The sequence below is a fragment of the Allobosea sp. 10N428 genome (genome assembly GCF_056394545.1).
Map to the genome: position 1 here is coordinate 1 of NZ_JBFTIC010000014.1, position 54,388 is coordinate 54,388.

Here is a 54,388-nt window from a genome sequence, read left to right on the forward strand (position 1 = left end):
CTCTTTCTGTCTTCAATTTTCAAGCAGCAGGGCTTCAACAAAACCGACAGAACTTCACCCGGCGAACCGGCCTCAGCCCCAGCGTCCTTAGGAAGCGCAGAAGAGGCGCCGCTCAGCGGCGGCGCCGTCTCGATGGGTGGCTTATAGGCCACCCTCAGAACGCATGTCAACACGCTCATGAAGTTTTTTTGACGGAGCGCATTTCTTTTTCCGAGGCCCGCAAGAAGGGCCGATTTCGCGGCCTTCTGGACACTTGGCCGGGGTTCACCACCGTGCCGTGTTTCGATGCCGCGAGCATCGGGCTTTCGGTCTCGGTCCGGATCGACAACGAGAGCGCCTCCCGCCTCCAGGTGAAAGTCGACCGGCCCACGCGGCCACACCCAACTGGCATTTCCTCAGGCCGCCTATCGTGACAAGGCATCGCAAGTGCGCTCACTTGCGCTCGCGCGCGAGCTGTGTCGCACCATATTCGCTGCGCTTCCCAAAACAGCCGCAATCGCTCCGCACAGGAGGCAGCCCGTGGCTGGACGGATTGATTCCCGCTTCCGGCACGGGCATGGTCTTGCGCGCTTTCGTCAGATTGCGCTCAAGGCTTCTTCGCCGCGGCGGAGCACGCCACCGAGGTATCCAGCACCCCGCACGCAGAACCGCCCGCAAGAAGCAGCCCGCACGATATGAACGCCCATCCCGAGTTCGCTCAGCCAGTCGAACCGCTCGCCCCCGAGGCTGCGGCTCTGCTGGTCGATCTCGGGATCGAGCCGCCGATCCAGCCCGCCGAATCCCGTCAGCAACCGCTCGACCGGCGCGGTGTCTCGCTGCGATGGCTTTTCGCCTGCGCGCTCGTCGGCTCCTGCGGCGCGGCGCTGCTTGGTGCCGCGATACTCGTCGCGATGCGTGGCGACACCAGCTACCCGGAGCAGCCCGAAACGGTGGCCGTGCGTAGCTCGTCGGCCGCGGGAGAAGGCGGCGGGGCCCGCAAGGCCGACAAGCTCGTCGCCGACCAGCCGATCATGTCGGCGCGCCATACGCTGAGGGCGCCGATGTCGCAGAAGGTCGGGAACCGCGAAGTCATCCGCGTCCGCCCCTTCGTGCGGCTGGCGTCCGACCTCTCGCTCACCACCGGCGTCTATGCGAGCAATATCCCGCCCTTCAATCCGCTGCGGCTTTTCGCGGAAGGCGGCCAGCCGGAAGAGCGCTATGCCGAGCCGGCCCAGGACATGCCTGATGCCGACGTCACCATCGTCAAACGCGACCTCGGCGACATCGTCACCCCCGCCGGCAAGCCGCAGCTGAGCGACAACGACATCATCTCCCAGGTCGAAGAGGAGCGCGCCAATCTGGCCAACTCCGGCCGCCAGCGCGCCCTGCCGATTCCGCCACAGCTGATGCTCAGCCGCACCCTGACCGGCGCGACCGCCGGCAGCGGCGACATCCTTGCCTATGCGCCGGCCACGGATACGCGCTTCTCCGGCATCGAGGTACGCGTCGTCCCGGAGAACGTGACCAACGCGCCGAAGACGCCGATCCCTGCCTCCCGCGAGCCGCTTGTCGAGGACAAGCTGGTGATGGCCAAGCGCGGCGAGAATTTCGAGCAGGCCCTGCGCGGCGCCGGCGCGACGCCAGATCAGGTCCGGGCGATGATGACGGCCTTTGGCGGCAAGGTTCGGACGACGGCCCTTCCCGACGGCCAGGTTCTGCAGGTGCTCTACGCACCAGGCCCCCGTCCGGGCGACGGCCGCCAGATCATGCGAGTCTCGCTGCTGAGCAACGGACAGCCGGACGGCACGATCGCGATGAACGACAAGGGCGCCTACGTCACTGTCGATCTGCCCCGTCAGAATCTTACTCTCCAGCGGCCGCAACGCCAGGAGGCGGATGGGGACGACGACGACGAGGAGGGCACCGGCGGCGCCCGCCTCTATGAGAGCCTCTACGAGACCGGCGCGCGCCATGATCTACCGCGACCGCTGATCGACGAACTCGTGCGGATCTTCTCCTACGATCTCGACTTCCAGCAGCGCGTCCATGGCGGCGACAATCTGGAGGTGATCTTCACCGAGGACGACGAGGGCGAGCGCGGCGAGATTCTCTCCGCGACCCTGACCGTGAACGGCGAAAGCCGCCGGGTTTTCCGCTACCAGTCCCCCGAAGATGGGCTGATCGAATATTTTGACGAAGAAGGGAAGTCGCTGAAGAAGTTCCTGCTGCGCAAGCCGATTGCCGACGGCGAGCTGCGCTCCGGCTTCGGCATGCGCTACCACCCGATCATGCGCTATTCGAAGATGCATACCGGCATCGACTGGGCCAATCGGATCGGCACGCCGATCCTTGCCGCCGGCAATGGCGTCGTCACCAAGGCCGGCTGGTCTTCGGGCTACGGCAAGCACACCGAGATCCAGCACGCCAACGGATACGTCACCACCTATTCGCACCAATCGAACTTCGCTTCCGGCATCGTACCGGGCGCCAAGGTCCGCCAGGGCCAGGTCATCGGTTATCTCGGCTCGACCGGCCTCTCCACAGGACCGCATTTGCACTACGAGGTGCTGGTCAACGGAAACTTCGTCAATCCATTGAAGATTCGCGTGCCGCGCGGGCGCGAATTGCAGGGGCCGATGCTCGCCGAATTCAAACGTCAGCGCGATGAAATTCGCGGGCTGATCGAGAAGGCGGGCGGAGCGATCGCTCAATTGCGCTGAACGCATGACCGCTCGGCGATCAAGGCGCCGATAGGCATCTGACGCTTGACAGAGCTGCCCCGAGGCGACACCGCCTGAACAGGCGCTTTTTCTCGTCACGCGGGTCCCCGGCCGATGCTCGCCTCTTTCCTCGTCGTCTTGCCCGTCTTCGGGCTGATCGGCCTCGGCTACTTCGCGCGCTGGTCGAAGCTGCTGCGTGAGACGACTGGCGAAGGCCTGTCGGATTTCGTCTTCGTGCTGGCGGTTCCCTGCCTGCTGTTCCGCACGCTCGCCAAGGCCGACATCCCCGCGACCCAGCCCTGGGGCTACTGGATCGCCTATTTCGCGGGGCTCGCCGTGGTCTGGGCCTTGGCCATGCTCATCGCGAGCAAGTTCTTCGCACGGAAAGGGCCGGAGCTGGTGGTCTCAGGCTTCGCCGCCGCCCAGTCGAACACGGTCTTCGTCGGCGTACCGATGATCCTGAAGGCTTACGGCGATGCCGGCGCCGTCCCGCTCGGTCTACTGCTCGCCATTCACTTGCCCGTCACGATGACCGTGGCGACGCTCCTGGCCGAGGGCCGTTCCGCCTCGATTCCGCAATTGATCAAGCGGCTCTTCACCCATCCGATCATCGTCGGCATCCTGCTCGGCTCGGCCGTGCGCCCCTTCGTCGGCCAGATTCCGGAGCCGGCCTGGACACTGGTCGATCTGCTCGCCGGTGCTGCCGTGCCCTGCGCCTTGATCAGTCTGGGCATCGCCATGCGTCGCTACGGGCTGGAATCGGGCCTTGCCCTGCCGACCGTGTTGAGCGGATTGAAGCTCGGGCTGCACCCGCTCCTGGTCTACTGGCTCGCGACGAAAATCTTCGACATGCCCGCCCATTGGTCGGGCGTCGCGGTGCTGTTTGCGGCGTGCCCCTGCGGGATCAATGCCTATCTCTTCGCCGAACGCTACCGGCAGGGCGTGGCCGACGCCTCGAGCGCAATCACGCTCTCGACCTTGCTCTCGCTGTTCACGACCGCTGCCTGGTTGACGTTCCTCGGCGTTGGCTAGGGCTCAAGCGAAGCCCAGTTGCCGGCGAATATCGGCCGGGCGGGCCCCCTTCGCCCTGAGTTCCGCCAGGCTCTCCGAGAGCCGGCTCTTGGCGAGTTTGCGTCCGTCCTCGTCGAGCAGCAGGCGATGGAAATGATAGAGCGGCGTCGGCAGCCCGAGCAGGTGCTGGAGCACGACATGGATATCGGTCGCTGCTTCGAGGTCGTGGCCGCGCACGACATGCGTCACGTCCTGCAAGGCATCGTCGACGACAACGGCGAGATGATAGCTCGTCGGCACGTCCTTGCGGGCAAGCACGACGTCGCCCCAGCGTTCGGGCCGGGCCGAGACGATCCGGATACCGCCTTCGCCGTCGAAAACCGTATAGCTCAGCTCGTTGCCGGTGATCGCCAGAGCCTTGGCCATATCGAGACGCAGCACATGCGGCTCGCCGGCCGTGATGCGCCGCGTCGCCTCATCCGGTTCAAGCGTCCTGCAGTGACCGGGATAGAGCGGTGCCCCATCGGGATCCACTGGCCAGGGCCGCCCCGTTTCGACCTCGCGCTGAGCCACCTCGGCGCGAATGTCCTGCCGCGAGCAGAAGCAGGGATAGACCAGCCCGCGTTCCTGCAAGGCACCGAGAGCCGCCGCGTAATCGTTGAAATGCTCGGACTGCCTGCGGATATCCGGTTCGAACGGAATTCCGAGCCAATCGAGATCCGCGACGATCCCCGCTACGAACTCCGGCCGCGAGCGGGTGAGGTCGATATCCTCGATCCGCAGAAGAAGGCGCCCACCGATCCTTTCGGCCAGTGACTCGTTGGCCAAGGCCGAGAGCGCATGGCCGAGATGCAGCCGCCCGTTCGGACTTGGCGCGAAACGGAAGATCGGCTTGCGGGAATCGGGTGGTATGAACGCCATCGTTCTTGTCTAGGAGGCCCAGTACTGCCAGCCAAGCAGCAAGCCCTGCTGCTGACGCAGGCGGACTCCTGCTTCATCAATGCTCATGCGATGACCGAACGAATCACCTGCGACAGCGATCTTGAAGAAGGTATGGCTGCGCTGGCTGCCCTGCATCCGCATTGGCACGCCATCGTCGAGCGCACCGGGCTGCCGCCGCTCAGGCTGCGCGAAGGCGGTTTTACCGGCCTCGCCTCGATCATCGTCTCACAGCAATTGTCGGTCGCCAGCGCGCGCGCGGTCTGGAATCGCTTCGAGAGCGTCTTCGTCCCGCTGACGCCGGAGCGCATGCTCGCCGCCAGCGACGAGGACATGCGCCTTTCCGGCCTATCGCGGCCGAAGCAGCGCACTTTGCTCGCGCTCTCGACTGCGCTCGTCGAGAAGCGCTTCGTTTTCGAGGCCCTCGAACAGGCGACGCCTGAGGGGGTCCACCTGCAGATGACCGCGATTTCCGGCATCGGCCCCTGGACCGCCGATGTCTATCTGCTGTTCTGCCTTGGCCATCGCGACGGCTTCGCCGCCGGCGATCTCGCCATCCAGGAAGCCGCCCGGCACGCTTTCGGCCTCACCGAGCGGCCGAAAGCGGCAGAGCTGCAGGTTATGGCCGAGGCTTGGCGGCCATGGCGCGGCGTCGCCGCGCGGCTGCTCTGGGCCTACTACGCCATCCTGAAGCGCCGCGAGGGCATCAACGCCTGAACTGGCCAAGAAGCCGTTTGGCAGCTCCGCGAGCCCCATCCTTCGAGACGGCCCTCGCGGGCCTCCTCAGCGTGAGGGCCGGGAGCTTTCAGACGGGCTCTAGCTGCGCACGATCTTGAGCGCCGTCTGCGCCGCCGCCCGCAGCAGCGTCGAATCGCTCATCACCGTCACCATGCGCGCGCCCATGGCGAGACCTTGCCTGGCCCGCTCGGCCGTCGCCGCATAGAGCGCGACCGGCTTGTTCACGGCGGAAGCGCGCGCCACGACATGCTTCAGCGCCTCGTCGACTTCGCGGGCGGTGGCATCGACCTGCGCGCCGCCGGACAGCGCGATCGACAGGTCGGAGGGACCGACGAACAGCGCATCGATGCCGTCCAGCGCCAGGATGTCGTCGACGATCGCCATCGCCTCACGCGTCTCGATCATCGCGAATGTCAGCGAGAACCCGTTGGCGGCCTTGAGATAGCTGTTCTGGTCGAGACCGGAGGCGCCGAGGCCACCATAGCTGCCCCAGCTGCGCTCGCCCATCGGCGGGTATTTTGCGTAGGCCGCAAAGCGCCGCGCGTCTTCCATGGTGTTGATCATCGGCGCGATGACGCCGGAGACGCCGGAATCGAATAGCTTCGAGACGTTCTGGAATTCGCCGACCGGAATGCGCGCGATCGCCGGCTTGCCCGCGGCATTGATCAGCGGGATCGCGCGGATGACCTCGCCCAGCGTGATCGGCCCATGCTGCATGTCGAGCGTGATCGCGTCGAAATCCTCCTGCGCCAGAATCGCCGAGATCGAGGGATCGGGCAGCCCGCACCAGGCCGAGACGATGCTGTCGCCCTTTGCGAAACGATCGGCGAGGGAGGAGAGGACAGTGGGCTTGGCCATGGTGCGTTCATCCGTTTCAAGGCCCGCACTTCGGACGGCGCGAGGCTTCCGCACGTTGGACCCGGCCGGCCCGGAAATGCAAACGGGCGCCCATGCGCCCGTTTCAGAGACGTCCTGCGTCTGCCGGGATGCGTCAGCGCCCGGCCTGGATATCCTCGGCGGCCTTCAGGAATAGCTCGGTCATCACGCGGCGGATCTCGGCGTCGGACGCGTTGATGTTAGCCAGCGCGAAATCGTTCTTGACCTTGCGAACCACATCCTCGTCGCCGGCTTCCTCGAAATCGGCGACGACGACGGACTTGGCATAGGCCTCGGCGTCCGCGCCGCTCTTGCCGAGCTTCTCCGCCGCCCAGAACCCGAGCAGCTTGTTGCGCCGGGCAGTTGCCTTGAAGCGCAGCTCCTCGTCATGGGCGAACTTGTTCTCGAAGGCGTCCTTGCGCTGATCGAAGGTCGTCATGCGGCGTCCATGTCCTCTCGCGGGCGGGAATTAGCACTGATCGATCATATAGGATGTCGGGGCGCCGAGAGCCAGCCTGATCGCTCCTATTCAGCCTCGCTTAAGCCTTCTTGCGCGGCCGAAAGGCGTTTTGTTGCGTTTACGGCCGGGAGGCTCCATATAGCAGGCGCATGGGTGCCCTCGGGCATCCCGTGCACTACCGGCGCCTGCGCCGGCTCGAAGATCGATCCCGACCGGATCGCCGGGCTGTGGCAGGACCGACAAGATCAGGGGCCAAGATCCCGCCGCGACCTCATCGCGTCCAGAGAAGGGCAACCTTTGGATTTCCTCAAGCCACGGTACATCCCCATGAATCGCCGCCGTCGCATTTACGAAGGCAAGGCGAAGGTCCTCTATGAAGGACCCGAGCCCGGTACGCTCATCCAGCATTTCAAGGACGACGCCACCGCCTTCAATGCCAAGAAGCATGAAGTGATCGACGGCAAGGGCGTGCTCAACAACCGTATCTCCGAGCACATCTTCTCCAACCTGAACGACATCGGCGTGCCCACGCATTTCATCCGCCGGCTGAACATGCGCGAGCAGCTGATCCGCGAGGTCGAGATCATCCCGCTCGAAGTCGTCGTGCGCAATATCGCCGCCGGCTCGCTCGCGACCCGCCTCGGCCTCGAGGAAGGCACGCAGCTGCCGCGCTCGATCATCGAGTTCTATTACAAGAACGATGCGCTCAGTGACCCGATGGTCTCCGAAGAGCACATCACCGCCTTCGGCTGGGCGACTCCGCAGGAGATCGACGACATCATGGCGCTGGCCATCCGCGTCAACGACTTCCTCTCCGGCCTCTTCCTCGGCGCTGGCATCCGCCTCGTCGATTTCAAGATGGAGACCGGCCGCCTCTGGGAAGGCGAGATGATGCGCATCGTCGTCGCCGACGAGATCAGCCCGGATTCCTGCCGGCTCTGGGACATCAAGTCCAAGGACAAGATGGACAAGGACCGCTTCCGCCGTGACATGGGCGGCCTGATCGAGGCCTATTCGGAGGTCGCCCGCCGCCTCGGCATTTTGGGCGAGAACGAGAATCCCGGCCCGACCGGCCCGCGCCTGGTGCAGTGAGCGCCATCGCTCCGCCATTATCGCCTACGAGACGGGAGCGCATGCGCTCCCGTTTTCACGTCACGGCCCTTTTCGCCGCCGGCGCTCTCCTGCTCGCCGGCTGTGCAAACCAGTTCGGCGCCGGGATCGCCGAGCTGCCCGCATCGGCGGGCTGGCACCGGCTGCCGATCGGCTCCTGGGTGCTGAACGAGGGCCTCGAAGCCCGCGCCATGGTCTTCTGTCCGCGCGAATCCTGCGTCCAGCAGGGTTTTGCCGCGGTCATTGCGCTGGAAGGTGAGCAGGCCCGCGACATGGAACGGGCTCTCTCTGAAAGCCCCGCACGCCTCGGAGAAGCTTTCGCCCGGCAGGCGGCGGCGAAGGCCGCCGAACGCCGCAAGGCACAGCGGAACCCGAAAAAGAATGCCGAGCCGAAGGCGCCCCGCAGCGCAACCGACGTCGCACGTTTCGATTCGGCCGAGGCACGCGGCATCCTCGTCACGATCCGCTCGCTGGATACGCCGGGGCGCCAGGCCGTCACCGCCATTCTCTACGGCCGGGAAGCGAACCGACTCGTGCTGGCCTTCGGCGTCAGCGACACCGCCGAAGCCGCGTGGCGGGATGCCGAGGCCGCCTGGCGCAGCCGCTGATTCACGTGAAACGGCGGGAAATGGTTGAGCCGGCCGCGATCGTTCCGCGCGCTTTCCGTTGGGCTGGTGTCAGCCGAACGAAGGGAATTCGCGCAAAACCAATAGGCTGAGCATATCCTGATCGCAAAAGTGGTTTCCACTTTTGCGGAACATGCTCTAAGGCACCCGCAACAAATCTCGTCCGGAGAACCTCATGAAAGCCCGCGTCACCGTCACCCTGAAGAACGGCGTGCTCGATCCGCAGGGCAAGGCGATCGAAGGCGCCCTGAAGTCGCTCGGCATCGACGGCGTCGGCTCCGTGCGTCAGGGTAAGGTTTTCGACATCGAGCTCGCCGGCTCCGACAAGGCGGCGGCCGAAGCGTCGCTCAAAGCCGCCTGCGAGAAGCTGCTCGCCAATACGGTGATCGAGAACTACCGCGTCGAGATCGGAGCCTGACCCATGAAGGCCGCCGTCATCACCTTTCCGGGCTCCAACCGTGACGGCGACGTCGCCAAGGCGCTGAAGCAGGCCGGCGCCGAAGTCTCCCATGTCTGGCATGGCGATACCGAGTTGCCTGAGGGTATCGACCTCGTCGTGCTGCCGGGCGGCTTCTCCTATGGCGACTATCTGCGCACCGGCGCCATCGCCGGCCGCGCCCACATCATGGACGCGACCCGCGCGCATGCCGCCCGCGGCGGCTATGTCCTCGGCATCTGCAACGGCTTCCAGATCGCCTGCGAAGCCGGGCTCCTGCCTGGCATCCTCGTGCGCAACGCCAATCTGAAGTTCGTCTGCAAGCGCCAGCACCTCAAGGTCGAGCGCAGCGACACGCCCTACACCCGCGCCTATGCGCAGGGGCAGGCGATCGACGTCTGCATTGCTCATGGCGAGGGCAACTACATCGCCGACGCGCAGACGCTGGCCCGCCTCGAAGGCGAAGGCCTCGTCGCCTTCCGCTATGCGGATGCGCAGGGCAATGTCACGCCCGAAGCCAATCCGAACGGCTCGCTCAACAACATCGCCGGCATCTATTCGCCCGGCTTCAACGTTCTCGGCCTGATGCCGCATCCGGAGAACCTGATCGATTCGCTGGTCGGCGGCACCGATGGACGCGGCCTGTTCGAAAGCCTCGTCGGTTCCAAGCGCGCGGCCTGAAGCGCGTCATTCTCGGGCGAAGCGCAGCGCAGACCCGAGAATCTCTTTCAGGATAGCACGCCCTTGTCGGCAGCAGACGCTCGGGTCACCGCGCCTTCAGCGCCCGCTGCAGCAGCTTGGCTGCGGCCTGCTGATCGAGCGGGCCGACATGTTTCTCAAGGATGTGCCCGTCCGGCCCGATGACGAAGGTCTCGGGCACGCCATAGACGCCCCACTCGATCGCCGACCGACCGGCGCGATCGACACCGACGGCGGAGAACGGATTGCCGAGCGCGCCGAGGAACCGGCGAGCATTCTCGGCCTCGTCCTTGTAGTTCATCCCGACCAGCGCGACCTTGCCCTGCTTCACCGCATCGGTCTCGGCAAGGCCCATCAGCACGGGATGCTCGACCCGGCAGGGCGCACACCAGCTCGCAAAGACATTGACCAGCGTCGTCCGTCCGCCAGCGAGATCGGCATTGCCGAAAGCCGGAACCGGCTGGCCGTCGCGCTGCAGCCCTTCCAGCGGCGCGAGCGTGATCGCCGGCGCGATGCGGCCTATCAGCGCCGACGGCACCTTGCTCGTATCGCCCGAAAACAGCCCGATGCCGAAGACGATGGCGAGCGCGCCGAAGATCATCAGCGGCACCAGGAAAAGCAGCGGTGAACGCCGCCGCGGCGCGGTTTCGGTCTGACTCATGACGACTCCCGGCCAGAGCGGCGGCCGGCGCCGCGACGCTCCAGCGCATCGAGCGCCTGCTTTTGGGCGCGGTGATCGCGCAGGGTCGCGAGCGTCAGCCCGATCAGAATGAGCGCAGCCGCCGCGTAAGCGGCGAGAATGAAGCCGGCATGCGGGCCGATGCTTTCGACAAGCACGTTCATGCCGGCAATCCCTGCACCGCGAGTCTGTCGAGCCGCTCTGCTTCGAGGATCGTCAGCGTCCGCACCCGCCGGCGCATGATCTCGGCCCGCATCGCCAGCATATGCAGCGCGAGGGCGAAGAGCGTGAATCCAACGGCCAGGATCAGCAGCGGCCAGAGCATGGATGGGTGGATCGTCGGCCCGCCCATGCGGAGCACCGAAGCCGGTTGGTGCAGCGTGTTCCACCAGTCGACCGAGAACTTGATGATCGGCACGTTGACGAAGCCGACGAGGGTGAGGATCGCCACGGCACGCGCCGCCCGCGACGGCTCGTCCAGCACGCGCCAGAGCGCGATGATGCCGAGATAGATCAGCAGCAGCACCAGCACCGAGGTCAGCCGCGCGTCCCACACCCAGTAGGTGCCCCACATCGGCTTGCCCCAGAGCGCGCCGGTGATCAGGCAGACCAGCGCGAAGCAGGCCCCGACCGGTGCTGCCGCCTTCTGGGCGACATCGGCCAGAGGATGGCGCCAGACCAATGTGCCAAGCGCCGAGAGCGCCATCATCGAGTAGAACATCATGGCGAGCCAGGCAGCCGGGACATGGATGAACATGATCCGGATCGTCTCGCCTTGCTGGTAATCTGCCGGTGCCTGCCAGGCGAGATAGAGGCCGGCGACGATGAGCAGCGCGGCCGCGGCCGCCAGCCAGGGCAGCAGCACGGCCGAAAAGCGCATGAAGCGCGTCGGATTGGCGAGGTCGATCAGGCTGGCCATCGTTCTGGCGGGGTCATCCGGGGCGCAGGTGCCATGATCGGAGCTTTTAGCAATCTCGACCCGTTCCAAGCAATGCGCCCGAGCCCGGCTGCGACATCACGAAGCTGCGCGTATGAGCGGTGGCGCCCCTCGATCCAAACCCTTGTCGAACCGGCGGAATTCCCGATCGTGCCCAGAATTGTGCCTTGAGAGGTGCCCGTTGACCGATGCCGGCTAATAGTTATCGCATTGAAGCGGTTGCAGTTTTTGCTCCCGCTGCTTGCAAGCCCCAGACCGATCCTCTAGCCTGCCTTTCTGGATGCGGGGGATGAAGATGCGGCTTCAGCTATCCGACGAGGTCCAGCGCGAAGTCGAGCAGGCGATCCGCTCGAAAGCCAGCCAGTCCCTCGTCATCGATCTATACGCCACAGCCGAAGAGATTCGCAGCCGGCACGACACCGGCGAGGTCGATCTCGACGCCATCGTCGCCACAGTCGCGCGCCTCGCCGCGCAATGCGGCTGTGCGGTCGAGCTCGGCGGAGCCAGAGGCGGCGGCATTCAATCGGCCTGACGGAGGGCCGCGGCCGCGGCGATCGTACCCACGACGATGGCTGCCAGCGAGATCGCGCACAGGATCAGGAACGGTGTCAGGAACGGGACCGTGCCGCCAACGGCCGCATTGGCGGCCGAAACCCCGAAAATCAAAACCGGCACCGTCAGCGGCGCGACCAGCACCGGCACGATCAGCCCGCCGCGCTTGATGCTCGCCGCCAGAGCTGCTCCGCCCGCCCCGATAAAGCTGAGCGCCGGCGTGCCGACCAGCAGCGTCGCGACCAGTGGCAGCACGCCCTCGCCCGGCAACGCCACCAGCAGGCCGAGCAGCGGCGAAACCAGCGCCAGCGGCAGGCCGGTCGTCAGCCAATGCGCCAGCCCCTTGGCCAGCACGGCGAGTTCGAGCGGCAGCCGCGAAGCCCGGATCAGATCGAGCGAGCCGTCCTCCTCATCGCTCTGGAACAACCGGTCTAGCCCGATCAGCACCGAAAGGAGCGCGCCGAGCCAGAGGATTGCGGGGCCGATCCGCGAGAGCAGGTTGAGATCCGGCCCGAGCGCGAACGGCACGAGCACGACGAGCGTGAGGAAGAAGACGAGCGCCAATTCTCCTCCGCCACCGGCGCGCGACGCCAGGGCGAGATCCCGCTTCAGGATCGCGATGAAAGCCCGGCTCATGGCCCGATCCTGAGTTCGCGTGCCCCACCGAGACCGAGAGGGCCATGCGTCGCAGCGAGGATCGCGCCGCCCGCCACCAGATGATCGCGCATCAACCCGGCGAGCATGGCCTGGGAGGCGGTATCGAGCGCCGACATCGGCTCGTCGAGCAGCCAGTAGGGACGGCGCGAAACCAGGAGGCGCGCCAGCGCCACCCGCCGCCTCTGCCCGGCCGAGAGGTAGCCCACCGGCAGTTCCGCTGCATGGGCAAGCCCGACCACAGCCAGCGCGCCATCCGGTGTGAGAGCGGCATCACCGAGGACGGACTGCGCAAAGGTAAGATTTTCCCGCGCTGTCAGCGCCGTCTTCAGCCCGTCGCGATGACCGACCAGATGCGAAACCTCGGCAAGATGGGCGTCATCCTCGCCCCCTTCGAGCCGGATCACGCCGCCATCCGGCTGCAGCCGGCCGCACAGCATGGCGATGAGGCTCGACTTGCCGGCGCCGTTGCGCCCGGTCAGGGCGATCGCCTCGCCGGATCCGAGGTCGAAGCTCAGCGCTTCGAAGATCAGCCTGCCACCGCGGCGGCAGGCGAGATTCTCGGCGAAGAGGCGCGTCGGCGGGAATGAAATTTGAGTCAAGGCAGCGCTGCCGACGATAGGTTCGACCACATCTCGTTCATCTAGCGCGCTTCTTGGAATTGCTCTATAGAACCCGCGGCTACGCCGCACGCCGATCCGGCGCGGGGCTCGGGCACTCCCGAGGCGGCGCGCGCGTCATGCGCATTAGGCCTTCGAACGGCGTCGTCCGCAAGGGCGGGCCGGTCGTGACCGCAACCCCTTGATCAGGATCAAGCCCGACATGGCCTCGCTCGACTCCTTCAAAGCCCGCAAGACGCTCACCGCCGGCGGCAAGACCTACACCTATTATTCCCTCCCCGATGCCGAGAAAAACGGCCTGCCCGGCATTTCGAAGCTGCCCTTCTCGATGAAGGTGCTGCTCGAGAACCTGCTGCGCTTCGAGGACGGCCGCTCGGTCACCAAGACCGACATCGAGAATTTCGTCGGCTGGCTCGACGACAAGGGCAAGGCCGGCAAGGAGATCGGCTTCCGCCCGGCCCGCGTGCTGATGCAGGACTTCACCGGCGTTCCGGCGGTCGTCGACCTCGCCGCGATGCGCGACGGCGTCAAGGCGCTCGGCGGCGATGCGCAGAAGATCAATCCGCTCGTGCCGGTCGATCTGGTCATCGACCACTCCGTCATCGTCGACGAGTTCGGTTCGCCCAAGGCCTTCGCCAAGAACGTCGAGCTGGAATATGAGCGCAACGCCGAGCGCTACAAGTTCCTGAAATGGGGCCAGGGCGCCTTCGACAATTTCCGCGTCGTCCCGCCCGGCACCGGCATCTGCCACCAGGTCAATCTCGAATACCTCGCCCAGACCGTCTGGACCCGTAACGAGACCATCGACGGCGTCGAGGTCGAGGTCGCCTATCCCGACACGCTCGTCGGCACCGATTCGCACACCACCATGGTCAACGGCCTCGCCGTGCTCGGCTGGGGCGTCGGCGGCATCGAGGCGGAAGCCGCCATGCTCGGCCAGCCGCAGTCGATGCTGCTGCCGGAGGTGATCGGCTTCAAGCTGACCGGCGCACTCAAGGAAGGCATCACCGCCACCGACCTCGTGCTGACCGTCACCCAGATGCTGCGCAAGAAGGGCGTCGTCGGCAAGTTCGTCGAGTTCTTCGGCCCCGGCCTCTACAACCTGACGCTGGCCGACCGCGCCACGATCGCCAACATGGGCCCGGAATACGGCGCGACCTGCGGCTTCTTCCCGGTCGATGCCGAGACGCTGGACTATCTCACCACCACCGGCCGCAAGTCGGACCGCATCGCGTTGGTCGAGGCCTACAGCAAGGCGCAAGGCCTCTTCGCCACCCGCGAGACCGCCGATCCGGTCTTCACCGACACGCTCGAGCTCGATCTTACGACGGTCCAGCCCTCGATGGCCGGCCCGAAGCGCCCCGAAGGCCGCGTCGATCTCTCCGCTGTCAAGGCCGGCTTCGCCGCTGCGATGGAGACCGACTACAAGAAGGGCGGCGAACTCTCGCGCCGCGTCGAGGTCGAAGGCGAGGACTTCGATCTAGGCCATGGCGACGTCGTCATCGCCGCCATCACCTCCTGCACCAACACCTCGAACCCGTCGGTGCTGATGGCGGCCGGCCTGCTCGCCCGCAATGCGGTCGCCAAGGGCCTCAAGGCCAAGCCCTGGGTCAAGACCTCGCTGGCGCCGGGATCGCAGGTCGTGGCTGAGTATCTCGCCAAGGCGGGCCTCCAGTCCGACCTCGACGCGCTCGGCTTCAATCTGGTCGGCTTCGGCTGCACCACCTGCATCGGCAATTCCGGCCCGCTGCCGGCGCCGATCTCGAAGACGATCAACGAGAAGGGCCTGATCGCCGGCGCCGTCATCTCCGGCAACCGCAACTTCGAGGGCCGCGTCTCGCCGGACGTGCAGGCGAACTACCTGGCATCGCCGCCGCTGGTCGTCGCCTATGCGCTCGCTGGCTCGGTCCAGATGGACCTGACGACGCAGCCGCTGGGCCAGGGCTCGGACGGCAAGGACGTCTATCTGAAGGACATCTGGCCCTCCAACAAGGAGATCCAGAGCTTCATCCAGCAGAACGTCACCCGCGCGATCTTCGAGGCCAAATACGCCGACGTCTTCAAGGGCGATGCCCATTGGCAGGCGGTCGACGCGCCCAAGAGCGAGACCTATGCCTGGGACGATGATTCGACCTATGTGCAGAACCCGCCCTATTTCCAGGGCATGCACCAGAAGCCGGACCCCGTCACCGACATCGCCGGTGCCCGCATCCTCGGCCTGTTCGGCGACAAGATCACCACCGACCACATCTCCCCGGCCGGTTCGATCAAGGCTGCTTCGCCCGCCGGTCAGTATCTGACGGAGAACGGCGTCGCGGTCGCCGACTTCAACCAGTACGGCACGCGCCGCGGCAACCATGAGGTGATGATGCGGGGCACCTTCGCCAACATCCGCATCCGCAATCACATGCTCGGCCCGAACGGCCGCGAGGGCGGCTACACCATCCACTACCCGTCGAAGGAAGAGCTGCCAATCTACGACGCGGCGATGAAGTACAAGCAGGAGAACGTCCCGCTCGTCATCTTCGCCGGCGTCGAATACGGCAACGGCTCCTCGCGCGACTGGGCCGCGAAGGGCACGAATCTGCTCGGCGTCAAGGCGGTGATCGCCCAGAGCTTCGAGCGTATCCACCGCTCGAACCTGGTCGGCATGGGCGTCGTGCCCTTCACCCTGGCGGAAGGCACCAGCTGGGCCTCGCTCGACCTCAAGGGCGATGAGCTCGTCAGCATCAAGGGCCTGGCCAACGTCAAGCCGCGCCAGATGATGGAAGCCGAGATCACCTATGCCGACGGCTCGGTGAAGAAGGTGCCGATCCTCTGCCGCATCGATACGCTGGACGAGATCGACTACTTCAAGAACGCTGGCATCCTGCACTACGTCCTGCGCGGCCTCGCCGCCTGATCTGGATAGCAGCACCGAAGCAGGTCATGGCCGGCGCAAGCCGGCCATGATGCATTGAGGGCCGGCCCCGGTTGTCCTCACGCCCGCCGCAGTGTAAGGGGGCATTTCAGTCATCCTCGGTGGCGACTAGGGGCAAGCGCAGGCGACAATCCCGCGCTCGGATGTCGTCCGCCATCACCGACAACAGACGGGAGCACCCGCAGCATGTCCGCCACGTTCGAGACGGTCGCCGGCATCATTTCCGAAACCTGCGATATTCCGCGCGAGAAGATTACACCGCAGAGCCACGCGATCGAAGACCTCGGCATCGATTCCCTCGCCTTCCTCGACATCGCCTTCGCGATCGACAAGGCGTTCGGCATCAAACTGCCGCTCGAACAGTGGACGCAGGAAGTCAACGAGGGCAAAGCCCCGGCCGAGCAGTATTTCGTGCTGGAGAACCTCTGCAAGCGCATCGACGACCTCGTCGCCGCCAAGAAGGCGTGACGACGCAAGCGTGAAAGCCTCGGTCGGAGCCAGCAGGCTTGCCGGGCTTGAGCCGAAGCGTCGCTCCCGATAGAGCATAGGGGCCGTCGCGCGGATCAGCTGATCCGTGCTGCGGCCTCGCGCCGTTCTGGCGCCCAGCAGACCAAGGATCGCATGCGCCTCGAATATTTCGACATGATCGACCGGGTCGTGACCTTCGATCCGTCGCAGAAGCGCATCGTCACGCGCTCCACCGTCCCCGCGGAAAGCCCGGTCTTCGAGGGCCACTTTCCGGGCCACCCGCTGGTGCCCGGCGTCCTGCTGACGGAAACCATGGCGCAGGCCTCGGGCTATCTGCTGCTTGGCCTCAACGGGCTCAGCCAGATGCCGTTCCTGATGACGGTCGACAAGGCGCGCTTCCGCACCTTCGTCGAGCCGAACACGGAGCTGGAAGCCAGCGCCGAACTCATCATCGAAGGCTCGGGCTACGCGGCAACCAAAGCGAAGCTGACCAGCGGCGGCAAGCCGATCTGCGATGCCGAGCTCCGCTTCCGCCTGATGCCATTCCCCGCCGATATGCGCGCGCTGATGCTCAGCCGCATCGAAGCCATCGGCCTGACGCCGGAGCCTGCCCCATGAACCGCCGCGACGTGGTCATCACCGGCATCGGCATCGCCTCCAGCCTGGGCGAAGGCGTCGAAGCTCATGCTGCAGCGCTCGCAGCCGGCGGTCCGCCGGTCGTCGACACCGAGACTTTCAAGCCTTATCCCGTCCATCCGCTGATGGCGCTGGAGCTGGACAAGCAGATCCCGAAGAAATCCGACCAGCGCCAGATGGAGCCCTGGCAGCGCCTCGGCGTCTATGCCGCCGGGCTCGCCCTCGACTCGGCAGGGCTGAAGGAGGATGCCGAGGCCAAGAGCGCCCTGCAGGTCATCGTCGCGGCCGGCGGCGGCGAGCGCGACCACGCCGTCGATTCCGCTATCCTCAGCGGTTTGCGCGGCGCGAACGAGCCGGGCGCCTATCTCAACGAGCACCTGATGAGCGATCTCAGGCCCACGCTCTTCCTGGCCCAGCTCTCCAACCTGCTCGCCGGCAACATCGCCATCGTCCATGGCATCACCGGTCCGTCGCGCACGTTCATGGGCGAAGAGCAAGCCGGCGTCGACGCGATCCGCACGGCGCATGCCCGCATCGCCTCCGGCCAGTCCGACCTGATGCTCGTCGGCGGCGCCTACAATGCCGAGCGCCGTGACATGCTGCTGCTCTTCGAACTCGGTGGCTATCTCCGCCGCAACAGCTTCGCGCCCGTGTTCGAGCGCGAAGACGCGCCCGGCCTGATCACCGGCAGCGCCGGCGCCTTCCTCGTGCTGGAATCGGCCGAGCGCGCCGCCGCGCGGGGCGCCAAGATACACGCCCGGCTCAGCCATGCCGGCGCCGCCCGCAGCCGCCGCGCGCCGGGCACCGTCGAATCCGCCTTGACGAAGCTCGTCAGTGCCTTCGGCGCGATCGGCCCGGACAGCCTCGCCATCTCCGCCGCGACCGGCTGCGCCGGCATCACTGCCGAGGAGGCCGCTGCCTTGCAGGCGGCCGCCCCTTCCGCCAAGCGCATCGCCGTCGGCGATCTCGTCGGCCATGCCGTCGAGGCCGCCTTCCCTGTTTCGGTGGCGTTGGCGGCAATCGCCCTGTCGGCGGGGCAGGCGAAAGAGGCGATCGTCACCGGCGCCGGCCACTGGCGTGGCGAAGGTGCCGCGCATTTGGTCCAAGCGTGAGAGATTGAAGCCATGACCACGCATCGTGATGCCAAGGGCCGCCCGCTCGTCGCCGTCACCGGCCTCGGTGTCGTAACGTCACTGGGCCAGGGCAAGGACGCCAACTGGCAGGCTCTGACCGCCGGCAAATCCGGCATCCACCGCATCGAGCGCTTCCCGACGGAAGGGCTGCGCACCACCATCGGCGGCACCGTCGATTTCCTGTTCGACGGTCCCTTCACCGCGCCGCAGCTCTCCGAGAAGCTTGCGACGCTGGCCGCCGAGGAAGCTGTCGACCAGAGCGGCCTCGGCCAGGACGGCGATTTTCCCGGCGAGCTGTTCATGGCGGTCCCGCCCGTCGAGATGGAATGGCCGCAGAAGCAGGAACTCGCCGAGACCGTCGATGGCGAGGTCGACTACGACGCCCTTTTGCGTGCTGCCGCGACCCGCAAATTCGCGCCCATGCACGAACTCTTCGTCTTCGGTGGCGTCGCCGACCATATCGCCGACCGCTTCGGCACCAAAGGCTCGCCGATCTCGCTCTCGACAGCCTGCTCCTCCGGCGCGACCGCGATTCAGATGGGCGTCGAGGCCATCCGCCGCGGCGAGACTGAAACTGCGCTCTGCATCGGCACCGACGGCTCGATCCATGCGGAAGCGCTGATCCGCTTCTCGCTGCTCTCGGCCCTTTCGACCCAGAACGACCCGCCGGAAGGCGCCGCCAAGCCCTTCTCGAAGAACCGCGACGGCTTCGTCATGGGCGAGGGCGCCGGTGCACTGGTGCTCGAGGATTACGACCATGCTCTCGCGCGCGGCGCCACCATCCTCGGCATCGTCGCCGGTTGCGGCGAGCGCGGCGACGGCTTCCATCGCACCCGCTCCAGCCCGGACGGCAAGCCCGCCATCCTCGCCATGCGGGATGCGCTGGCCGATGCCGGGCTGACGCCCGATGACGTCGATTACATCAACGCCCACGGCACCTCGACGCCCGAGAACGACAAGATGGAGGCGATGAGCTGCGCCGCCGTCTTCGGCGAGCGCATGGCCGAGCTGCCGATCTCCTCGAACAAGTCGATGATCGGCCACACGCTGACGGCAGCTGGCGCGGTCGAGGCGGTGATCTCGTTCCTGACCATCGCCAATGGCACGATCCCGCCGACGATCAACTACGCGAACCCCGACCCCGCCATTGCGCTGGATGTCGTGCCCAACGAGGCGCGCAAGGCCAAGGTGAAGACGGTTCTCTCCAACTCCTTCGGCTTCGGCGGCCAGAACACCTGCCTCGTGCTGACGGCGCCTCCGGAGGCGGCATGACCCAGGCTCTCTCATGACAAAAGTTCTCGTCACTGGCGGCGCCAAGGGCGTCGGCGCCGCGATCGTGCGCGCGCTCGCCGCGGCCGGCCACGATGTCGACTTCACCTTCCGCTCCTCGGCCGAGCAGGCGAAGGCGCTGGCGGAGGAGATCGCCGCCGCCCATCCCGGCCGAGCCGTGAGGGCGCTGCCGCTCGACCTCTCCGACAAGGCCGCACTCGACGCGTTCTGTGAAGCGCGCGAGGGCGAGAGCTATTTCGGCCTCGTCCACAACGCCGGCCAGCCCTATGATTCCCTCGCCGCGATGATGGCGCAGGACAAGGCGGAAGCGGCGATGCAGGTCAATTTCTGGGCCTTCACCCGCATCGCCAAGAGCCTGATGCGCAACATGATCCGCGCGAGGGCGGGCCGCATCGTCGCCATCGGCTCGGTAGCGGCGCTGCGTGGCAATCCGGGCAACGCAGCCTATGCTGCCTCCAAGGGTGCGTTGATTTCTTACGCCAAGACCCTGGCGGTGGAGACCGGCAAGCGCGGCGTCACCGTCAACATCATCGCGCCGGGCTTCGTTGACACCGACATGATGGCGCCCTACGCCGCCTATCGCGACAAGATGCAGGCGCAGATCCCGGCCGGGCGCTTCGCCAAGCCCGAAGAGGTTGCCGGCCTCGCCGCCTTCCTGATGAGCGAGCCCGCCGCCTATATCAGCGGCACCGTGCTGCCGATCGACGGCGGACTGACCGCCCAGCTCGGCGTGCATCGCTGAGAAGTTCGTTCTGAAAGGTCGAAACTATGCGTTCCCTCCAGCTCCACGGCGACCGCGACCTGCGCCTGGAAGAGATCGAGCCACCGCCGCCGCCCGCTCCGGGCGAGGTGCAGATCCGCATCAAGGCGGTCGGGCTGAACTATCTCGACCTCTGGGGCTTCCGCGGCATGGCCTTCGCCAAACGCAAGATGCCGCAGGCGGCCGGCGTCGAGGCTGCGGGCGAAATCGTCTGCGTCGGCGAAGGCGTCACCGGCTTCGCGCCTGGCGACGTCGTGACGGCTTATGGCGCCGACACCTGCGGTCGGTGCAAGGCCTGCCGCGAGGGCCGCGACAATCTCTGCGAGAATGTCGCCGGCATCATGGGTTTCCATATCGACGGCTTCGCCCGTGAGTTGCTCAATCGTCCGGCTCGCCTGACGATCAAGGCGCCGAAGGGCGTCTCCTTCGAGGATGCCGCATGCGCGCCGATCGGCTTCGGCACCGTGCAACACATGCTGTTCGACAATGCGAAACTGGAGCCGGGCGAGTCGGTGCTCGTCCACGCCGGCGGTTCCGGCATCGGCACCGCGGCGATCCTGATGGCCAAGGCGATCGGCTGCACGGTCTACACGACCGTCGGCGACGACGAGAAGGGCGCCAAGGCCAAGGCACTCGGCGCCGACCACGTCATCAACTACCGCGAGGACCGCTTCGAGGGCGTCGTGCGCAAGCTCACCGGCCGCAAGGGCGTGGACGTCGTCTTCGAGCATGTCGGCGCCGACACCTGGAACGGCTCGCTGCTCTGCCTCAAGCGCGGTGGCAGGCTCGTCACCTGCGGCGCGACCTCCGGCCCCTCGGCGACGATCAATCTGATGCAGCTCTTCCAGCAGCAATACCGGATCACCGGCTCCTTCGGCTGCCGCATCGAGAACATCGCGCAGTCCTTGCAGAAGATGGCCGGCGGCATGAAGCCGGTGATCGATTCGGTCTTCCCCCTCGCCGAATTCGAGAAGGGCCTCGCCCGCATCGAGGGCCGCCAGGTCTTCGGCAAGGTGGTCATCGCCTTCTGAGCGGAGCGGCCTGCCTGCCGCAAGACTTGACGCCAGCGCATTCCTGCCCCAGATCGCGCCTTTCAGGCCCGGTCTTGCTCTCGGCACGGGCGAGTTAGAGCATTTTCGAGCGAAGTGGATACCGGTTCGCGTGAAGAAGATGCGACAAAACAAAAGGACAGAGCCTGTCCGCGTTGCGAAGAAGCGCGGACATGCTCTGGGGCTGGACCGACCTTGAGACGATTGAAAGCAATCGCCGCGCGCATCGGCGCGGCGATCATGATTGGCGTGATCCGCGCGCTGTTCGGGTTCCTGCGGCTGCTCGGGCCGGATCGCGCCAGCGACCTCGGCGGCTGGCTGCTGCGGACCGTGAGCCCGCTGATCCCGGTCAACCGCGTCGCGCTAGCCAATATCCGCGCAGCTTTTCCTGAAAAGGACGAGGCGGAGGTGAAGCGCATCGCACGCGGAGCCTGGGAGAATCTCGGCCGCGTCGCCGGCGAATACGCTCATCTGAAGACGCTCTTCGACTACGACTACGATAATCCGGACAAGCCTTCGCGCATCGAGGTCGAGGGGATCGAGCACTTCGTTGCACTCAGGGAGGATGGCAAACCCGGCCTGATCTTCTCGACCCATCTGGCGAATTGGGAATTGCCGGCGATCTGCGCCGCCGCCTACGATCTCGAGACGACCGCCGTCTTTCGCGCGCCCAACGACCCCGCCATCGCCGCTGTCGTGCACGAAATCCGCTCCGGCGCGATGGGCGGCCTCGCCGCCGCCAAGCAGGGAGCAGCCTTCGCCATGCAGGGCGTCCTCGAGAAGGGCGGGCATCTCGGCATGCTGATCGACCAGCATTTCACCCGGGGCGTCGTCGTACCGTTCTTCGGACGCCCGGCATTGACCAATCCGATCATGGGCAAGTTCGCGCGACGCTTCGAGTGCCCGGTGCATGGCGTCCGCGTCATCCGCCTGCCGAACCACCGCTTCCGGCTGGAGCTGACACCGCCGCTCGATCTGCCGCGCGACGCCGCGGGCGAGATCGATGTGCGGGGCGCCATGGCCATGATGACGGCGGTGGTCGAAGGCTGGGTGCGCGAGCACCCCGAGCAATGGCTCTGGATGCACCGCCGCTGGCGGCCCAAGATGATCCCGGCTGCCGCCTTGGCCGAGTTCGATCACGCCCGCGCGACCATGCCCGTTTTCAAGGCAACGTGATTTCCCTCTGCGATGAATTGCTGGCTTTGGTAACCTTCGGAAAATAAGTCATCTTCAAAGTCGAGATCATGGTCCCTGTCCTGCGCCGATCCACCGTGGCTGCTGCCGCCCTTGTATTGGGCATGACGGCGGCCCTCGCGCAGACGGGGACGAAGGTGCCGCGGGCGGTGCTCGAGCTCTTTACCAGCCAGGGCTGCTCATCCTGCCCACCCGCCGATGCGCTGGTCCTCGAGCTGGCCAAGGACCCGACGCTGATCGCGCTGACGATGCCGGTGACGTATTGGGACTATCTCGGCTGGAAGGACACGCTCGGCAAGGACTCCTTCGCGAAGCGCCAGAAGCTCTATGCCAAGGCCCGTGGCGATGGGCAGGTCTACACGCCGCAAATCGTCATCAGCGGCTCCTCCCATGCGGTAGGCTCGGAGAAAGCGGAGATCGAGAAGGCGGTGAACCAGTTCGCCGTCACCGGCTTCGCCGCGAAGCTTGCGCTCAAGGAGGAGAACGGCAACCTCCAGATCAAGATCGCGCCGACCGGCGCCGCGAGCGACGAGGTCTCCGGTGTCTGGGTTCTACCCATCTCGCATCAGGCGACGGTGCCCATCACGCGCGGTGAAAACCAGGGCAAGACGCTGACCTACGCCAATGTGGTGCGCGGCATGGTGCGCGTCGGTGACTGGAACGGGCAGGAGGCGACCATCACCGCCCCGTTGGCCGCCACGCAGGCGCCCGAAGCCGATGGCTATGTCGTCGTCATCCAGGCCGACCGGCCGGGCAAGCACGGCTATGTGATGCCGGGCGCGATTCTGGCCGCCGCCAAGGGCCCGGCGACACGCTGAACTTGCCGCCGCGGCAGAGTCTCAGAGCAGGATGACCTTGTTCGACAGCTCGTCGACGTCGCCGGGAACCGGCGGGACATGCTGTGCGAGAACTGCACCGACACCATCGACCGCCTTGATCAGCCCCTCGGTCAGCCTATCCTCGCGCGCCGCCGCCAACAGCGGCTCGATGATGCCGCTCCAGGTGCCCTGGTCCACGAGCCCGTCGATCCCGATATCGGCGAGAATCTCGGCGTAGCGCTCCTGCAGCGCGATATAGAGCAGCACGCCGGTGCGCCCCCTCGTCCGCGTCATGCCGCGCGCCGTGAACTCCCGCAGTGCCGCTTCGTGCGCCCGCCGGCGCTTGACGAAACCCGGCACAAAACGCCCGCCGCGCCCGTACCAGAGGAGCCCTGCCAGAAGCAGGGCTGCGCAGAAGAGTTGAATCATGAAGATTCGCTGCGCGCTCATCGCCGTCAGCGACAGCAGCGGCCATGGCACAAACAGCGCGAGCGTGAGCGCCATGACCACCGGCACGTTGCGGTAGCTCGAAGCCGCCCGGTCGATCACCACCACGATCTCGCCTGCCGTCAGCAATTCGGCCCGGCGCACGGCCTCCGCGATCGCATCCCTGTCAGCGGTATCCATCACCAGTCTCCCGAAGCCCCGCCGCCGCCAGAGGAGCCTCCGCCGCCCGAAAACCCGCCGCCCGAGCTCCAGCCGCCTCCGCCGCCACCCCAGCCGGAACCGCCGCTCCAGCCTGATCCTGAGCCCGTGCTCGGAGGCAGGATCACCCATTGCCCGTTGCGCAGCCGGTGGCGCCGCGCTCCGCCGTTCTGCTGGCTGATCCCCCGCAGGAAAGCGACGATGAACAGGAAGATGAAGATCATCGCGACGATGACGGCGATGTCCTCGCCCAACGAGCTCTCGTCCGAGCGAACCTCGGCGCGCCGCTGCCATTCCTCGGCATCCCCAGCCAGAATGGTCAGGATGGCATCGACTCCGGCATCGATCCCTCCGGCGAAATCACCGCTCTTGAACTTCGGCGCGATGGCGGTCGTGATGATGACCTTGGAGAGCGCGTCGGTCAGCGCCCCTTCCAGGCCGTAGCCGACTTCGATTCGGACCTTGCGTTCCTTCGGCGCGACGATCAGCAGCACGCCGTTGTTCTTGGCTTTCTCGCCGAGCTTCCAATGCCGGAAGAGCCCGTTGGCGAAATCCTCGATCGGGACGTCCTGCAGCGACGGCACCGTCGCGACGACGACCTGATCGGAGGTCTTGTCTTCATGCGCCTTGAGCTTGTCCTCGATGCGCTGCCGGACATCGGGCGCAAGCAGATTGGCGCCGTCGACGACCCGGCCCGTAAGCGCCGGGTAGTTCGGATCCGCGGCGAATACGAGGCTGCACCAGAGCAACAAAACCAGGGCCGCAGCGGCGCGCAGCATCGTCATTCCCGGGCGATGCGAAGCGCAGACCCGAGAATCTCCGGAAAGAGATGCTCGGGCCGAGCCCGAGCATGACATACCGCTCTGCCGCACGAAGCTGGTTACCTCAGAACTTCACCGCGGGCGGCCGCTCGGCGCCCGCCGTGGCCGTGAAGGTCTCCATCGGCTTGGCGCCCCAGAACAGCTTCGCCCAGATCACGCCCGGGAAGGTGCGAATCTCAGTGTTGAAGGCCTGCACTGCCTGGATGTAATCGCGCCGCGCCACCGCAACCCGGTTCTCGGTGCCCTCGAGTTGCGACTGCAGGGCGAGGAAGTTCTGGTTCGACTTCAGCTCCGGATAGCGCTCGACCGTGACGAGCAGGCGACCGAGCGCGCCGGTGAGCTGGTTCTGCGCGTCCTGGAATTCCTTGAACTTGACCGGGTCGTTGATCGTCGAAGCATCGACCTTGACCTGCGTCGCCTTGGCGCGGGCCTCGATCACAGCGGTCAGCACGTCGCGCTCCTGCGCGGCGTAGCCCTTCACCGTCTCGACGAGATTCGGAATCAGGTCGGCCCGGCGCTGATACTGGTTCTGCACCTCGGACCACGCGGCCTTCGCCTTCTCCTCCAGCGTCGGCACGTTGTTATAGCCGCAGCCGGCAAGCGCGATGCCGACAAGGCCGAGCACGAGCCACGCGAGTGGACGGCGAAGATGGGTGGAAAACGACATGCCGAAAACCCCTTTTGGCAGCGTCACAACGGTCTCGATTCGGAACTCTACCTGTCGCGGCGCGCTGGTCCAAGCTGGCAGGCCGCGACGAATGGCCTATTCTGCCCGCAATCCTCGGAGTCGAGCCATGCGCCTACCCCTCCTTCTGTCCATGACCGCAGCCTTGCTGACCACTCAGGTCGCGATCGCCCAGCCGCTCGCACCCGCGCCCGAGGCGGGCACGGGGCGCAGTATCAAGACACTCGGCACGGCCCAGCGCTTCATGGCCGCCGCCGCAAATCCGCTCGCTGCCGCGGCCGGGCGCGACATTCTGCGCGCCGGCGGCAGCGCGGCAGACGCCGCTATCGCCACCCAGTTCGTGCTCAACCTGGTCGAGCCGCAGAGCTCCGGCATCGGCGGCGGAGCGTTCTTCGTCTATTGGGACGAGACCGCTCGCAAGGTGACGACACTCGATGGCCGCGAGACGGCCCCCGCTGCCGCCAGGCCGGACCGCTTCATCAAGGACGGCAGGCCGATGCGGTTCGTGGATGCCGTCATCGGTGGCCGCTCGGTCGGCGTGCCCGGCACGCTGAAGCTGTTGGAGGAGGCGCATCGCCGCTGGGGCAAGCTGCCTTGGGCCGATCTGGTGGCCCCCGCCCTGAAACTGGCGGAGGAGGGTTTCACCATCTCTCCCCGCCTCAACGGCCTGCTCGCCGGCGAAACCAACCTGCCGAGAAACGCCCTCGCCGCAGCCTATTTCTACGAACCCGACGGCAAGCCCAAGGCGGTCGGCACCGTCCTGAAGAATCCGGCCTTTGCGGCGACGTTGCGAGCCATCGCCGCGCAGGGCGCAAAAGCGCTCTATGAGGGGCCGATCGCTGAGGACATCGTTGCGACCGTCACAGGTCACCCGACCAATCCCGGCGACATGACGCTGGCCGATCTCGCCGCCTACAAGCTCGAGGAGCGAGAGCCGGTTTGCGGCAGCTATCGCATCTGGCGCCTCTGCGGCATGGGGCCTCCGAGTTCGGGCGCCGTCGCCATCCAGCAGATTCTCGGGGTGCTGGAAGGGCAAGACCTGCGCCGGATCGGTCCGGGCGCTGAGGCCGCCCACTGGTTCAGCGAAGCCGGCCGCCTCGCCTTCGCCGACCGGGCGCTCTATCTCGCCGATCCCGCCTTCATCAGCGTCCCCGTGCGCGGCCTGATCGACCGCGGCTACATCCGCTCCCGCGCCAGCCTGATCAGCCCGGAACGGTCGATGGGCAAGGCCAAGCCGGGCGATCCTCCGAACAAAAGAGCGCAGCAGTTCGCCCCCTCCGATGGCATCGAGAACGGCACCAGCCATATCTCGGTGGTCGACGCGGCCGGCAATGCCGTCGCTATGACCACCACGATCGAGGACGGCTTCGGCTCGCGCCTGATGACGCAAAGCGGCTTCCTGCTCAACAATGAGCTGACCGATTTCAACTTCGCACCGGAGGAAGACGGTAAGCCCGTCGCCAACCGCATCGAACCCGGCAAGCGGCCGCGTTCCTCGATGGCGCCGACCTTGGTCTTCGACGCTTTCGGCCGGCTCTATGCCGTCGTCGGCTCGCCCGGCGGCAGCCAGATCATCGGCTATGTCGCCAAGACCCTCGTCGCGCTGCTCGATTGGAAGATGGACCCGCAGCAGGCGGTTGATTTCGGCAATTTCGGCAGCCGCAACGGGCCGACTGAGCTGGAAAGTGGCACGGAAGCCGAGGCCTGGAAGCCTGCGCTGGAAGCGAAGGGCCATGAGGTGCGCTTGCTGGAGATGACCTCCGGCACCCAGGCCATCGTGAAAACGCCTGAGGGCTTCCTTGGAGGTGCCGATGGCCGGCGCGAGGGCGTCGCGATCGGGGACTGAGCCTGCGTCATGACGCTGTCATCTTGCGGGCGCGTGGCTCCGTGCGCCCAACAGGATGTAGCCCCATGCGCACCATCGCCCTCGCCTTTCTGAGCCTGCTCGCCCTCGCCGCCGCTCCGCTGCGAGCCGAGGACGCAAAACCCTTCGCCACCGCCGCCTCGATCGATCTGCGCATCGTCCTCAAGCCGCCGCCGACCCAGGACTCCGCTCAGACCAAGGCCGAGATCGGCGAAGTCCTCACCATCCAGGTCACGCGCTCGCCCGAGATGGAAGCACAGGCCCAGGCCGATGCGGTCGAGGACATCTGGCGCTTCGCCAATGTCATGGGCCCGGCCTTCAAGGCCGACTCATTGCCGGTCTTCTCCGCCTTCTTCGATCGCGTCGTCGCGACCGAAGGCGCCGTGGTCGATCCGGCCAAGGACAGCTGGAAGCGCCCGCGCCCGCATCAGGCAAGCCCGCTGGTCAAGCCGGTGGTGAAGATCTCCAATTCCGGCGCCTATCCGTCCGGCCATACCACCGTCGGGACGCTCATGGGCATCGTGCTCTCCAACATGGTGCCGGAGAAGCGCACCGAGATCATGGACAGGGCCTGGGCCTATGGCTGGAACCGCGTGATCGGCGGCATCCACTACCGCTCGGACATCGAGGCCGGCCGCATCGCCGGCTCGGTCATCGCCGCCCGGATCATGGAGCAGCCCGAATTCCAGACCGAGTTCGCTGCTGCCAAGGCCGAACTGCGGAAGGTGCTCGGGCTCTGAGCGACGCTCAGTGACGCGGTGCGGTGGGTGCGTTGCGCTCCCCGCCCGCGCCGCGTCCGGCGATCAACCAGTAGACGAAGCCCGTCGCGGCGCCGACCACGAAGAGCCCGGAGATGATCTGGATCTCCGCATGGCTCGGCGCCCGCGACAACCTCAGCATGGCCAGAGGCAGCAGCGCCGCGAGGGCGCCGGTCAGGCCGCTCTGGATGAGGCCGCTGCGCAGCCGGAAAAGCTCACTGCCGACCGCGACCAGCACCACCGGCGCCACGACGATCGCCATCCCCAGCCGCCCGATCAGGGCGAAGGCCGCTTGCGCCGCCGGCGCCGGATCGATGCCGCTCTCGGCCAACCCGAACAGAACGTCGATGAGCCGCTCAATGCCGCCGCCGATCAGCAGCGCCACGGCGGGCGAGGCGACGCTCGCCATGGCGAGGAAGAACAGCCCCGCCCCCATCGCGACGAGGCAGGCGAAAGGGATCAGCAGAATCCAGCGTAGCAAGGCTTACTCCGCCGCAACGGCCGGCGCAGCCTGCGCCTCTTCCTGCTCCAACATCAGCCGGGCGCGGGCCGAGAGCTTCTCGGTCTCGCTCTTGAGCTGGCCGCAGGCAGCGAGAATGTCGCGCCCGCGCGGGGTGCGCACCGGCGAGGCATAGCCGGCGCGGAAGACGATCTCGGAGAAGCGCTCGATCCGGTCCCAGTCCGAGCACTCGTATTTCGTGCCGGGCCAGGGGTTGAACGGGATCAGGTTGATCTTGGCCGGGATGCCCTTGAGCAGACGGACGAGCTCGCGCGCCTCGGCGTCGGAGTCGTTCACGCCCTTTAGCATCACATACTCGAAGGTGATCCGTTTCGCGTTCGACAGCCCCGGATAGTTCCGGCAGGCGTCGAGCAGATCCTTGATCGGGTATTTTTTGTTGAGCGGCACCAATTCGTTGCGCAGATCGTCGCGCACCGCATGCAGCGAGATCGCCAGCATCGTGCCCATCTCCTCGCCGAGCGGGCCGATCTGCGGCACCACGCCAGAGGTCGAGACGGTGATGCGCCGGCGCCCGAGGGACAGCCCCTGATCATCGGTGATCACGCCGATCGCATCGCGCACGCCGTCGAAATTGTAGAGCGGCTCGCCCATGCCCATGAAGACGATGTTCGTGACGAAGCGCCCGCCATCATTCGGCACGAAGGCGCCTTCCGGCGGCTTGCGGTTGGGGAAGTCGCCGAGGCGGTCGCGCGCCACCATCACCTGCGCGACGATCTCCTCGGTCTTGAGATTGCGCACCAGGCGCTGCGTGCCGGTGTGGCAGAAGGTGCAGGTCAGCGTGCAGCCGACCTGGCTGGAGACGCACAGCGTGCCGCGGTCGACTTCGGGGATGTAGACGCATTCGATCTCGGCGCCGCGGTCATGCGCGCCGGTCGAAGGCATCCGCATCAACCATTTGCGCGTGCCGTCGGTCGAGACCTGCTCGGCCGTGACCTCCGGAAGATCGAGCGAGAAACGCTCGGCGAGCTGCCCGCGCAGCCCCTTGCCGATCGTCGTCATCGCGTCGAAATCGCGGACGCCATAATGATAGATCCAGTTCCAGAGCTGGCCGACGCGCATCCGCCGCTCCTTCTCGGAAACGCCGATCTCGGCGAGCGCCTCAACGAGGCCGGCTCGGGTACGCCCTACCAGCGAGGGGCGTCGCAAAACGGTTTCAGCCGCCGGAGCGGCAGGTGCGGAAACGGACACGGTCATCGGAGCTCTGTCGTCGCCCATCAGGAAAGGCGCGGGATTTGCCGCTCCCTAGCACAATTGCGGGAAAACCGGAAATCCGGCCCCAGCGTCATTCGCGGGCGGAGCCCTCGGGTCCGACCTGTGGCCCGAGGATAAACGCCGCGTAGACCCGAGAATCACCTGGCACAGATGCTGGGGCATGCCCGAGCATGACGGGCCTCGGTCTCATGGCTTCGCCATGCGCCCTACTTGCAGGCGTCTTCGGCGCGCTTCACGATCTGGCTGATGCCCGCGAGCGAGTACTTGTCGGCAGTAGCGTTGCCGCGCTTCGAGGTCGCCTTGATCTCCAGCCCGGAACCGCGGCGCATCGCGTCGAGCATGCGCTGCTCCTCGGCCGGGTTCTTCAGCCACATGTTCTGGCCCTTGGCAACCAGCGCGAAGCGGTCATTGCCGATCAAGGCCTGATGCTCGACGCCTTCCTTGACGTCGAAGTTCATCACGAAGCTGATCTCGTTGCGCACGCCTTCCCCCGGCCGGCTGGAGACGAAGAGCATGCCCTCGACATCCTTGAGATTCGCCGGCATGCGGCTTTCCGGCTTGGCGAGCGCGTAGCAGACCTTGGAACGGCCCTGCTGCGAGGAGAAGGCCTGCCATTTGCCGGCCGTCTCCAGCAGCATCGCCTGCCCCTGTCCGGGGCTGGCGGCAGGCGTGGCAGCGGCGGTCGCGGCGGGCTTCGGCTTGGCCGGCGCAGCCTCAGCCGGCAGACCGGCCAGGGCCAGCAATCCAGCCGTCAGGCCGAGCGCGGCGGCGATGCGGAAAAATGCGGCGTCGCGGGTGCGGAAGAAGGACTTGATCATGGACCGCCATCAGTCACTAAAAAACTTAATACCGCGTTTACCACCTGTTGAGGAGCGGACCGCGCGGGACGGCGGCATAGAGTGTCACGATCCTGGCGAAAATGCGAACGGCACCATTGCGGGCCGGTTCCCCGTTCCGAGCGGCCATGGCACAGTCCCGCGCCGAAGATGGCAACGGTGAAGTGGCGATGAAAGCTTTGCTCTGCGAACATCACGGACCGGCGGAGGAACTCGTCATCCGCGACCTGCCCGAGCCGCTGCCGGGCCGCGGCGAGGTCGTCATTGACGTTAAGGCTGCCGCTCTCAACTTCTTCGACACGCTGATCATCAAGGGCCGCTACCAGTCCAAGCCGGCCTTCCCCTTTTCGCCCTCGGCCGAATGTGCCGGCACCATCGCCGCCCTGGGCGAAGGCGTCGCCGGCTGGCGCGTCGGCGAGCGCGTTGCAGCCTGGATGGGCTATGGCGCTGCGCGCGAGAAGGTCGCGGTGTCCGCCGACGCACTGGTTCGCGTCCCCGACAAGCTCGACGACGCGCAGGCCGCGAGCCTGTTCGTCACCTATGGCACCGCGATGCACGGGCTGATCCAGCGCGCGCATCTAAAGGCGGGCGAGACGCTGGCGATCCTCGGCGCTTCCGGCGGAGCGGGGCTCGCCGCCGTCGAGATCGGCGCGCTGCTCGGCGCCCATGTCATCGCCTGCGCCTCCTCGCCCGACAAGCTCGCGCTCGCCCGCGAGCACGGGGCGCAGGAGGAGGTCGATTATGCGCAGCACGACATTCGCACCGCGCTGAAGAAGCTCACCGGCGGGCGCGGCGTCGATGTCCTCTACGACACGGTCGGCGGCGAGCTCGCCGAGCCCGCTCTGCGGTCGATGGCCTGGGAAGGGCGCTACCTCGTCGTCGGCTTCGCCGGCGGCGAGATCCCGAAGATTCCGCTCAACCTGCTGCTGCTCAAGGGGTGTGACCTGCGCGGCGTCTTCTGGGGCGAGTTCGTCGCCCGCGAGCCGGCCGCGCATCGGCGCAACATGGAACGCCTGCTGGACTGGGCGGCAGGCGGCCATATCCGCGCCCATGTCGATGCGACCTTCCCGCTGGAGCGCTGGACGGAAGCCTATGCGCTGATTGGCGACCGCAAGGCCAAGGGCAAGATCGTCCTGACGCTGTAGATCGGTCCCGCGTCATTCTCGGGCGAAGCAAAGCTTCGACCCGAGAATCTCACGACAAGAAGGCGCCGGTTGCCGGGATGCTCGGGTCAAGCCCAAGCATGACGCCGCCGGATCAAAGCTCCGCCAGCTTCGCCTTCGCCCGCTCGCGATGCTCCGGCGTGATCGAGCCGGCAACGGCCGCGATCGCCGCAGCAATCACCGCCGCATCGTCGGTGAAGCCAATGAGCGGCATGAAGTCGGGAATCGCGTCCACCGGCAGCACGAAATAGCCGAGCGCGGCGAGCAGCGTCAGCCGCACACGGCGCGGCGTCGCCGGATCGCGCGCACAGAACCACGCGGCCAGCAGATCCTCGGCAAACGGAATGCGTTTCGCGACGCGCTTGAGCCGGGCCATGAAATCGGCACCGAACTTCGCTTCGTCGCGCAGGCTCTTGCGGATCGCCTCCATCTCCTCGCGGCTGAAGCTTGCGCTGAACCCCTGGCTCATCCCCGTCTTGCTCCTTTGCGTCCGATGACGCCGATGATCGCGCGCTCGAGATCGGCGCGCCATGTCGAAAGATGGCCCCGTCGCAATCCTGCACAAGAGGCCGGCCGGAAAACCCCCTTGGAGCGACATGAAACGCGCTCTAAACCGGCTTTAGAACCAAAAAGCACGGGAAACGTACCATGAAGCTCGATTCCTCCCTCGCCGCCATCGTCACCGGCGGCGCCTCCGGCCTCGGCGAGGCAACCGCCCGCATGCTCGCCGGCGAGGGCGCCAAGGTGGCGCTGCTCGACCTCAACGCCGAGCGCGGCGAAGCGATCGCGCAGGAGATCGGCGGCATCTTCTGCGCCTGCGACGTCACCAGCGAAACCTCCGTCGACGAGGCGCTGGCCAAGGCGCGCGCCGCCCATGGCATCGCCCGCATCATCGTCAACTGCGCCGGCATCGCGCCGGGCCGCCGCGTCGTCTCCAAGAAGCGCGACACCGGCGAGCTCGTCGCCCATGATCTCGCCACCTTCGAGAAGGCCGTCGCGATCAACCTCGTCGGCACCTTCCGCGTCATCGCCAAATCGGCGGCAGCACTGGCAAGCCTCGATCCGATCACGGCCGATGGCGGGCGCGGCGTCATCATCTGCACAGCCTCGGTCGCAGCCGAGGACGGGCAGATCGGGCAGGCGGCTTATGCCGCCTCCAAGGCCGGCGTCGCCGGCATGACCCTGCCGATCGCACGCGATCTGGCCGGGCTCGGCATCCGCATCGTCACGATCATGCCCGGCCTGTTCGAGACGCCGATGTTCGCCGGCCTTCCCGAGGATGCGAAAGCCTCGCTCGCCGTCTCGGTGCCGCACCCGTCGCGCCTCGGCAGACCCACGGAATATGCGGCGCTGGCCCGCAGCATCATCGAGAACGACATGCTGAACGGCACCGCGATCCGTCTTGACGGTGCGATCCGCCTCGCGCCGAAATAGCGCCTCCGCCTGCCCCGGGCTGGGTCCACCACAGGAGGCGATGGTGAAACCCGTTCCTTTCGAGAAGCGCCACAAGGACGGCAGCCCATGGGCGCGAGGCCAGACGCTGGATGGCCTGCCCACCGGCTATTGGGAGTGGTTTCGCAAGGACGGCACCCGGTTGCGCTCCGGCCATTTCGACAAGGGCGAGCAGGTCGGCGAATGGACGACCTATGATGCGGTCGGTCAGGTGTACAAGGTGACGCGAATGCGTCGCTCCGGCGACTGAGGCGCTTGGCCACCGCGGTCACAGAATGCGGTAGACCTCGCTGGCGCTGCGGTCCCGGTAGAGATCCACGCGCTCGCCGTTCCAATGATAGTCGAGATGCCGACCCTGCACCGGGTGACCGGCCCCGTCGGGATAGAACAGGCCGACGCATTCTCCGCCGGGGCAGCGCACGCTGGGATAGACGACGCCTGCCGAGCCGAGCGCCCGCAACCCAGCGCCAAGCGCCTGGCTCCCGGCATAGTCGGCCGGGTCGAGCAGCGGGGCAGCTTCGGCCCCGAGCGCCCGGACATCGTGCAGGGTCGCGTCGATCTCCAGGACGATCTCGCGGAACTGCGAGGTCCAGCCCGGCGGCTGCGCCGTCGCCCGCATGAACCGGGCGTGATGGTGGATCGTCTCGAGCAGCGCCACCTCGAAACGGTCCCCGGCATAGAGCACGCCGAAGCCACCATCGCTGAAGCGGCTCGGCCGGTCCGGGCTGACATGCGTGAAGGGGGCCATCAGCCAGCTCGCACCCTGGCCCGATACGCGTCTGCCGGGCGGCACGAGATCGAGATTGCCGATCGTCTCCATCAGCCGCGGATTGGTCTTCTGCTCGGCGGCGATCAGGAGCGGCCAGTCCGCGGGGTCGGCGATATCCTCGAACAGGTCGATCGGCGGGAAGATGCTGCGGATGATCCGCACCGCCCCCTGCCATTCGACCTCTGCGACAGGCAGGCTCTCCGGCTCGATCACCAGCCGCCCCGTTCGGCATCGAGCAGGCGGCGCACCCGCATCAGATCGGTGAGCTCGCCGCCGAGCATGATATCCAGCGCCGATTTGCCCCCGAAGTCGCTGTTCGGCCGCTTGATCCAATCATAACCGCGCTGCGGCTCGGTGAAGATCAATCGGAGAGCCTTGTGGATGCCCATCAGGTTCGACAGCCGCGCCTTGCCGTCACGCGAGATGCGGCCGGTTTCGCCGGCTTTCCAGCGCCGATAGCTCCGAACCGGCAGGTCGATCAGCACCGCCGCCTCCTCGTCGGTGACGCGCCAGAGCCGGAACAGGTTCACGGCAGCGCGAAACATGGCGGCCGCTTCCTCGTCCGTGATCGGATCGGGAGCGAAGTCGCGCTGGCCGGTTTCGATGCGCAGCAGGGCCGCCATGGCAGATCCTCCATTTGGCATAAAATGGAGATAACTCTGCCAAATGGCAAGATGCCGCTATTCCTCGATCTTCGCCGGCTTGATCTCGTGCTTGAGGATCAGCGGTGTCTGGGCCAGGGCGAACGCCATGGTCAGCGGCATCACACCCCAGACTTTGAAGGCGACCCAGAAATCCTGGGTCTGTGTGCGCCAGACCACCTCATTGAGCGCCGCCAGCACGAAGAAGAACAGCCCCCAGCGGAAGGTCAGCTTGCGCCAGCCTTCCGCGTCGAGCTGCAGCACCGTCTCCAGCACCAGCGAGAGCAGCGAACGGCCGAAGAAAAGCCCGCCGAGCAGCACCGAGCCGAACAGCGCATTCACGATGGTCGGCTTGACCTTGATGAAGAAGGCATCGTCCAGCGCCAGCGTGAGCCCGCCGAAGACGGTGACGACGATGGCGTTCACGATCGCCATGCGCGGCAAATAGCCCATCAGCACCCGCGACAGCGCCAGCGCCACGAGCGAGGCCGCGATGAAGATGCCGGTCGCGACGAAGATGCGTCGGTCCTCGGCGACGTGGAACAGCCGGTCGCCATAGGAATTCGCGAAGAAGAAGATCGCGAGCGGCCCAAATTCCAGCGCCAGCTTGAGCAGGGGGCTTATCGCCCTGCCTTTCGCGGCCTCGGCCGGAATCTGCCGTGTCGTCTCGCTTGCGCCGTCGCTCACGCCGCCTCTCCCAATCCCGCCACGGCACGCGCGAAGTCGCGCGCCGAGAACGGCTCCAGATCCTCGACGCTCTCGCCGACGCCGATGAAATGCACGGGCAGGCCGAACTGCGCCGCCAGCGCCACCAGGATGCCGCCGCGCGCCGTGCCATCAAGCTTTGTCATCACCAGCCCGGTCACGCCCGCCGTCTCGCGGAAGGCCTCGACCTGGCTGATCGCATTTTGGCCGACGGTGGCATCGAGCACGAGCAGCGCCGCATGCGGCGCGCTCGGATCCTGCTTGCGGATGACGCGCACGACCTTGGCGAGCTCGTCCATCAATCCCTGCTTGTTTTGCAGCCGCCCGGCGGTGTCGACGAGCAGCACGTCGGTACCGTCAGCCTTGGCTTGCTGCAGCGCCTCGAAAGCAAGGCCCGCCGCATCGGCCCCCTGTTGGCCGAAGACGACCTTGGCGCCGGTGCGCTCGCCCCAGACACGCAGTTGCTCGATCGCGGCGGCGCGGAAGGTATCGCCAGCGGCCAGCATCACGGATTTGCCCTCGGCGCGGAATTTCGCAGCGAGCTTGCCGATCGTCGTGGTCTTGCCGGAGCCATTGACCCCGACCATCAGCAGCACGAACGGCTTTTTCGTGGCGTCGATGACCAGCGGCAGCGCCACGGGAACGAGAATCGTCTCGACCTCGCGCGCCAGGATCGTCTTCACCTCGGCCGGCTCGATCTGCTTGTCGTAGCGCCCGTCGCCGACGGCCTTCGCGATCCTGGCCGAGGTCGCGAGACCGAGATCGGCCTGGATCAGGATGTCCTCGAGATCCTCAAGCGTGCCCGCATCGAGCTTGCGCTTGGTGAAAAGGTCGGTAATCCCCGTCGTCAGCGCCGAGGAGGTGCGCGAGAGCCCATCCGTCAGGCGCCTCCACCAGCTCCGCTTCGGCTGCGGGGCGGGGGTGGGAGCGGGTTCAGGAGCAGCAACGGGTTCRGGCTGCGGTGCGACGGCGACCTCGGGCTTCGGTTCCGGTTCCGCCGGCAGCGCAATGCTTTCGACCGGCGCGGGCGATACAACGGGCTCGGCGGCGTGAACTTCAACAGCGGGAACTTCCGCCTCGGCAACCGACGGCGCAACGACCTCTTCTGCTTCCGGCTTCAGGTCCTCGAGGGACTCGGCCGCCTGCTCGGTTGCCGCCTCGGGCGCCGGTGCCGGTTTGGCCGGCTCCTCGTCGCGCCCGAACAGCTTCGAAAAGAAGCCGCGTTTCTTCGGTTCGGTCTCGCTCATCGCCATCCTGTCTTCGGTTCGGCGGGCATCTTCAGTTGCGCCGCCGTGCCGGCTTCGCTAGCGCAATGCCATGGCTCAGCCGGATCAACCAGACAATTCGCAGCCGCAGGGGCAAATCGACGCCGAGCTGCCGGTGCCGCTGCTCTATCGCGACGCCATGATGCTCGTCATCGACAAGCCCGCCGGACTGCCTTCGCATCGTGGCCCGCAGGCGAAACGCCGCGTCATTCCCGTCCTGACCGATTATCTCGACCAGCTCCGCTTCGGCCTGCCGCGCCGGCCGGAAGCCGCGCATCGGCTCGACAAGGACACCTCCGGCTGTCTCATTCTCGGCCGCCATCCCCGCGCAATGGCCGAGCTCAACCAGATGTTTCGCGACGGGCGGATCGACAAGACTTATTGGGCGGTCGTGCAGGGCGATCCGGCAGAGGACGAGGGGCTGATCGACCTGCCGCTGGCCCGGCGCTCGCCGGAGCGCGGTTGGTGGATGAAGGTCGATCCCGCCGGCCTGCCCTCGCAGACCCGCTATCGCGTGCTCGGGCGAGGCCGGGACGAGACTGGCCCGCTCGCCTGGCTCGCCATGGAGCCGCTGACCGGGCGCACCCATCAGCTGCGCGTGCATTGCCAGGCCTCCGGCTGGCCGATGCTCGGCGACGAGATCTACGGCAACGCGCCGCGCGAGGGCGGCCCCGGTCTCCAGCTCCACGCCCGCGGCATCACCGTGCCGCTTTACCGCAAGCGCGAGCCGATCCATGTCGAGGCGCCGCCGCCGCCGCATATGTTGGCAGCCTTGAAGGCCTGCGGATGGAGCGCCGCCTCGGGCTGAAGCTGCTTAGCTCGCCAGCGCGTCGATCGCCCGGGCGAGCTTGACGTCGAGTTCGGTCAGCCCGCCGGCATCATGGGTGGCGAGCGTCACTTCGACCGTCCGATAGACGTTCGACCACTCGGGGTGGTGATTCATCGCCTCGGCGAGCAGCGCGACCCGGGTCATCCAGCCGAAGGCCTCGCTGAAGTCGCGGAAGACGAAGCGCCGCGTGATCGCCTCGCGTCCCTGGACCAGCTTCCAGCCGGTCAGCGTCGCCAGCGCTTCGGCCTGAGCCTCCGGGGAAAGCCGCTTCGGTCTTGTCATCGGCGCATCTCCCGCGGCAGTCGATTCGGATAGGACGGGCCGAGCGGATAAGCGGCTTCCAACACATAGGGGCCACCGCCGATCGAGTCGCGCGACGACATCAGCGCGACGCGGCGCACCGTGAAGGTGATCGGCGGCACGATCGGGTGCAGGCCGAGATAATGCGCGACCTCGGTCGGCATGGTGTCGCGCAACCGCGCCAAGGTGACATGCGGCACGAATTTGCGCCCCTCCGCCGGCAGGCCGATGCGACGCATCTGCCGCTCGATATCTCCCTGCAGATCGGTCAGCGCCTTCACCGGCGTCGCGCGGGCAAAGACGGCGCGCGGCTTGTCGCCGCCAAAGCTGCCGAGTGAATCGAGGGTTACCTCGAAGGGATAGGCGCTGAGATCGGAGAGCATGTGGTCGACGTCGTTCGCCATCCGCCGGTCGACATCGCCCAGAAAGCGCAGGGTGATGTGGTAGTCGGAGGGCTCGATCCAGCGGGCACCCGACAGGCCGCCGCGATGCAGCATCAGCTGGCTTGCAACCTCGGCGGGAATTTCCAGAGCGATGAACAGCCTCGGCATGAGTGAATCCCTTGCCAAGCAATTGTGACTCTGGAGAGACGGTAAGCGTGCAGCCGGCTCAAGGGAACCGTTTTTCCCCTGTGCGATGCTCGGCGCGCTCCGTCATGCTCGGGCTCGGCTTGAGCATCTCATCGACGAGATTCCCGGGTCGCCGCAGTGCGGCGCCCGAGAACGACGCATTTCTTCACGGGCAGGGATTGCCGACGAGCTGATGGATCGCGTCGATCTTCGCCTCGACCTCAGGCGACAGCTTGACGTCGATCGAGGCGATATCGGTCCTGAGCTGCTCCATCGAGGTCGCGCCGATGATGTTGGCGGTCACGAAGCAGCGGCTGTTGACGAAGGCCAGCGCCATCTGCGCCGGATCGAGGCCGGCCTCTCGAGCAAGCGCGATGTAGCGCTTGATCGCATCCTCGGCACCGCCGCCCTCATAGCGCTGGCCGCGATCGAACAGCGTCGTGCGGGCGCCGGCCGGGCGGGCACCGTCGAGATATTTGCCAGTGAGATAGCCCTGCGCCAGCGGCGAATAGGCGAGCAGGCCGACATCCTCGCGCAGCGCGACCTCGGCAAGCGCCGTCTCGAAGGTGCGGTTGAGCAGATTATAGGCGTTCTGGACCGACTGCACCCGGGGTGTGCCCCGTGCTTCCGCATCGGCCACGAAGCGCATCGTGCCCCAGGCGCTCTCATTGGAGAGGCCGAGATGGCGGATCTTGCCGGCTTTCACCAGCTCGCCGAAAGCGTCGAGCTGCTCGGGGATCGAGGTCTCGTCGGCCGGCTTCTCATAGGCAGCCCGTGAAAAGCGCGTGGGGTTCGAGCCCCAGGGCATCGGCCGTTCGGGAAAATGCAGCTGGTAGAGATCGATATAGTCGGTCTGCAGGCGATTCAGGCTCTTGTCGACCGCTTCGAAGATCTGCTTGCGCGTCAGCCGCGTCGGGCTCTTGTCGTCGCGGAACCAGGTGTTGCCGCCACGGCCGCAAACCTTCGATGCCAGGATGATCTTGTCGCGGTTGCCGCGGGCCTTGAACCAGTTGCCGATGATCCGCTCGGTCGAGCCTTGCGTCTCCGGCTTCGGCGGTATCGCGTAGAGCTCGGCGGTATCGAAGAAATTGATGCCCTGCTCGACCGCATAATCCATCTGTGCGTGGCCTTCGGCCTCGGTGTTCTGTTCCCCCCAGGTCATGGTTCCCAAGCAGATCACCGAGACCTTGAGATCGGTGCGCCCGAGGCGACGGTATTCCATGGCGAAGCAACTCCGGAAACAGGCCGGCGGGCGGCGATACGAGAATCGGGGATCGCCGCGCGGAAAGCCCGCGGACGGATCAGGACCTGGCGGGCAAGGTGGCGATGAAGCGCTCGACCGTCGGCAGGATGTTGCGGACGATGACGGTGACGCCCTCGGCCGTGGGGTGGAGCCCATCCGCCTGGTTCAGAGCGCGGTCGCCCGCGATGCCATCCAGGAAGAAGGGGTAAAGCACCAGCCCGTACTTCTCCGCAAGCTCGCGATAGATCGCGTCGAAACGTTTCGCATAATCCTCCCCGAGATTGCGCGGGGCGTACATGCCGGCGAGCATCACCGGGATCTTCCGCTCCTTCAGCCGCGCGATCATCGTGTCCAGCGCCTGGCGTGTCTGCGCCGGGTCGACTCCGCGCAGCGCATCGTTCGCGCCGAGTTCGAGGATCACGCCATCGGTCCCATCAGGCACCGACCAGTCGAGCCGTTCCAGCCCCCCTTGCGTCGTATCGCCGGACACGCCGGCGTTCACGATTTCGACAGCGACGCCCTTCCGGCGCAGAGCCTGCTCCAGGACGGCGGGAAAAGCCGCGCTGCCCGGTAGATTGTAACCCGCAGACAGCGAATCGCCGAAGGCGACGAGCTTCAGCGGCCTCGCGGCGGTTGGGTTGGTGCTGGCGGTCTGGGAGCTGGCCATGTCGCTGGAACCGATGAAAAGCAGTAGGAGAATAACGAAAAACGCCGCAGCCGATTGGAGAAGCGCGAAACCGCGCCCATATGGCCGCAGACCGCGCCGCGCCGCGTTTCCGCCCCGCTCCGGGCGTGATCTGGCGCCAGCGGGGATGGCGATGGATAGCGAAGTCAGGATCATGGCGTGATGAGCGAGAAGGCCGCCCCGGCGATCGAGTTGCAGGATGTCCACCTGAGTTTGGGGCGTGGCGCCGCCCGCGTCCATATCCTCAAGGGCGTCTCGGTGTCGCTGACAAATGGCGAGGCGACCGGGCTTGTCGGCCCCTCCGGCTCCGGCAAGTCGACCCTGCTGATGATCATGGCCGGACTGGAACGCCCTGATTCGGGCCTCGTGCATGTGGCCGGGCAGGATCTCGGCGCCCTCGACGAGGATGGGCTCGCCGTCTTCCGCGGCAGGCAGATCGGCATCGTCTTCCAGTCCTTCCATCTCGTCCCGACGATGACGGCGCGCGAGAACGTGGCGCTGCCTCTGGAGCTCGCCGGCCATCTCGACGCCTTCGCCCGCGCCGAAGCCGAACTGCGCAATGTCGGCCTCGGCCACCGCATGGACCATTATCCGGCCCAGCTCTCCGGCGGCGAGCAGCAGCGTGTCGCCATCGCACGGGCCGTCGCTCCCGATCCTGCGATCCTCGTCGCCGACGAGCCGACCGGCAATCTCGACGAAGCGACCGGCCGCTCGATCGTCGACCTCATCTTCGCCCTCAAGCGCGAGCGCGGCGCGACGCTGGTGCTCGTCACCCATGACCTCTCGCTCGCCGCCTTGTGCGAGCGCACCGTCCGCCTGCGCTCCGGCGTGATCGAGGCCGAGCACGAGACGGCGGTCGCCTGACGATGCACGCCCCCGTCAAGCCACCACACGGCCCGGCCTCCCGCTCCCTCGGCATCGGCCTCGTCCTGCGCCTTGCCATCCGAGACCTGCGTGCCGGCCTGCGTGGCTTCGGCATCTTCATCGCCTGCCTCGCGCTCGGCGTCATGACCATCGCCGCCGTCGCCTCCGCCTCGCGCGGTCTGACCGAAGGCCTTGCCCGGGAAGGGCGACGCATCCTCGGCGGCGACGCCGCCTTCAGCCTGATCCACCGCGAGGCAACGCCCGAGGAACTCGCCTTCCTGACCGCGCGCGGCACGGTCTCCAGCATCGCGACCATGCGCGGCATGGCCAATGCCGGCGAAAAGGGCGCGGCCCTCGTCGAGATCAAAGCGGTGGATTCCAGCTATCCGGGCATCGGGGCGGTCGAGACCGACCCGCAAGCTCCGCTGCCCGGGCTGCTGGAACAACGCGACGGCGTTTTCGGCGCCGTCGCCGATCCCGTCCTGTTCGGCCGGCTCGATCTCAAGCCCGGCGACATCGTCACGGTCGGCGGCGCAAAAATCCAGCTGCGCGCCAATCTGATGTCCGAGCCCGACAAGATCGCCGCCGGCGTCGGCCTCGGCCCGCGCCTCCTGATCTCGCAGGAAGCCCTGCGCGCCACCGGCCTGATCCAGCCGGGCAGCCTCGTCCGCTGGACCTATCGCCTTCAGCTTCCGCCGACTGCCTCCAGCGACGCCGATCTCGAACGGCTTGTCGCCGATGTCGGCACCCAGCAGCGCGACGCCGGCTGGGAGATCCGCTCCCGCGCCAATGCCGCGCCGAGCTTCCAGCGCAATCTCGAACGCTTCACCCAGTTCCTGACGCTGGTCGGTCTCACCGCCCTGCTGGTCGGCGGCGTCGGCGTCGCCAATGCCGTGCGCCGCTTCGTCGAGGCCAAGAAGCTCGATTTCGCCACGATGAAGGCGGTCGGCGCCAGCGGCGGCCGCGTCGTCGCTATCCACCTGACCGAGGTCATGCTTGTCGCCGCCATCGGCACGGCGATCGGCCTCGTACTCGGCGCCGCCGCCCCCTTTGGCCTGGGCGCCGTCGTCCAGAGCATCCTGCCGGTTCCCTTCGAGCCGACACTGGCGCCGGGCGAACTCGCCATCGCCGCGCTCTACGGGCTGCTGACGGCGTTCGTCTTCGCGGTCATTCCGCTCGGCCGGGCGCACGATATCCCGGTGTCGGCCCTTTTCCGCGATCGCATCGAGCCCGATCCGCGCCGTCCGCGCGCGATCTACCTCGCCCTCTGCGCACTGGCGCTGGCCGGGCTCGCCGGCGTCGCCATCGGCTTCGCCTATGACCGCCGGATCGCGCTGATCTATATCGGCGTGATGTTCGGCGTCTTCGTGCTGCTGCGGGTCGTCTCGCTTGGCCTGATGGCGCTCGCACGCCGCATCCCGCGCCCGCGCCGTCCGGCCCTGCGGATGGCGCTCGCCAACAGCCACCGGCCGGGTGCACTGACGCCCTCGCTCGTGCTCTCCCTCGGGCTGGGCGTCGCGCTGCTTTCGGCGCTCTCCTTCATCGATGTCAGCCTGACCCGGCAGCTCACCGGCGCGCTGCCCGACAAGGCGCCGAGCTTCTTCTTCCTCGATGTGCCCAGCCGCGATTCCGGGCGTTTCGACGCCTTCCTCGCCGAGCAACGCCCGGGCGCGAAGACCGAGCGCGTGCCGATGATGCGCGGCCGCATCGTCGCCGTGAACGAGACCCGCGCCGAAGACATCAAGGCGAGCGAGCAATCCGCCTGGGTGCTCGACGGCGACCGCGGCATCACCTATGCGGCGGCAATTCCGGAGGGCTCGCGCGTCTCCGCCGGCGCATGGTGGCCGCCGGATTACCGCGGCGAGCCACTAGTCTCCTTCGATGCCCAGAACGCCGCCGGCATCGGCCTGAAGATCGGCGACCGGCTCACCGTCAACGTGCTCGGCCGCAACATCACCGCCCGCGTCGCCAATCTCCGCACGGTCGACTGGCGCTCCTTCGGCATCAACTTCGTCATGGTGTTCTCGCCCAACACCTTCGCTGGCGCGCCGCACACCAACCTCGCGACCATCGCGACGAGCCCGGACGGCCAGGGAGCGACCGACGCAGTGCTGATGCGCCGCCTCGCGCTCGATTTCCCCGCCGTCACGGCGGTGCGGGTCAAGGACGCGCTCGAAGCGGTCAATACCATCGTCGCCCAGCTCGCCATGGCGATCCGCGGCGCCTCCGGCCTCGCCATCGCGGCGAGCCTTCTCGTTCTGGGCGGCGCCCTCGCCGCCGGACAGAGGGCGCGTCTCTATGACGCGATGATCCTGAAGACCCTCGGCGCCACACGCCGCTTCATACTTTCGTCGTACGCCCTTGAATACGCCGCCATCGGCCTCGTCGCGGCCGTTTTCGGCGTTGTTGCGGGTACAGCGGCGGGCTGGGGCATCGTCACGCAAGTGATGCGAATCGAATTCGTCAGTGATCCAACCGGCGCGATGCTGGCCGCGACTGCGGCAGTTGGTGTTACCGTCCTGTTCGGGCTCGTCGGTACGATAAAAATACTCGCGAAAGCCCCCGCTTCTCATCTCAGGAATTTATGATGACTATCTGGGGACGACTCACGATAGACATTAAGATCCTGTAATTCTGCCTTTGTGCAGCGCCGAATTTCTATAGCCCGGCCGGGCTTAACCATGGCCGGCCCTTGTAAGGAAGGCAAAAGCCCCTCATATTCCTCTCACCGCGCCGATCATGCGCGAGGACGGCTGGCATTCGCGTGCCTTCCGTCGTCCGAAACTACGTCAGGGGAAACTCTCTTAATGAGCAACTTCGACCGCAATGCTCCAGTCTGGGGTGCCGGCCGCGCACAGCAGACCAGCGCCGTCGAGATGGATCAGGGCCTGCGCTCGTTCATGCTCGGCGTCTACAACAACATGGCGATCGGCCTCGGCATCACAGGCCTCGCCGCGCTCGGCATCTCGATGCTGGCGATTGCCGGCTTCACGCCCGACGGCAAGATCACCGGCCTGACCGCGCTTGGCCAGGCGATTTACCTCAGCCCGCTGAAATGGGTCGTGATGTTGGCCCCGCTCGCCTTCATCATGCTCTTCTCGTTCAAGGCCGAAAGCATGAGCGCCTCTTCGGCGCGCACCATGTTCTTCGCCTTCGCGGCGGTCATGGGCATTTCGATGTCGTCCATCCTCGTCGTCTTCACCGGCGCTTCGGTGACGCGCGTCTTCTTCATCACGGCCGCCGCCTTCGGAGCGTTGAGCCTCGTCGGCTACACCACGAAGAAGTCGCTGTCGGGCATGGGCTCCTTCCTGATCATGGGCCTGATCGGCTTGATCATCGCCTCGGTGGTCAATCTATTCCTGGCGTCGAGCGCGCTGTCCTTCGGCATCTCGGTGATCGGCGTCCTGATTTTCGCCGGCCTGACCGCCTGGGACACCCAGCGCCTGAAGGAGATGTATCTCTCTTCGGATCTGGATCCGGAATCGGCTGCGAAGATCTCGGTGAACGGCGCGTTGTCGCTCTACCTGAACTTCATCAACATGTTCCAGATGCTGATCAGCCTGCTCGGCGACCGCCGCTGAGCCGATCTTGCGGGCGACATGCCCGGAGCGAGCCCCGGCCCCCGGCCGGGGCTTTTCTTTTGGCACGGGCATTGCTCATTCTGCAGCGATGACGACGCCCGCGATCCGACCCGCTTGCCCGGCTGACATCGCCGCCATCCGCGCGATCTACGCCCATGCCGTCCTGCATGGGACCGCATCCTGGGAACTGGAGCCACCAGCCGAGACGGAGATGCTCCGCCGCTTCGAGACCATTCTGGCAGGCGGCTACCCCTATCTCGTCGCCGAAGGCGAAGGCGAACTGCTGGGCTATGCCTATGCCGGCGCCTACCGCCCGCGCCCCGCCTATCGCGCCACGGTCGAGAATTCGATCTACGTTGCTCCCACAGCCCAGGGACGCGGCGTCGGCGGCCTCCTGCTCGACGCATTGATCAATGCCTGCGCCGAATGCGGCTTCCGCCAGATGATCGCGGTGATCGGGGACGGCACGGGCGCCTCGGTGGGCTCGCGCCGCCTGCATGAGAAGGCCGGCTTCCGTCTGATCGGCGTGGCCGAGAAGGTCGGCTTCAAGCAGGGCCGCTGGCTCGACCAGATGCTGATGCAGAAGGAGCTGGGCGAAGGCGACCGCTCGCGACCGGCCTTCTGAAGCGACACCTCCGTTGATGGTCAGTTCACGATGCTGAGCTTGCGGTCTAGCACTTGCAGGACGCGTGACAGTTCCGAGCCGCGCTTGAGAATCAGCCCCGTCGCGGCGACGACCGAATAGGCGCCCTGCCGGCGGGCCAGCGCCGGATCCTTGACGATTCGGTAGAGGGGCATCTCCGACGAACGCCGGAACACCGAGAACTGCGCCTTGTCCTTCAGGAAATCGATGGCGTAGTCGCGCCATTCACCAGCCGCGACCATGCGGCCATAGAGATTGAGCAATTCGTTGAGTTCGCGCCGGTCGAAGGTGACTGTCGCCGGCCGGGCCGGCGACGGAAAATGGACGACCGCGCCAGCCGGTTGCGATTGCGGCGTTTCGCTTTCGCTCATGGCGCCTCCCTGAGCGGAGCCTCTCGAAGTGACCGGGCGATGATGCGCCCACACTGCTGCGCTGGCAAGCGATCGCGCTCGTCCGCGTTGGCGCGCTGGGTAAGCATTCGTCGCAAATGCCGCATTTTCGCCGCGAACGCGCCCAGCGACCGCCAAGTTACACCGCTCAACTCCCCTCGTTGCCTCGACGGCCCGGTTTCGCTGAACGCCGGTTTGTCAGCCCCCCAGCCCCCCGGAGTTCCGGTGGAGCCGGGCCACCGAGTCGAGGCCAACTAGCGGCTGGCATTGCGCCGGCCGTTTTCTTTTTGAGGGTCGGACCTCGCTTCGCGAGGCCGCTATGACCGACGAAATCGAGCTAGCGCGCCTGGCCGTGATACTCCGCGTTGGGCCGCATATCGACGGCCGAGGCCATCCGGTTCGACATGTTGTAGAAGGACGCGACCGCGCCGATGTCCCAGATGTCGCGCTCGCCGAAACCGGCCTTGCGCAGGGCTTCCCGGTCGTTCTCGCCGATCAGATGCGGCGTTTCAGTCAGCTTCACGGCGAAATCCAGCATGGCACGATGCCGCGCCGACAGCTCCGCCGCACGGTAGTTCATCACCAGCATTTCGCCCAGCACCGGATCGCCGGAGAGTTGGCGAACGGCCGCGCCATGGGCGGCGAGGCAGTAATAGCAGCGATTCACGCTGGACACCGCGACCGCGATCATCTCCCGCTCCAGCTTGGACAGGCCGGAGGGCGCCAGCATCAGGTCATTGTAGAAGGCGGCGAAGGCCGAGAGCTTGGCGTCGTCATGGGCGTAAGACGTCAGCACATTCGGCACGAATCCGAGCTTCTCCCGGCACTTCTCGAAATAGGCGTCATTCTCCGGCGAAAGCTGTCCCGGCTTCAGCGCCAGCGCCATCACCCGCGGCGGCGCATCCTGCCGCGCCGGCTCTTCGCCTACCTTTGGTTTGTCATGCTTCGTCGCCATGGTGCATCCTGTTAGATCCTGTGCGGCAATTTTGCCGCTTTTTCAGGCAAGGCAAAGTTGAAAGCCTGAGCAGCCTATGCCATCGCTGCTGCAAAACAACTGGGGTGACACATGGGCAAACGGGTGACGAACGCGACCGCCGGAGCGATCGCAGCCATCGAAGCCGCGGCGACGGGCCTGAAGAGCGCGATGCCGGCCGAATTCCCCCGCCTTCTCTACGGTCGTTCCGTCGCCGAGGACCTCGAAGCCCTGCCGCCGGATATGCTGGCTCACACCGCGGCCGCCGCCTACGAGCACCTGGCCGAGCCTCGCAAGCCCGAGACGATCAACCTGCGCTTCCGCGACGACGCGTTCGGCGAGGGTGACCGCCAGCGCCAGGTCACCATCCTGGAAGTCGTCAACGACAACAAACCGTTCCTGCTCGATTCGACGCTGGCCGAGCTGCAGGATCAGGGCTACGAGCCGCGCCTCGTCGCGCATCCGATCCTGGCGGTGGCGCGCGATGCCGAGGGCAAGTTCGTCTCGCTCGCCGGCGAAGCCACCGGCCGCGCGCCGGAAGGCACGCGGCGTGAAAGCCTGCTGCATATCCATATCCCGCGCATCGACACGCCCGCAGCGCGCGAAAAGCTGCGCGCCGGCCTGGAGCATGTCTATGCCGATGTCGCGCTCGCGGTCGACGACTGGGCCGCGATGCGCGGCCGTATCACCGAAGTGATACAGGCCTATCGCGCCAACCCGCCGCCGCTGCCGGAGGACGAGATCACCGAGGCGCTGCAGTTCCTCGAATGGATCGCCGGCGACAACTTCACCCTGCTCGGCATCCGCGCCTACCGATTCCCTGGCGGCGACGTCGCGGCCGACCCGATCGAGGGCTCGGGCCTCGGCATCCTGCGCGACCCCTCCGTCAAGGTGCTGCGCAAGGGCCGCGAGCTGGTGACGACCACACCGGAGGTGCGTTCCTTCCTGGCCAAGCCCCAGGCGCTCATCATCACCAAGGCCAACGTCAAGAGCCTGGTCCACCGTCGCGTCCATCTCGACTATGTCGGCGTCAAGCTGTTCACGCCGGACGGCCGGCTCGACGGCGAGCTGCGCATCGTCGGCCTCCTGACTTCGAACGCCTATACCGGCTCGGCCCGCGCCATCCCCTATCTCAGGCTGAAGGTCGCGCGCGTCGCCAAGAACATCGGCTTCGATCCGGCGAGCTATTCCGGCCGCGCGCTGATGAACGTGCTCGACGCCTATCCGCGCGACGAGCTCTTCCAGATCGATGTGACGACCCTGGAGCAGTTTGCACTCGACATCCTGCAGCTCACCGAGCGCCCGCGCATCCGGGCGCTTGCCCGCGTCGACGAGTTCGACCGTTTTGTCTCGATCCTCGTCTTCATCCCGAAGGATCGCTACGACACCACGGTCCGTCAGCGCGTCGGCGAATTCCTGGCGCGGATCTATAACGGCCGCATCTCGGCCGCCTATCCGGCCTATCCGGAAGGCCCGCTCTCGCGCACCCACTACATCATCGGCCGCGACGAGGGCAAAACGCCGCGCATCGACCGCGCCACGCTCGAAGCCGGCGTCAGCGCCATCGTCCGCACCTGGGGCGACGGCCTCAAGGATGTGCTCGATCAGGAGAAGGCTGGGCCGGCCGCTCGCGCACTGGCCGAACGCTACGCCGAGGCCTTCGGCGCCGCTTATCGCGAACGCTTCTCTGCTGCCGATGCGCTTGTCGACATCGAGATGCTGCAGCAGCTGACGCCGGAGCGCGGCCGGGCCGTCAACCTCTACCGGCGCGAGGGCGACGACGCCAAGCGCGCCAATCTCAAGGTCTTCTCGCGCGGAGCGCCGATCTCGCTGTCCGCCCGCGTGCCGGTGCTCGAGAACATGGGCTTCCGCGTCGTCAACGAGCGGACTTACAACGTCATGCCACAGGGCACCGGCGAGAACGCCCGCGTCTGGCTGCATGACATGTCGCTGGAGCGCGCCGACGACGGCGAGATCGACATCGAGCATCTCGATCCGACGATCGAGGCCGCCCTGATGGCGCAGTTCCGCGGCCTCGCCGAATCCGACCGCTTCGACCAGCTCGTCCTCGCCGCCGGCCTTGCCTGGCGCGAGGCCGCTTTGCTGCGCGCCTTCGGCCGTTATCTCCGCCAGGCCGGCGCGCCCTATGCGCAGGGCTATATCGCCGATGCGCTGACGCGCCATCCCGGCATCGCCTCGGGCCTGATCGCCTATTTCAATGCCAAGTTCGACCCGCGCGTTCCGGCCGGCGAGCGCGAGCAGCGCATGGCCCAGAAGCGCGCCGAGATCGAGGAGGCGCTCGACGCCGTCACCAGCCTCGACGAAGACCGCATCCTGCGTCGCCTGATCAATCTGGTCGACGCTGCGCTGCGCACCAATTTCTTCCAGACCGGCCCGGACGGCCATCCGCGCCAGACCATCACCTTCAAATTCGATTGCGCGAAGGTGGACGGCCTGCCGCTGCCGCGCCCGCTCTACGAGATCTTCGTCTATTCGCCACGTGTCGAGGGCGTCCATATGCGCTTCGGCAAGGTCGCCCGCGGCGGCCTGCGCTGGTCGGACCGGCCGCAGGACTTCCGCACCGAGGTGCTGGGCCTGGTCAAGGCGCAGCAGGTCAAGAACGCCGTGATCGTGCCGGTCGGCGCCAAGGGCGGCTTCGTTCCGAAGCAGCTGCCTCCGGCTTCCGACCGTGCCGCCTGGCTGGCCGAGGGCACCGAGAGCTACCGCATCTTCATCCGCAACCTGCTCGAGCTCACCGACAACCTCGATGGCGAGACGATCGTGCCGCCGCCGGACACGGTGCGCCATGACGGCGACGATCCCTATCTCGTCGTCGCCGCCGACAAGGGCACTGCGACCTTTTCCGACACCGCCAACGCAATCTCGCTGGAGAAGCACCACTGGCTCGGCGACGCCTTCGCCTCCGGCGGCTCGCAGGGCTACGACCACAAGGGCATGGGCATTACGGCCCGCGGCGGTTGGGAGGCGGTGAAACGCCACTTCCGCGAGGTCGATATCGACATCCAGACGACGCCCTTCACCGTCGCCGGCGTTGGCGACATGTCCGGCGACGTCTTCGGCAACGGCATGCTGCTCTCCCCGGCGATCAAGCTTGTCGCGGCCTTCGACCACCGCGACATCTTCCTCGATCCGAATCCGGACCCTGCCGCCTCGCTGGCCGAGCGCCAGCGCCTCTTCGCACTGCCGCGCTCGTCTTGGGCTGACTACGACAAGACGCTGATCTCGAAGGGCGGCGGCATCTTCTCGCGCCAGGCCAAGAGCATCCCGCTCTCCGCGGAGGTCCGTGCCCTGCTCGACCTCGACAAGGCCGAAGTCTCACCGCCCGAGCTGATGACGGCGATCCTCAAGGCGCGCGTCGATCTGCTCTGGTTCGGCGGAATCGGCACCTATATCCGCGCCAGCGACGAGACCGACGCTCAGGTCGGCGACCGCGCCAATGACGCGATCCGCATCACCGGCAACGATCTCAGGACGCGGGTCGTCGGCGAAGGCGCCAATCTCGGCGTGACACAGCGCGGCCGCATCGAGGCCGCCCGCAAGGGCGTGAAGCTCAACACCGACGCGATCGACAATTCGGCCGGCGTCAACACCTCCGACGTCGAGGTCAACATCAAGATCGCGCTCGCCGGCCCGGTGAAGGACGGCCGCCTCCAGGAAGACAAGCGCAACGAATTGCTGGCGGCGATGACCGACGAGGTCGGCGATCTCGTCCTGCGCAACAACTATTTGCAGACACTCGCGCTCTCGCTCACCGAGGCGCAGGGCGCCGCGGCGACGCCCGGCCTGCGCTTCCTGATGCAGACGCTGGAGCAGGACGGCCGGCTCGACCGCTCGGTCGAGTATCTGCCGAGCGACGCCCAGCTCGCCGAGCGCGAGAAGCGCAGCGAAGGCCTGACCCGGCCGGAACTCGCCGTGCTCCTGGCCTATGCCAAGCTCTCGCTGCACGACGCATTGCTCGAATCCTCGGTGCCGGACGATCCCTATCTCGCCAGCGAACTCGTCCGCTATTTCCCGAAGGCCCTGCGGGACGCCTATCCGGACGCCATCGCCAGCCACAAGCTGCGGCGGGAGATCGTGGCGACGCAGCTCGCCAATGCGATCGTCAACCGCGGCGGCCCGGCTCTGGTCCCGGTCCTGGCGGCGCTGACCCGCTCGGGCGCGCCGGCCATCGCTGCCGCCTACGCCATCGCCCGCGACTCCTTCGACCTGATCACCCTCAACGGTGACATCGACGCGCTCGACGCCAAGATCCCCGGCAAGACACAGCTCGGTCTCTATGCCGCCGCCCAGGAACTCGTCACCAACCGCATGGGCTGGTTCCTGCGTCGCGCGGTCGCCAAGCCCGGCACCATCGAGCAAACGATCGCCCATTATGCCAGGGGCGTGAAAGAGCTGTCGGCCGAGCTCGGCAGCTTGCTGCCCGAGGCCGCCTCGCAGGCCCGTCTCGCCCGCATCGCGGTGCTGACCTCCGAAGGCGTGCCCGAAGCACTGGCCACCCGCGTCGCTAGCCTGCCGGCGATGGCCGAGGCGACGGACATCGTCGACATCGCCGAGCGCAGCAAGCGCGAGATCGGCGATGTCGCCCGCATCCATTTCGGCATCGATGCGCTGTTCGGCCTGTCGAGCTTGAAGACAGCGGCGTCAGCCGTCCCCGCGACTGACGACTACGAGCGCCTTGCCCGCGAGCGCGCGCTCGAAACCCTCGACGACGCCCACTCCAACCTGACCCAGGAGGCTTCCGCATCCGGCAAGGGCGAAGGCACACTGGACAGCTGGCTTGCCGAGCGCGGCGAGGAGGCGGAACGGACCCGCTCGACCGTCAACGCAATCGCGAGTTCCGGCCTCACTTTGCCGAAACTGATGGTGGCCGCCGGCATGCTGGCCGACCTGCCGCGCAAGCGCGGCTGAACAGGACGAACCGAATGACCGAAGCCGACCGCAGCACCCGTATCGACCCCAAGCTGCTCGAAATCCTGGTCTGCCCGCTGACCAAGGCGACGCTCGAATACGATGCCACGAAGCAGGAGCTGATCAGCCGGGCGGCGAAGCTCGCCTATCCGATCCGTGACGGCATCCCAATCATGCTGCCGGAAGAGGCCCGGCCGCTGGAGGATTGAGGCCAGTCGTCATTCTCGGGGCGCCGCATAGCGGCGACCCGAGAATCTCAGAATAAGAAGGCTCTGGTTTCCGAGATGGTCGGGTCAAGCCCGACCATGACGGCCGTCAAAGCATCTCGCCCCTAAGCAGCCGAGGCGGCGCGCCCGCGACGCCCGCTGCCTCGCGGATGAAGAACCGCTTCAGTCCCGGCAGCCGGTCGACGACCCCCAGGCCGAAGTCACGCGCCAGCCTGATCGGCGTCGCATCATTCGAGAACAGCCGGTTCAGCCCGTCCGTGACCGCGCCCATCGCCACGGTGTCAAAGCGGCGGGCCTTCTCATAGCCTTCGAGCACGTCGAGCGAGCCGGGATCGAGCCCGAGCCGGGCCGCATCGACGATGGTCTCGGCCAGCGCCGCGACATCCTTGAGTCCGAGGTTGAGTCCCTGCCCCGCGATGGGGTGGATCAGATGCGCGGCATCCCCGAGCAGCGCGAATCGCTCAGCCACGAAGCGCCGTGCCACACCGAAGCCGAGCGGATGCGCGCTCACCGCGCTTTCGAGCGCGATCTCGCCAAGCTCGAGCCCGAAGCGCGTCTCGATCTCGGCCAGCAGGTCGGCAGCATCGAGCGAGAGCAGGGCAGGGACATTCTCCCTCCTCTCGGTCCAGACGATCGAGGAGCGGTGGCCGAGGGTGCCACCATCGGCGAGCGGCAGGATCGCGAACGGGCCGGACGGCAGGAAATGTTCGACGGCCCGGCCGCCATGCGGACGCTCATGCCCAATCGTCGCGACGATGCCGGACTGGCCATAGCCCCAGCCGACCCAGCCGATGCCGGCCTGCTCGCGCAGCTTCGAGCGCGCGCCGTCGGCAGCGACCAGCAGCGTAGCCTCGCTACGTGAGCCGTCACCGAAGACGACCCCAACCGCAGCTTCTTCTGCCGTGAAACGGCGCACCCCGGTCGCGCGCAGCTCGACGCCTTCCCGCTCGCAGGCCGCCTTGAGCGCGGCCACCAGCGCTGCATTCTCCACCATATGGGCGAAGGGCTGGCCCGGCTCGACCTCGCCATCGAAGGTCAGGAAGACCGGGCGCACCGCATCATTCGTGCGGCTGTCCGAGACGATCATCTCCATCATCGCCTGCGCAGAGCCTGCGACGGCGTCCCAGATGCCCAGCGTCTCCAACATCGCGCGGGCACCGGCCGCCACCGCGTAGGCGCGGTTGTCGTCGCGCGGCGGTGCAGCCAGCGCCGGATCGGCCAGCGTAATCGCGAAATCGTTCCCCAGCACCTGCTTCAGCGCCAGCGCCAGGGTCAGCCCCGCGATTCCCCCACCCGCGATGACGATGCCCATGTCGGAATCCCGCTCGATGGCCATGCTGCTGCTCCTTCGGCAAGCGTCTTGACGGCACGGGACGCCTCGTTGCTGATGCGAGCCGAACCGGCTGTTCCTGTGGGGGCCGCCGGCCGCTCCGTCAACTGACCGCGATGCCCGCCGCCATGTCTCAGATCAGCGCCTCCCTGACGGCGATTCTCGACCTCGAGCCGCTCGAGCGCAACCTGTTCCGCGGTCGCAGCCCCAAGTCGAACTGGCCGCGCGTCTTCGGCGGGCAGGTCATCGCGCAGTCGCTTTATGCCGCCTGCAAGACGGTCGAAGGCCGGCAACCGCATTCGCTGCATGCCTATTTCCTGCTGCCTGGCGACCCGGAGATTCCGATCGTCTATGAAGTCGACCGGCTGCGCGACGGCCGGTCCTTCACGACGCGGCGCGTGCTCGCCATCCAGAAGGGTGAGGCGATCTTCGCCATGTCCGCTTCCTTCCAGGTCGACGAGCCCGGCTTCGAGCACCAGATGCCGATGCCGAGCGTGCCGATGCCGGAAGAGCTGCCGGATCGGGAGGAGATGGCCAAGAGCGTCCTGCCGCATATGCCGGATGCCATACAGGCCTATTATCAGCGCAAGCGGCCGATCGAGATCCGCCCTGTCGAGCTCGAGCGTTATCGCACCGGCGGCAAGATGGAGCCGAAGTTCAACGTCTGGATCCGGGCGATGGAAACCCTTCCGGACGAGCCGGCTTTCCATCAGAGCGTGCTGGCCTATGCCTCCGACCTGATGCTGCTCGATTCCAGCCTGATCGCGCACGGCACCACGGTCTTCGACCAGAAGATCCAGGGCGCCAGCCTTGACCATGCATTGTGGTTCCATCGTCCGTTCCGGGCCGATGAATGGCTTCTCTACTCGCAGGACAGCCCCTCGACCTCGGGCGCCCGCGGCTTCTCGCGCGGCCTCGTGTTCGATCGGCAGGGCCGCCTCGTCGCCTCCGTCGCCCAGGAAGGGCTCATCCGGCCGCGGCCGAATCTAGGCTGACGATATTTTGGGCGCATGCTTCTCCGGTAATCTCATGCCTATTTTCTAGGCAGCGCCTGCTTTCCCAACATCTGATTCCCCTCATTTGACCTCCGGATGCCCCCTTAAGGCTCCCGGAGCGGGTTGGCACGTCCCTTGAATTGCATGGTGCGACGCACTGCGACCGCAGGGCGCGCGAGGTGCAACGAGAT

Annotated in this window: 56 protein-coding genes; 30 read left to right on the top strand and 26 right to left on the bottom strand. The window is 66.6% G+C overall.

Annotated features, from left to right (window positions below; genetic code table 11):
* The first annotated feature begins 674 nt into the window (after positions 1–674).
* Both AC1DDA_RS25310 and AC1DDA_RS25315 read left to right on the top strand, forming a co-directional pair.
* Positions 675–2,699, top strand: coding sequence for a peptidoglycan DD-metalloendopeptidase family protein (locus tag AC1DDA_RS25310; RefSeq protein WP_476797841.1), 2,025 nt, complete (start codon positions 675–677; stop codon positions 2,697–2,699).
* A gap of 114 nt (positions 2,700–2,813) precedes the next feature.
* Complete coding sequence (locus AC1DDA_RS25315; protein WP_476797842.1) at positions 2,814–3,731, top strand: AEC family transporter; 918 nt, start codon at positions 2,814–2,816, stop codon at positions 3,729–3,731.
* Positions 3,732–3,734: 3 nt separating this feature from the next.
* Here AC1DDA_RS25315 and gluQRS read toward each other — a convergent pair whose 3' ends face one another.
* Positions 3,735–4,631: a tRNA glutamyl-Q(34) synthetase GluQRS gene (gluQRS, locus tag AC1DDA_RS25320; protein ID WP_476797843.1), complete on the bottom strand. Its 897-nt coding sequence runs from the start codon at positions 4,629–4,631 to the stop codon at positions 3,735–3,737.
* A 90-nt stretch (positions 4,632–4,721) separates the two neighbouring features.
* Here gluQRS and AC1DDA_RS25325 point away from each other — a divergent pair, with 90 nt between their 5' ends.
* Positions 4,722–5,366: a DNA-3-methyladenine glycosylase family protein gene (locus AC1DDA_RS25325; protein WP_476797844.1), complete on the top strand. Its 645-nt coding sequence runs from the start codon at positions 4,722–4,724 to the stop codon at positions 5,364–5,366.
* Positions 5,367–5,465: 99 nt separating this feature from the next.
* On the opposite strand, the gene AC1DDA_RS25330 is transcribed toward AC1DDA_RS25325, so the two are convergent.
* The gene (locus AC1DDA_RS25330) at positions 5,466–6,245 is read right to left on the bottom strand and encodes an HpcH/HpaI aldolase family protein (protein WP_441514302.1); all 780 of its coding nucleotides are present in this window, start codon (positions 6,243–6,245) and stop codon (positions 5,466–5,468) included.
* A gap of 133 nt (positions 6,246–6,378) precedes the next feature.
* Complete coding sequence (locus AC1DDA_RS25335; RefSeq protein ID WP_441514301.1) at positions 6,379–6,702, bottom strand: DUF1476 domain-containing protein; 324 nt, start codon at positions 6,700–6,702, stop codon at positions 6,379–6,381.
* A gap of 318 nt (positions 6,703–7,020) precedes the next feature.
* On the opposite strand from AC1DDA_RS25335, the gene purC reads away from it, so the two are divergent.
* The 4 genes from purC (at position 7,021) to purQ (ending at position 9,576) form a co-directional block, all read left to right on the top strand.
* Positions 7,021–7,815 carry a phosphoribosylaminoimidazolesuccinocarboxamide synthase gene (purC, locus tag AC1DDA_RS25340; protein ID WP_265056972.1) on the top strand — a complete coding sequence of 265 codons (795 nt, stop codon included), beginning with the start codon at positions 7,021–7,023 and terminating at the stop codon, positions 7,813–7,815.
* 41 nt (positions 7,816–7,856) lie between these two features.
* Complete coding sequence (locus AC1DDA_RS25345) at positions 7,857–8,441, top strand: hypothetical protein (RefSeq protein WP_476797845.1); 585 nt, start codon at positions 7,857–7,859, stop codon at positions 8,439–8,441.
* 193 nt (positions 8,442–8,634) lie between these two features.
* Positions 8,635–8,877, top strand: coding sequence for a phosphoribosylformylglycinamidine synthase subunit PurS (purS, locus tag AC1DDA_RS25350; protein WP_441514299.1), 243 nt, complete (start codon positions 8,635–8,637; stop codon positions 8,875–8,877).
* Between the two features lie 3 nt (positions 8,878–8,880).
* Positions 8,881–9,576, top strand: a complete 696-nt coding sequence (gene purQ / locus AC1DDA_RS25355; protein ID WP_476797846.1) for a phosphoribosylformylglycinamidine synthase subunit PurQ — start codon at positions 8,881–8,883, stop codon at positions 9,574–9,576.
* An 85-nt stretch (positions 9,577–9,661) separates the two neighbouring features.
* Here purQ and AC1DDA_RS25360 read toward each other — a convergent pair whose 3' ends face one another.
* Genes AC1DDA_RS25360 through AC1DDA_RS25370 form a run of 3 tightly spaced genes read right to left on the bottom strand, consistent with a single transcriptional unit; the run spans position 9,662 to position 11,192 of the window.
* Positions 9,662–10,255 (bottom strand): DsbE family thiol:disulfide interchange protein, encoded by a 594-nt coding sequence (locus AC1DDA_RS25360; RefSeq protein WP_476797847.1) that lies wholly within the window; start codon positions 10,253–10,255, stop codon positions 9,662–9,664.
* Positions 10,252–10,437, bottom strand: a complete 186-nt coding sequence (ccmD, locus tag AC1DDA_RS25365; protein WP_476797848.1) for a heme exporter protein CcmD — start codon at positions 10,435–10,437, stop codon at positions 10,252–10,254. The genes AC1DDA_RS25360 and ccmD overlap by 4 nt, the downstream gene beginning before the upstream one ends.
* Positions 10,434–11,192, bottom strand: a complete 759-nt coding sequence (locus tag AC1DDA_RS25370) for a heme ABC transporter permease (RefSeq protein WP_441514295.1) — start codon at positions 11,190–11,192, stop codon at positions 10,434–10,436. The genes ccmD and AC1DDA_RS25370 overlap by 4 nt, the downstream gene beginning before the upstream one ends.
* Before the next feature lie 307 nt (positions 11,193–11,499).
* Between AC1DDA_RS25370 and AC1DDA_RS25375 the strand changes: the two genes are divergently transcribed.
* On the top strand, positions 11,500–11,742 hold the full coding sequence (locus tag AC1DDA_RS25375) for a hypothetical protein (protein ID WP_476797849.1): 243 nt from the start codon (positions 11,500–11,502) through the stop codon (positions 11,740–11,742).
* On the opposite strand, the gene ccmB is transcribed toward AC1DDA_RS25375, so the two are convergent.
* Together ccmB and ccmA are read right to left on the bottom strand one after the other, a co-directional pair.
* A complete protein-coding gene (ccmB, locus tag AC1DDA_RS25380; RefSeq protein ID WP_476781026.1) occupies positions 11,730–12,398 on the bottom strand; it encodes a heme exporter protein CcmB in 669 nt (222 codons plus the stop codon). The two genes, AC1DDA_RS25375 and ccmB, sit on opposite strands and share 13 nt — an antisense overlap.
* Positions 12,395–13,018 (bottom strand): heme ABC exporter ATP-binding protein CcmA, encoded by a 624-nt coding sequence (gene ccmA, locus AC1DDA_RS25385; RefSeq protein ID WP_476797850.1) that lies wholly within the window; start codon positions 13,016–13,018, stop codon positions 12,395–12,397. The genes ccmB and ccmA overlap by 4 nt, the downstream gene beginning before the upstream one ends.
* Before the next feature lie 220 nt (positions 13,019–13,238).
* On the opposite strand from ccmA, the gene acnA reads away from it, so the two are divergent.
* The 9 genes from acnA to AC1DDA_RS25430 all read left to right on the top strand — a co-directional run bounded on the left by acnA (position 13,239) and on the right by AC1DDA_RS25430 (position 23,304).
* Positions 13,239–15,938 (top strand): aconitate hydratase AcnA, encoded by a 2,700-nt coding sequence (acnA, locus tag AC1DDA_RS25390; RefSeq protein WP_476797851.1) that lies wholly within the window; start codon positions 13,239–13,241, stop codon positions 15,936–15,938.
* Between the two features lie 204 nt (positions 15,939–16,142).
* Entirely contained in the window at positions 16,143–16,424 is a 282-nt protein-coding gene (locus tag AC1DDA_RS25395) for an acyl carrier protein (protein ID WP_047580420.1), read from the top strand.
* Positions 16,425–16,577: 153 nt separating this feature from the next.
* Positions 16,578–17,042, top strand: a complete 465-nt coding sequence (locus AC1DDA_RS25400; protein ID WP_476797852.1) for a 3-hydroxyacyl-ACP dehydratase FabZ family protein — start codon at positions 16,578–16,580, stop codon at positions 17,040–17,042.
* Positions 17,039–18,172 (top strand): beta-ketoacyl-ACP synthase, encoded by a 1,134-nt coding sequence (locus tag AC1DDA_RS25405; RefSeq protein WP_476797853.1) that lies wholly within the window; start codon positions 17,039–17,041, stop codon positions 18,170–18,172. Before AC1DDA_RS25400 ends, AC1DDA_RS25405 begins: the two co-directional genes overlap by 4 nt.
* A 12-nt stretch (positions 18,173–18,184) precedes the next feature.
* Positions 18,185–19,465, top strand: coding sequence for a beta-ketoacyl-ACP synthase (locus AC1DDA_RS25410; RefSeq protein WP_476797854.1), 1,281 nt, complete (start codon positions 18,185–18,187; stop codon positions 19,463–19,465).
* Between the two features lie 13 nt (positions 19,466–19,478).
* The gene (locus AC1DDA_RS25415; protein WP_476797855.1) at positions 19,479–20,225 is read left to right on the top strand and encodes an SDR family oxidoreductase; all 747 of its coding nucleotides are present in this window, start codon (positions 19,479–19,481) and stop codon (positions 20,223–20,225) included.
* A 26-nt stretch (positions 20,226–20,251) separates the two neighbouring features.
* Positions 20,252–21,274: a zinc-binding dehydrogenase gene (locus AC1DDA_RS25420; RefSeq protein ID WP_476797856.1), complete on the top strand. Its 1,023-nt coding sequence runs from the start codon at positions 20,252–20,254 to the stop codon at positions 21,272–21,274.
* A 258-nt stretch (positions 21,275–21,532) separates the two neighbouring features.
* Positions 21,533–22,468: a lipid A biosynthesis lauroyl acyltransferase gene (locus AC1DDA_RS25425; protein WP_441514309.1), complete on the top strand. Its 936-nt coding sequence runs from the start codon at positions 21,533–21,535 to the stop codon at positions 22,466–22,468.
* 95 nt (positions 22,469–22,563) lie between these two features.
* The gene (locus AC1DDA_RS25430) at positions 22,564–23,304 is read left to right on the top strand and encodes a DUF1223 domain-containing protein (protein WP_476797857.1); all 741 of its coding nucleotides are present in this window, start codon (positions 22,564–22,566) and stop codon (positions 23,302–23,304) included.
* A gap of 21 nt (positions 23,305–23,325) precedes the next feature.
* On the opposite strand, the gene AC1DDA_RS25435 is transcribed toward AC1DDA_RS25430, so the two are convergent.
* The 3 genes from AC1DDA_RS25435 to AC1DDA_RS25445 all read right to left on the bottom strand — a co-directional run bounded on the left by AC1DDA_RS25435 (position 23,326) and on the right by AC1DDA_RS25445 (position 25,437).
* A complete protein-coding gene (locus tag AC1DDA_RS25435) occupies positions 23,326–23,931 on the bottom strand; it encodes a TPM domain-containing protein (RefSeq protein WP_476781035.1) in 606 nt (201 codons plus the stop codon).
* Positions 23,931–24,728, bottom strand: coding sequence for a TPM domain-containing protein (locus tag AC1DDA_RS25440; RefSeq protein ID WP_476797858.1), 798 nt, complete (start codon positions 24,726–24,728; stop codon positions 23,931–23,933). Before AC1DDA_RS25440 ends, AC1DDA_RS25435 begins: the two co-directional genes overlap by 1 nt.
* Before the next feature lie 106 nt (positions 24,729–24,834).
* On the bottom strand, positions 24,835–25,437 hold the full coding sequence (locus AC1DDA_RS25445; protein ID WP_441514281.1) for a LemA family protein: 603 nt from the start codon (positions 25,435–25,437) through the stop codon (positions 24,835–24,837).
* Positions 25,438–25,564: 127 nt separating this feature from the next.
* Here AC1DDA_RS25445 and ggt point away from each other — a divergent pair, with 127 nt between their 5' ends.
* Positions 25,565–27,301: a gamma-glutamyltransferase gene (gene ggt, locus AC1DDA_RS25450; RefSeq protein WP_476797859.1), complete on the top strand. Its 1,737-nt coding sequence runs from the start codon at positions 25,565–25,567 to the stop codon at positions 27,299–27,301.
* A 65-nt stretch (positions 27,302–27,366) separates the two neighbouring features.
* The gene (locus tag AC1DDA_RS25455; RefSeq protein WP_476797860.1) at positions 27,367–28,059 is read left to right on the top strand and encodes an acid phosphatase; all 693 of its coding nucleotides are present in this window, start codon (positions 27,367–27,369) and stop codon (positions 28,057–28,059) included.
* 7 nt (positions 28,060–28,066) lie between these two features.
* Here AC1DDA_RS25455 and AC1DDA_RS25460 read toward each other — a convergent pair whose 3' ends face one another.
* From AC1DDA_RS25460 to AC1DDA_RS25470, 3 genes are all read right to left on the bottom strand, one after another.
* Entirely contained in the window at positions 28,067–28,558 is a 492-nt protein-coding gene (locus tag AC1DDA_RS25460; protein ID WP_476797861.1) for a hypothetical protein, read from the bottom strand.
* A gap of 3 nt (positions 28,559–28,561) precedes the next feature.
* The gene (gene rlmN / locus AC1DDA_RS25465; protein ID WP_441514277.1) at positions 28,562–29,791 is read right to left on the bottom strand and encodes a dual-specificity RNA methyltransferase RlmN; all 1,230 of its coding nucleotides are present in this window, start codon (positions 29,789–29,791) and stop codon (positions 28,562–28,564) included.
* A gap of 224 nt (positions 29,792–30,015) precedes the next feature.
* Complete coding sequence (locus AC1DDA_RS25470) at positions 30,016–30,627, bottom strand: invasion associated locus B family protein (protein ID WP_441514276.1); 612 nt, start codon at positions 30,625–30,627, stop codon at positions 30,016–30,018.
* Positions 30,628–30,815: 188 nt separating this feature from the next.
* Here AC1DDA_RS25470 and AC1DDA_RS25475 point away from each other — a divergent pair, with 188 nt between their 5' ends.
* Positions 30,816–31,790: an NADPH:quinone oxidoreductase family protein gene (locus AC1DDA_RS25475; RefSeq protein WP_476797878.1), complete on the top strand. Its 975-nt coding sequence runs from the start codon at positions 30,816–30,818 to the stop codon at positions 31,788–31,790.
* Positions 31,791–31,902: 112 nt separating this feature from the next.
* On the opposite strand, the gene AC1DDA_RS25480 is transcribed toward AC1DDA_RS25475, so the two are convergent.
* Positions 31,903–32,238, bottom strand: a complete 336-nt coding sequence (locus AC1DDA_RS25480) for a YkvA family protein (protein ID WP_441514275.1) — start codon at positions 32,236–32,238, stop codon at positions 31,903–31,905.
* A gap of 218 nt (positions 32,239–32,456) precedes the next feature.
* On the opposite strand from AC1DDA_RS25480, the gene AC1DDA_RS25485 reads away from it, so the two are divergent.
* Both AC1DDA_RS25485 and AC1DDA_RS25490 read left to right on the top strand, forming a co-directional pair.
* Positions 32,457–33,242: an SDR family NAD(P)-dependent oxidoreductase gene (locus tag AC1DDA_RS25485; RefSeq protein WP_476797862.1), complete on the top strand. Its 786-nt coding sequence runs from the start codon at positions 32,457–32,459 to the stop codon at positions 33,240–33,242.
* A 43-nt stretch (positions 33,243–33,285) separates the two neighbouring features.
* Positions 33,286–33,510, top strand: coding sequence for a toxin-antitoxin system YwqK family antitoxin (locus tag AC1DDA_RS25490; RefSeq protein WP_476797863.1), 225 nt, complete (start codon positions 33,286–33,288; stop codon positions 33,508–33,510).
* 18 nt (positions 33,511–33,528) lie between these two features.
* On the opposite strand, the gene AC1DDA_RS25495 is transcribed toward AC1DDA_RS25490, so the two are convergent.
* From AC1DDA_RS25495 to ftsY, 4 genes are read right to left on the bottom strand one after another with little or no spacing between them, the layout of a single operon-like run.
* Positions 33,529–34,242: an RES family NAD+ phosphorylase gene (locus AC1DDA_RS25495; protein WP_476797864.1), complete on the bottom strand. Its 714-nt coding sequence runs from the start codon at positions 34,240–34,242 to the stop codon at positions 33,529–33,531.
* Positions 34,239–34,652, bottom strand: a complete 414-nt coding sequence (locus tag AC1DDA_RS25500) for an MbcA/ParS/Xre antitoxin family protein (protein ID WP_476781041.1) — start codon at positions 34,650–34,652, stop codon at positions 34,239–34,241. The genes AC1DDA_RS25495 and AC1DDA_RS25500 overlap by 4 nt, the downstream gene beginning before the upstream one ends.
* Positions 34,653–34,709: 57 nt before the next feature.
* Positions 34,710–35,324: a septation protein A gene (locus tag AC1DDA_RS25505; protein ID WP_476797879.1), complete on the bottom strand. Its 615-nt coding sequence runs from the start codon at positions 35,322–35,324 to the stop codon at positions 34,710–34,712.
* Between the two features lie 29 nt (positions 35,325–35,353).
* Complete coding sequence (gene ftsY, locus AC1DDA_RS25510; RefSeq protein WP_476797865.1) at positions 35,354–36,622, bottom strand: signal recognition particle-docking protein FtsY; 1,269 nt, start codon at positions 36,620–36,622, stop codon at positions 35,354–35,356.
* 70 nt (positions 36,623–36,692) lie between these two features.
* Here ftsY and AC1DDA_RS25515 point away from each other — a divergent pair, with 70 nt between their 5' ends.
* Positions 36,693–37,448 (top strand): RluA family pseudouridine synthase, encoded by a 756-nt coding sequence (locus AC1DDA_RS25515; RefSeq protein WP_476797866.1) that lies wholly within the window; start codon positions 36,693–36,695, stop codon positions 37,446–37,448.
* 6 nt (positions 37,449–37,454) lie between these two features.
* Here the strand turns inward: AC1DDA_RS25515 and AC1DDA_RS25520 are convergent, their stop codons facing one another.
* The 4 genes from AC1DDA_RS25520 to AC1DDA_RS25535 all read right to left on the bottom strand — a co-directional run bounded on the left by AC1DDA_RS25520 (position 37,455) and on the right by AC1DDA_RS25535 (position 40,248).
* Positions 37,455–37,751 carry a 4a-hydroxytetrahydrobiopterin dehydratase gene (locus AC1DDA_RS25520; RefSeq protein WP_441514268.1) on the bottom strand — a complete coding sequence of 99 codons (297 nt, stop codon included), beginning with the start codon at positions 37,749–37,751 and terminating at the stop codon, positions 37,455–37,457.
* On the bottom strand, positions 37,748–38,320 hold the full coding sequence (gene thpR / locus AC1DDA_RS25525; protein ID WP_476797867.1) for an RNA 2',3'-cyclic phosphodiesterase: 573 nt from the start codon (positions 38,318–38,320) through the stop codon (positions 37,748–37,750). The genes AC1DDA_RS25520 and thpR overlap by 4 nt, the downstream gene beginning before the upstream one ends.
* A gap of 184 nt (positions 38,321–38,504) precedes the next feature.
* Entirely contained in the window at positions 38,505–39,560 is a 1,056-nt protein-coding gene (locus tag AC1DDA_RS25530; protein WP_476797868.1) for an aldo/keto reductase, read from the bottom strand.
* Positions 39,561–39,639: 79 nt separating this feature from the next.
* Positions 39,640–40,248: an arylesterase gene (locus AC1DDA_RS25535; protein ID WP_476797869.1), complete on the bottom strand. Its 609-nt coding sequence runs from the start codon at positions 40,246–40,248 to the stop codon at positions 39,640–39,642.
* 180 nt (positions 40,249–40,428) lie between these two features.
* Between AC1DDA_RS25535 and AC1DDA_RS25540 the strand changes: the two genes are divergently transcribed.
* The 4 genes from AC1DDA_RS25540 (at position 40,429) to AC1DDA_RS25555 (ending at position 45,336) form a co-directional block, all read left to right on the top strand.
* A complete protein-coding gene (locus AC1DDA_RS25540) occupies positions 40,429–41,130 on the top strand; it encodes an ABC transporter ATP-binding protein (RefSeq protein WP_476797870.1) in 702 nt (233 codons plus the stop codon).
* Between the two features lie 2 nt (positions 41,131–41,132).
* Positions 41,133–43,718: an ABC transporter permease gene (locus AC1DDA_RS25545; protein WP_476797871.1), complete on the top strand. Its 2,586-nt coding sequence runs from the start codon at positions 41,133–41,135 to the stop codon at positions 43,716–43,718.
* Between the two features lie 219 nt (positions 43,719–43,937).
* Positions 43,938–44,711: a Bax inhibitor-1/YccA family protein gene (locus tag AC1DDA_RS25550; RefSeq protein ID WP_441514262.1), complete on the top strand. Its 774-nt coding sequence runs from the start codon at positions 43,938–43,940 to the stop codon at positions 44,709–44,711.
* An 88-nt stretch (positions 44,712–44,799) separates the two neighbouring features.
* Complete coding sequence (locus AC1DDA_RS25555; protein WP_476781045.1) at positions 44,800–45,336, top strand: N-acetyltransferase family protein; 537 nt, start codon at positions 44,800–44,802, stop codon at positions 45,334–45,336.
* Between the two features lie 20 nt (positions 45,337–45,356).
* Here the strand turns inward: AC1DDA_RS25555 and AC1DDA_RS25560 are convergent, their stop codons facing one another.
* Positions 45,357–45,725, bottom strand: a complete 369-nt coding sequence (locus AC1DDA_RS25560; protein ID WP_441514260.1) for a DUF2794 domain-containing protein — start codon at positions 45,723–45,725, stop codon at positions 45,357–45,359.
* Between the two features lie 355 nt (positions 45,726–46,080).
* Positions 46,081–46,629, bottom strand: a complete 549-nt coding sequence (locus AC1DDA_RS25565; protein WP_441514306.1) for a peroxidase-related enzyme — start codon at positions 46,627–46,629, stop codon at positions 46,081–46,083.
* Positions 46,630–46,809: 180 nt separating this feature from the next.
* Between AC1DDA_RS25565 and AC1DDA_RS25570 the strand changes: the two genes are divergently transcribed.
* On the top strand, positions 46,810–51,645 hold the full coding sequence (locus tag AC1DDA_RS25570; protein ID WP_476797872.1) for an NAD-glutamate dehydrogenase: 4,836 nt from the start codon (positions 46,810–46,812) through the stop codon (positions 51,643–51,645).
* Positions 51,646–51,659: 14 nt separating this feature from the next.
* Entirely contained in the window at positions 51,660–51,854 is a 195-nt protein-coding gene (locus AC1DDA_RS25575; protein ID WP_476797873.1) for a Trm112 family protein, read from the top strand.
* Positions 51,855–51,960: 106 nt separating this feature from the next.
* Here the strand turns inward: AC1DDA_RS25575 and AC1DDA_RS25580 are convergent, their stop codons facing one another.
* The gene (locus tag AC1DDA_RS25580; protein WP_476797874.1) at positions 51,961–53,208 is read right to left on the bottom strand and encodes a ubiquinone biosynthesis hydroxylase; all 1,248 of its coding nucleotides are present in this window, start codon (positions 53,206–53,208) and stop codon (positions 51,961–51,963) included.
* A gap of 122 nt (positions 53,209–53,330) precedes the next feature.
* Between AC1DDA_RS25580 and tesB the strand changes: the two genes are divergently transcribed.
* Positions 53,331–54,197 carry an acyl-CoA thioesterase II gene (gene tesB, locus AC1DDA_RS25585; RefSeq protein ID WP_476797875.1) on the top strand — a complete coding sequence of 289 codons (867 nt, stop codon included), beginning with the start codon at positions 53,331–53,333 and terminating at the stop codon, positions 54,195–54,197.
* Positions 54,198–54,388 lie beyond the last annotated feature (191 nt).

What these genes read in the sequence shown, in the direction of transcription:
- AC1DDA_RS25310 (WP_476797841.1), top strand. Translation starts at nt 675, where the DNA reads ATGAACGCCCATCCCGAGTTCGCTCAGCCAGTCGAACCGCTCGCCCCC.
- AC1DDA_RS25315 (WP_476797842.1), top strand. Translation starts at nt 2,814, where the DNA reads ATGCTCGCCTCTTTCCTCGTCGTCTTGCCCGTCTTCGGGCTGATCGGC.
- gluQRS (WP_476797843.1), bottom strand. Translation starts at nt 4,631, where the DNA reads ATGGCGTTCATACCACCCGATTCCCGCAAGCCGATCTTCCGTTTCGCG.
- AC1DDA_RS25325 (WP_476797844.1), top strand. Translation starts at nt 4,722, where the DNA reads ATGACCGAACGAATCACCTGCGACAGCGATCTTGAAGAAGGTATGGCT.
- AC1DDA_RS25330 (WP_441514302.1), bottom strand. Translation starts at nt 6,245, where the DNA reads ATGGCCAAGCCCACTGTCCTCTCCTCCCTCGCCGATCGTTTCGCAAAG.
- AC1DDA_RS25335 (WP_441514301.1), bottom strand. Translation starts at nt 6,702, where the DNA reads ATGACGACCTTCGATCAGCGCAAGGACGCCTTCGAGAACAAGTTCGCC.
- AC1DDA_RS25345 (WP_476797845.1), top strand. Translation starts at nt 7,857, where the DNA reads ATGCGCTCCCGTTTTCACGTCACGGCCCTTTTCGCCGCCGGCGCTCTC.
- purS (WP_441514299.1), top strand. Translation starts at nt 8,635, where the DNA reads ATGAAAGCCCGCGTCACCGTCACCCTGAAGAACGGCGTGCTCGATCCG.
- purQ (WP_476797846.1), top strand. Translation starts at nt 8,881, where the DNA reads ATGAAGGCCGCCGTCATCACCTTTCCGGGCTCCAACCGTGACGGCGAC.
- AC1DDA_RS25360 (WP_476797847.1), bottom strand. Translation starts at nt 10,255, where the DNA reads ATGAGTCAGACCGAAACCGCGCCGCGGCGGCGTTCACCGCTGCTTTTC.
- ccmD (WP_476797848.1), bottom strand. Translation starts at nt 10,437, where the DNA reads ATGAACGTGCTTGTCGAAAGCATCGGCCCGCATGCCGGCTTCATTCTC.
- AC1DDA_RS25370 (WP_441514295.1), bottom strand. Translation starts at nt 11,192, where the DNA reads ATGGCCAGCCTGATCGACCTCGCCAATCCGACGCGCTTCATGCGCTTT.
- AC1DDA_RS25375 (WP_476797849.1), top strand. Translation starts at nt 11,500, where the DNA reads ATGAAGATGCGGCTTCAGCTATCCGACGAGGTCCAGCGCGAAGTCGAG.
- ccmB (WP_476781026.1), bottom strand. Translation starts at nt 12,398, where the DNA reads ATGAGCCGGGCTTTCATCGCGATCCTGAAGCGGGATCTCGCCCTGGCG.
- acnA (WP_476797851.1), top strand. Translation starts at nt 13,239, where the DNA reads ATGGCCTCGCTCGACTCCTTCAAAGCCCGCAAGACGCTCACCGCCGGC.
- AC1DDA_RS25395 (WP_047580420.1), top strand. Translation starts at nt 16,143, where the DNA reads ATGTCCGCCACGTTCGAGACGGTCGCCGGCATCATTTCCGAAACCTGC.
- AC1DDA_RS25400 (WP_476797852.1), top strand. Translation starts at nt 16,578, where the DNA reads ATGCGCCTCGAATATTTCGACATGATCGACCGGGTCGTGACCTTCGAT.
- AC1DDA_RS25405 (WP_476797853.1), top strand. Translation starts at nt 17,039, where the DNA reads ATGAACCGCCGCGACGTGGTCATCACCGGCATCGGCATCGCCTCCAGC.
- AC1DDA_RS25410 (WP_476797854.1), top strand. Translation starts at nt 18,185, where the DNA reads ATGACCACGCATCGTGATGCCAAGGGCCGCCCGCTCGTCGCCGTCACC.
- AC1DDA_RS25415 (WP_476797855.1), top strand. Translation starts at nt 19,479, where the DNA reads ATGACAAAAGTTCTCGTCACTGGCGGCGCCAAGGGCGTCGGCGCCGCG.
- AC1DDA_RS25420 (WP_476797856.1), top strand. Translation starts at nt 20,252, where the DNA reads ATGCGTTCCCTCCAGCTCCACGGCGACCGCGACCTGCGCCTGGAAGAG.
- AC1DDA_RS25425 (WP_441514309.1), top strand. Translation starts at nt 21,533, where the DNA reads ATGATTGGCGTGATCCGCGCGCTGTTCGGGTTCCTGCGGCTGCTCGGG.
- AC1DDA_RS25435 (WP_476781035.1), bottom strand. Translation starts at nt 23,931, where the DNA reads ATGGATACCGCTGACAGGGATGCGATCGCGGAGGCCGTGCGCCGGGCC.
- AC1DDA_RS25440 (WP_476797858.1), bottom strand. Translation starts at nt 24,728, where the DNA reads ATGCTGCGCGCCGCTGCGGCCCTGGTTTTGTTGCTCTGGTGCAGCCTC.
- AC1DDA_RS25445 (WP_441514281.1), bottom strand. Translation starts at nt 25,437, where the DNA reads ATGTCGTTTTCCACCCATCTTCGCCGTCCACTCGCGTGGCTCGTGCTC.
- ggt (WP_476797859.1), top strand. Translation starts at nt 25,565, where the DNA reads ATGCGCCTACCCCTCCTTCTGTCCATGACCGCAGCCTTGCTGACCACT.
- AC1DDA_RS25455 (WP_476797860.1), top strand. Translation starts at nt 27,367, where the DNA reads ATGCGCACCATCGCCCTCGCCTTTCTGAGCCTGCTCGCCCTCGCCGCC.
- rlmN (WP_441514277.1), bottom strand. Translation starts at nt 29,791, where the DNA reads ATGACCGTGTCCGTTTCCGCACCTGCCGCTCCGGCGGCTGAAACCGTT.
- AC1DDA_RS25470 (WP_441514276.1), bottom strand. Translation starts at nt 30,627, where the DNA reads ATGATCAAGTCCTTCTTCCGCACCCGCGACGCCGCATTTTTCCGCATC.
- AC1DDA_RS25475 (WP_476797878.1), top strand. Translation starts at nt 30,816, where the DNA reads ATGAAAGCTTTGCTCTGCGAACATCACGGACCGGCGGAGGAACTCGTC.
- AC1DDA_RS25480 (WP_441514275.1), bottom strand. Translation starts at nt 32,238, where the DNA reads ATGGAGGCGATCCGCAAGAGCCTGCGCGACGAAGCGAAGTTCGGTGCC.
- AC1DDA_RS25485 (WP_476797862.1), top strand. Translation starts at nt 32,457, where the DNA reads ATGAAGCTCGATTCCTCCCTCGCCGCCATCGTCACCGGCGGCGCCTCC.
- AC1DDA_RS25500 (WP_476781041.1), bottom strand. Translation starts at nt 34,652, where the DNA reads ATGGCGGCCCTGCTGCGCATCGAAACCGGCCAGCGCGACTTCGCTCCC.
- AC1DDA_RS25515 (WP_476797866.1), top strand. Translation starts at nt 36,693, where the DNA reads ATGGCTCAGCCGGATCAACCAGACAATTCGCAGCCGCAGGGGCAAATC.
- AC1DDA_RS25520 (WP_441514268.1), bottom strand. Translation starts at nt 37,751, where the DNA reads ATGACAAGACCGAAGCGGCTTTCCCCGGAGGCTCAGGCCGAAGCGCTG.
- thpR (WP_476797867.1), bottom strand. Translation starts at nt 38,320, where the DNA reads ATGCCGAGGCTGTTCATCGCTCTGGAAATTCCCGCCGAGGTTGCAAGC.
- AC1DDA_RS25530 (WP_476797868.1), bottom strand. Translation starts at nt 39,560, where the DNA reads ATGGAATACCGTCGCCTCGGGCGCACCGATCTCAAGGTCTCGGTGATC.
- AC1DDA_RS25535 (WP_476797869.1), bottom strand. Translation starts at nt 40,248, where the DNA reads ATGGCCAGCTCCCAGACCGCCAGCACCAACCCAACCGCCGCGAGGCCG.
- AC1DDA_RS25540 (WP_476797870.1), top strand. Translation starts at nt 40,429, where the DNA reads ATGAGCGAGAAGGCCGCCCCGGCGATCGAGTTGCAGGATGTCCACCTG.
- AC1DDA_RS25545 (WP_476797871.1), top strand. Translation starts at nt 41,133, where the DNA reads ATGCACGCCCCCGTCAAGCCACCACACGGCCCGGCCTCCCGCTCCCTC.
- AC1DDA_RS25550 (WP_441514262.1), top strand. Translation starts at nt 43,938, where the DNA reads ATGAGCAACTTCGACCGCAATGCTCCAGTCTGGGGTGCCGGCCGCGCA.
- AC1DDA_RS25555 (WP_476781045.1), top strand. Translation starts at nt 44,800, where the DNA reads ATGACGACGCCCGCGATCCGACCCGCTTGCCCGGCTGACATCGCCGCC.
- AC1DDA_RS25560 (WP_441514260.1), bottom strand. Translation starts at nt 45,725, where the DNA reads ATGAGCGAAAGCGAAACGCCGCAATCGCAACCGGCTGGCGCGGTCGTC.
- AC1DDA_RS25565 (WP_441514306.1), bottom strand. Translation starts at nt 46,629, where the DNA reads ATGGCGCTGGCGCTGAAGCCGGGACAGCTTTCGCCGGAGAATGACGCC.
- AC1DDA_RS25570 (WP_476797872.1), top strand. Translation starts at nt 46,810, where the DNA reads ATGGGCAAACGGGTGACGAACGCGACCGCCGGAGCGATCGCAGCCATC.
- AC1DDA_RS25575 (WP_476797873.1), top strand. Translation starts at nt 51,660, where the DNA reads ATGACCGAAGCCGACCGCAGCACCCGTATCGACCCCAAGCTGCTCGAA.
- AC1DDA_RS25580 (WP_476797874.1), bottom strand. Translation starts at nt 53,208, where the DNA reads ATGGCCATCGAGCGGGATTCCGACATGGGCATCGTCATCGCGGGTGGG.
- tesB (WP_476797875.1), top strand. Translation starts at nt 53,331, where the DNA reads ATGTCTCAGATCAGCGCCTCCCTGACGGCGATTCTCGACCTCGAGCCG.